Source organism: Mesorhizobium ciceri biovar biserrulae, assembly GCF_001618845.1.
In the GTDB taxonomy this organism is placed as follows: Bacteria; Pseudomonadota; Alphaproteobacteria; order Rhizobiales; family Rhizobiaceae; genus Mesorhizobium; species Mesorhizobium ciceri.
Map to the genome: position 1 here is coordinate 5,954,224 of NZ_CP015064.1, position 54,237 is coordinate 6,008,460.

Sequence of the window (54,237 nt, forward strand, 5' to 3'; positions counted from 1 at the left end):
CCGCCACGAGCACGACAACGCCGGCAGAGTTGGATTTTTGCCCTGCGCGAAATGAGTCGTGCTGCGCGCGCAGAGGGCTGTGAACCAAGGTTTTCAGATCGGACCGGCTGCCGTGGCGAACGGAATAGGCGCGCGTGAACTCGGCACCGAGGAGGAAAATCTCCGACGAGTAGTAAACCCAGAGCAATATCACGAGCAGTCCGCCGGCGGCGCCATACGACGACGCAATCGCGCTGGTGCCGATATACCAGCCGATAAGCGATTTTCCCAATGTGAACAGGGCCGCGGTCCCGACAGCGCCAATTGCCACATCGCGCCATTCCAGGGTTCGATCGGGCAAAACCTTGTAAATGGCGGCAAACATCACGGCGATAAGCGCAAACGAAACGACGCCGTTGATCCCGCTGAGTATGATCGTTCCGAACGGCAGATGGGCGTTGATGAAAGCGCCCAGTGCCGAAATCGCGGCGCTTGCGATGAGAGAGACCAGCAACAGGAACCCGAGTGCGGCCACCAACCCCAGACTGGCGGCCCGTGCCCTCACCAGACGCGACAGGGAATTGCCTTGCGGTTCGATCTTCCAGATTGTGTTCAACGACTGCTGCATTTCGCCGAAGACGCCAGACGCGGCCACCAGCAAGGTGACCAGCCCTATGATCGCGGCCCAGGTGCCGTACAGCCTGCCGGATGCACTTTCCAGCGCAGTCTTGAGGAGATCGGCGCTTTCCGGTCCCATCAGCCCTGATATCTGCGCGGACAAGGCCAATTGTGCGGCATCGTGGCCGAAGACGAGACCAGCAATCGCAACCACGATCAGCAAGATCGGCGCCAGCGAGGTGGCGGCATAAAAGGCCATCGCCGCACCATGGCTGAGCGCATTGTCGTCGATGAAACCGACGACGCTTTCGCGCACCAGGTGCCATGAATCTGCAAATGAGGGTCGCACTTCGGCACCGCAGGCGTTGAGTTGGCGTTCACTAGCAATGCACCGGACCTTCCGATGTTCCGGCTTGTGGCCGCCGCTGTTTCAGTGCTCCGCCAGCCAGGCATCGAGCCGGTCCTGTTCGCGGCGCAGTGCGTCGATGTTGATCAGGCCGCGCGCCATGGCGAGATAGATCGCCCGCGTCCGCGAGTTGAACACGGAAACATCGCCGGTGCCGTCCTCCGCCGGCACGATGCCGAGCTTGTCGTAGCAGTGCTTGATGCGGCTCTGCGCACCACGGATCGACAGGCCGCGACGTGCCGCGATCGCCCGGTCGGTCAGGCCGAGCGCGATGTCGATCAGGCTTTCATATTCGCCGTCGGTGATGCCCTCGAACTTGTCCTGAACGCGATGCTGGATGCCGCGGATCTCGCGGTCGATGATGCAGTGGCCTTCGCGGAAAACCCCGCGCAGGGCGGACCGCATGCCTTCCTCCGTTGCCGATTTCAGCACATAACCGTAGACAGAGCCGGGCGGGACGATGCGCGCCACGCCGCGCACATAGGCTTCGTCGGCGAAATTCGACCAGAACAGGATGTGCGTGCCGGCGCGGCGGTTCCAGATCGCCCTGGCAACTTCGATTCCCGTCGCCTTCGGCATCTGCAAATCGAGCACGACATGCAGTGGCTCGCGCTCAGTCGCCAGGTTGATGGCGTCCTCGCCGTCGCTCGCTTCGATCACCTCGACGTCACCGGGCCACAATTGCTCCACCGTCCGCCGCGCGAAGCTACGGTGCAGCCCGTCATTCTCGGCGATCATCACAAGCATCACATGGCCTCCGATACGGCGAGTTCGCCAGGCATTGTTGCAGCCGCCGCCAGTTCCCGTGATGGCTGGCGGTCGATCTCGACGACGACGCGGGTGCCGCCGTTCTTGCGGCCGGCCTGGCCGATGCGCAGCCGCGCCCCGATAAGGGCTGCCCGCGTGTGCATATGGCCGATGCCGCCATACGCGGCCGGGTCAACGGCGCCGCAGCCCTGGCCGTCATCCGTCACGATCACCCGCAGCACGCTCGCGGTCGACGCCAGCAGCACGTCGATGCGGTGCGGCGCGGCATGGCGAACGGCATTGTTGATCGCTTCCTGCACGATCCGGTAGAGCGCGGTCCGCACTGGCTCCGACAGGGTGTCGGCGCCGCCGTCGCTGGTGTCGGCGATGCGCACGGCGATCGGCGGCTTGGCCCTGGCGACGCTGCGGTTGAGATGCGCCTCGACCGCATCGCGCAGGCCGAACAGTTCAAGCACGCTCGGCCGCATGTCGTCGACGATGTGGCGCAGTTCCGTCAGGCAGCCGGCGACCTCCTTTTCGAGATCGGCAAGCTGTGCTGCCCGCGCCACGCCCTGGCCGCGAAGGGCCGAGAGCTGGCGCGCGATCCGGGCGAGATCGGCAAGCGTCTGGTCGTGCAGGTCCATGGCCATGCGCCGGCGTTCGCGCTCCATGCCTTCGGTCAATTGCGAGGCGCCGACGCGCAGCAGCTCGACGCGATTTCGCGCCTCGCTCTCGGCCAGCATGGCGCGGCGCGCCTCCTCGGTCTGGATCAGCGCGAAGATGTAGGGCGCGATCAGGTCGGCGCATTGTTGCGCGACCGCGACATCGGCAAGCGTGTAGCAGTCGACCTCGTGCCGGCTGATGTTGAGCGCGCCGATGATGCCGCCGCGCGCCCTGAGCGGCACGACGATGCGGCTGCGCAGCCTGGCGGCGAAGATCGGACCATCGATAGCGGTGGCGAAATGGAACCGCTCGTCGCTCAGCGCGTCGTCGGCGAGCAGATAGGGGACTTCGCCCCACAGCACCGAGCGGATCGGGCTGACTTCGGTCGGCAGCGGATGCTGGGCAAGCTCGCTCCAGCTGGTGTGGAAGCCGGCTTCGTAACAGGCGTGCCGGCGCCCATCATGCGACAGCACCGCCAGATCCATGTGGTCGTGCGGGATGAGCGAGCCGATCTCGATGGCTGTCGCGCGGAACGCCGTGCCGGGATCGATATGGCCGGCAAGCGCCCGCGATATCGCCAGCAACCGGTCGATCAGGACCAGGGACACTTCCGCCATTGCTTTCACGATCCTCCCGTGCCGGGAAATAGTGGACGCATGCCGCCGCCGCTGTCAACGACGGCGCCTTTGGTCATAGGAATTTTTTCTTGACTCGGTGAGCTCAGCTATGGTACATTTTCGTCCACGGTGCTGATTTGCGCCGGTGACCCGCCGCACTGGCGGGTTTTTCGTTTGCTGCTCCGTCAGCGCAGACGAAAGCTCCGAAGAAACCCGTTAGCCCTAGTTCGTTGCCCTGCCGTCGGCGCCGATCAACTTGCGGTGCAATGATTGTAAAGGGTTCGCGTCCTGGTCTAGGGAGGAGGCCAGGAGACCGAAACAGAATGCCAGTGACGCAAAACGTTGCTCCGGGCGCCCCGGGAATTCCGGCGCGCTGGACGTCAAGCGCCAAGAGCGGCGTCGGAACGTCGCTTTCGCCGGCCGGCCGGATCTGGTTCACGATCAGCCACGGCATCCTCAACGAAATCTACTATTCGCGCGTCGACAGTGCCTGCACCCGCGACCTCGGCCTGATCGTCACCGGCGCCGCCGGCTATTTCTCGGAAGAGAAGCGCGATGCCACGCACAGCATCGAACCGTTCGAGGACGGCGTACCCGCCTACCGGCTGGTCAACACGGCGAACGACGGCGCCTGGCGGATCGAAAAGCGCATCCTCGCCGATCCGGCGCGCCCGGCGCTGCTGCAGGAAATCACCTTCACGGCGCTGAGGGGCGCCGCTGACGATTATCGCGTCTACGCGCTTCTGGCGCCGCATCTGGTCAATGCCGGCATGGGCAACACCGCCTGGGTCGGCGAACACGAGGGAAAGCCCGTGCTGTTCGCCTCGGGGCGCGGCTCCTGCCTGGCGCTGGCCTCGTCGCTGCCCTGGCGGACCGGTTCGGCCGGCTATGTCGGTTTTTCCGACGGTTGGCAGCAACTGCACAACACAGGCGAGCTCGATGCTGCATACCAGCGGGCCGAGGACGGCAATGTCGCGCTGACCGGCGAGATCGGCTTTTCCGCGGCCAGGACCAAGGCTTTGCTGGCGCTGGGATTTGGCGCGACGCCCGAGGAGGCTGCGGAACATGCTTTCGCCAGCCTGAAGCAGGGTTTTGAACCCGCGGCGAAATCCTACCTCCAGAACTGGCGCAACTGGCAAAAGGGCCTGCTGCCGCTCGACCGGCACGCGGTGCCCGGGATCAACTTCTATCGCGTCTCGACGGCGGCACTGGCGACGCACCGGTCGATCGCCACACCGGGCGCCGCGGTCGCCAGCCTGTCGATCCCGTGGGGCTTCGACAAGGGCGACGACGACCTCGGCGGCTACCATCTGGTCTGGCCGCGCGATCTGGTCGAGACGGCCGGCGGCTTTCTTGCTGCCGGCGACGCCGCCTCGGCGTTGCAAATCCTCGACTATCTCGGCTCCATCCAGCAGCCGGACGGCCACTGGCCGCAGAACGCCTGGCTCGACGGATCGGCCTATTGGCCCGGCATCCAGATGGACGAATGCGCCTTTCCGCTGCTGCTGGCCGAAGCTTTGCACCGCGCCGGCCATTTGCCGCACGCCAGGCTCGCAGTCTTTCTGCCGATGATCGAGCGCGCCGCCGGGTTCGTCGTGCGCAACGGGCCGGTCACCGGCGAGGACCGCTGGGAAGAGGATGCCGGCTACAGCCCGTTCACGCTCGCCGTCGAAATCGCCGCACTGCTTGCCGCAGCCGACCTGCTCGACGCCTGTGGCAAGCCGGACGCGGCGACCTATCTGCGCGAGACATCAGACGTCTGGAACGACCAGGTCGAGCGCTGGACCTACGTCACCGGCACGGCGATCTGCGGTCAAGTCGGCGTCGACGGCTACTATGTCCGCATCGCGCCGCCCGACAGCGCCTCGGCCGGTTCGCCGAAGGACGGCTATGTCCCGATCAAGAACCGGCCGCCCGGCGACACCGACCGGCCGGCCGAGCAAATCGTCAGTCCGGATGCGCTTGCACTTGTCCGCTTCGGTCTGCGGGCGGCCGACGACCCGCGCATGACAGACACGGTCAAGGTCATCGACGCGCAATTGCGCTGCGATCTGCCGCAAGGGCCGCTCTGGTACCGCTACAACGGCGACGGCTATGGCGAGCATGAAGATGGCGCACCTTTCGACGGCACCGGCCAGGGTCGCCCCTGGCCGCTGCTGGCCGGCGAACGCGCCCACTATGAGCTGGCGGCCGGGCGTAGGGAAAAGGCAGCCAGCCTGCTGGCAGCGCTGGAAGGCTCGGCCGGACCGGGCGGCCTGTTGCCGGAGCAGGTCTGGGACGGCGCCGATATGCCGGAGCGCGAACTGCTGCACGGCCGCCCCTCGGGCAGCGCCATGCCGCTGGTCTGGGCGCATTCGGAGCATATCAAGCTGTTGCGCTCGCTGCGCGACGGCGCGGTCTTCGACATGCCGCCGCAAGGCGTCAAGCGCTATATCGAGGACAAGACCGTATCGCCGTTCAGAACATGGCGGTTCAACAACAAGATCCGCACGGTCCCGGCCGGCAAGACGTTGCGCGTCGAACTGTTGGCCCCGGCTACAGTCCATTGGAGCACCGACAACTGGGCGACCGCCCACGACAGCCAGACGGTGGAGAACGATTTCGGCATCCATCTTGCCGATCTGCCCGTCTCTGGCCTTCCCAAGGGAAGCACGCTGACCTTCACTTTTTTCTGGCCCGGGGCCGGCGATTGGGAGAATGTCGACTTCTCCGTCATCTCAGGCGACCAGGACAGCCAGCAGACCTTCCCTCGATAACCCCGCAAATCTCCTAGAAAACAGGGACGAAACCATGCAGATCGGAATGATGGGACTGGGCCGGATGGGCGCCAACATGGTCCGGCGCCTGATGCGCGACGGCCACGAATGCGTCGTCTACGACATCAACCCGGCCAGCGTCGCGGCCCTGGTGACCGACGGCGCGGCAGGGGCGGCCTCGATGGAAGAATTCATCGGCAAGCTGGCCAAGCCGCGCTGTGTGTGGCTGATGCTGCCGGCGGCGATCACCGGCAGGATCATCGACCAGGTGGCGGCCCTGATGGAGCCCGGCGACATCGTCATCGACGGCGGCAATTCCTATTATCACGACGCCGTCGACCAGGCCGCGAAACTGGCCGGCAAGGGCATCCATCTTGTCGATGTCGGCACCAGCGGCGGCGTCTGGGGCCTGGAGCGTGGCTACTGCCTGATGATCGGCGGTCCCGACGTGGCGGTGCAGCACCTCGATTCGATCTTCGCCACGCTGGCACCGGGCGCCGATGCCGGCTCCAATCCGTCCAGGGATGCCGGGACCGCGCCCTTCGGCTATCTGCATTGCGGACCGAGCGGCGCCGGCCACTTCGTCAAGATGGTGCACAACGGCATCGAGTATGGCGTCATGGCCGCCTATGCCGAAGGCATGAACATCCTGAAGTCGGCCAATGCCGGCAAGCGGCAACGGACGGCGGACGCCGAGACCAGCCCGCTGGAAAACCCGCAATACTACCAGTTCGACATCGACCTCCCCCAGGTGGCCGAGGTCTGGCGGCATGGCAGCGTTATCGGCTCCTGGCTGCTCGACCTGACGGCCGGCGCCTTGAAAAGCGATCCGGGCCTGGTGAATTTCGGCGGCCGCGTCTCGGATTCCGGCGAAGGCCGCTGGACGCTGAAGGCGGCGATCGACACCGGCGTACCGGCTCCGGTGCTGTCCTCGGCGCTGTTCGACCGCTTCTCCTCGCAGGGCGAATCCGAATTCGCCGACAAGCTGCTCTCCGCCATGCGCTATGCCTTTGGCGGCCATGTCGAGAAGCCGAAGGCCGGCAAGTGAGGACAGCGGGGGAGACACGCGCATGAGCCAGGAACGGTCCGACACGCTGGTGCTCTTCGGGGCCACCGGCGACCTCGCCCACAAGAAGATATTTCCAGCCCTTTACCAGATGGTCGCCAAGGGCACGCTTACCGAACCGGTGATCGGCGTCGCCTTCGATGCCTGGGACCTCAAGCAATTGCAGGCGCGCGCGCGTGACGGCATCGTCAATGCGCTCGGCAAGATCGACGAAAAAGCCTTCGCCAAATTTGCCTCGCTGCTGCGCTACGTCAGCGGCGACTACCGTGACGGAGCGACGTTCGAGAAACTGAAGAGCGCGCTCGGCACCGCACAGCGACCGCTGCATTACATGGCGGTGCCGCCGACCATGTTCGAGACCGTCGTCCAGGGGCTGGAGCAGTCGGGCACCGCGCATGGCGCGCGGCTGATGGTGGAAAAGCCCTTCGGTCACGATCTGCAATCGGCGCGCTGGCTGAACCGGGTCCTGCATCTGGTGTTCGACGAGCAGTCGATCTTCCGCATCGACCACTACCTGGGCAAGGAAGCGATCCAGAACCTGCTCTATTTCCGCTTCGCCAATTCCCTCCTCGAGCCGATCTGGAACCGCAATTACGTCGAGAGCGTGCAGATCACCATGGCCGAGGATTTCGGCGTCGAGGGACGTGGCCGCTTCTATGACGATGTCGGCTGCATCAGGGACGTCATCGAGAACCATCTGCTCAACATCCTGTTGCTGCTTGCCATGGAGCCGCCTGTCGGCCGCTCCGCCGACGATCTGATCGACGAGAAGGTGCAGGTGCTGCGCGCGATCAGGACGCTGACCAAAGACGATGTCGTGCGCGGCCAGTTCACCGGCTATCTCACTGAACCCGGCGTCGCGCCGAACTCGCCCGTCGAGACCTTCGCGGCGGTGCGTTTCTTCGTCGACACCTGGCGCTGGCAGGACGTGCCGTTTTTCATCCGCGCCGGCAAGAACATGCCGGTGCATGTCACCGAAGTGGTGGTGCGGCTGAAGCGGCCACCGCTCGATGTCTTCGATCCGATCAAGCCCGCCGACCAGAACTACGTCCGCTTCCGCATCGACCCACAGGTGGTGATCGCCATCGGAGCACAGCGCAAGGCGCCGGGCGACGACATGATCGGCGAGCAGGTCGAACTGACGGCGCTCGACGACTCGAAGGGCGACATGCCGCCCTATGAACGCTTAATAGGCGACGCCATGAACGGCAACGGCCAGCTGTTCACCCGCCAGGACGCCAGCGAACTGGCCTGGCGCATCGTCGGCCCGGTGCTTGGCGACACCACGCCGCCGCACCTCTACGAGCCGCTCACATGGGGACCGGCGGACGTCATGGCCGGGTTCGGGCCACCCAATGGCTGGATCGATCCGGTGAAGTGAGAGGAACCACGCGATGGCCAAGGCAGTGAAGCAACCAGCATCGGGCACCGAGACGCCAGATGCTGAAAAGATCGTGCTCACGATCGACATCGGCGGCTCGCACGTCAAGATCCTCACCAGCGCCGGCGGCGCGGAGCGCCGCGCCGATTCGGGGCCGGGGCTGACGCCGCAACAGATGATCGATACCGTGAAGAAGCTCGCCGAAGGCCTGTCCTACGACGTCGTCTCGATGGGCTATCCCGGTCCGGTCAACCACAACAGGCCGCTCGCCGACCCCGCCAATCTCGGCAAGGGCTGGGCTGGATTCGACTTTGCGGGCGCGTTCGGCAAACCGGTGAAAGTGGTCAATGACGCGCTGATGCAGGCCATCGGCAGCTACGAGGGCGGGCGCATGCTGTTCCTCGGGCTCGGCACCGGGCTCGGTGCGGCGATGATTGCCGACAACGTCGCCCAACCGATGGAACTCGCGCATCTGCCCTACAAGAAGGGCAAGAGCTTCGAGGATTATGTCGGCGAACGCGGCCTGGAAAAGCGCGGCAAGAAGAAATGGCGCAAATACGTCTTCGACGTCGTCGACCGGCTCCGTGCCGCCATGCAGCCTGACTATGTCGTCATTGGCGGCGGCAACGTCGACAAGCTCGATGAATTGCCCGCCGACTCCAGGCGCGGCGACAACACACGCGCCTTCGAAGGCGGGTTTCGTTTGTGGCGCGACAAAGCGCTGATAGTCTGATACTGTTATTGTTTAATATAGTTGTTCAAAATAACGTGTGACCTGCCATCAAGTCGTTGCAATACGCAGATTTGCCGACTAGGAATTCCGCGCTACAACAACGCCAATTCGTCCCGTGGACGCACGAAGGACGCCATAGCATTTTGATTTCGCGCATGATCCTTTCCGGAAGTCGAATCCGATTTTCAGGTCATTCGCTGTAGACGGAGAAATAGAGTGACCGACGATAGCAACAGTGCCCGTAAAGACATCGATCTGCTCGAGCTGACCGCCCACATCGTGTCCGCTTACGTCGAGAAGAACCGCTTGCCCGCCTCCGGCCTGGCCGACCTCATCGCCAGCGTCAGCGCCTCGATAAGCGGGCTCGGCAAGCCTGCGGTCCCGGTGGCTGCCCCACTGGTCCCGGCGGTCAATCCCAAGAAGTCGGTGACGCCCGATTTCATCATCTGCCTCGAAGACGGCAAGAAGTTCAAATCGCTGAAGCGTCACATCGGTGTGCATTTCGGCCTGACGCCGGACGCCTATCGCGCCAAATGGGGCTTGCCGTCGGACTATCCGATGGTCGCCCCCAACTACGCGGCCTCGCGTTCGCTGCTGGCGAAGTCGATCGGCCTCGGCCGCAAGGCCGCCCCCGTCAAGGCGCCCGCCAAGGGCAGGAAGGCCAAGGCCTCGGCCTGAACATTCAGTCCTGAGCCAACAGTTAGGACGACTGGAACAGAAGCCTGCCGGCGAATTCGCCTTGGCAGGCTTCCTATTTTTATGGCTTGGATAGGTGGACGGGTTCCTAGAGCAATTCCAGGAAAAGTGCGAAACGGTTTTCCGTCCGGAATTGCGTAAAATCTAGGAGTTAGAGCGGGTCGCCGTTTCCGTGAAACGGTGAACTGCTCTCGGGGAGCGAGCCATGAACTACACCAGGATGGTGATCGAGAAAGAGGCACCGGAAGAATACGGCTACGATCGTATCCGCTTCAATCTTTCGGAAAGCTCGATCGCCGACCAGAAGCTCTCCGACATCGGCCTGTCGCTGCCCGATCTCACGCTTTTCTATGGCGAGCATCGCGGCGACAAGCAGTTGCGTGCACTGATATCGGCGCAGGATGCCGGCATTTCGCCGGATGATGTCCTGGTCACCGCCGGTGCCGCCGGCGCGCTGTTCATCATCTCGACCTCGCTTTTGTCGGCCAACGACCATCTCGTCGTCATCCGGCCCAACTACGCCACCAACATCGAAACCCCAAGGGCGATCGGCTGCGCCATCAGCTTTGTCGACCTGGCCTTCGAGGAAGGCTTCGCCATCGACGTCGAACGCGTCAAGGCCGCGATTCGGCCGGACACGAAGCTGATCAGCGTCACCTGCCCGCACAACCCGACCGGCACGATGATGAGCCGAGCCGAGCTCGATGCGCTGGTGGCCCTTGCCGAAAGCAGCGACTGCCGTCTGCTGGTCGACGAGACCTATCGCGACCTCTCCTACGGCAGGCGGCTGCCGACGGCTGCCTCACTGAGCCCGAAGGCGATCAGCGTCTCGTCATTGTCCAAGGCCTTCGGCATTCCCGGCATCCGCATCGGCTGGCTGATCACCAGGGATGCGGTGCTTCAGGAAAAATTCCTCGCCGCAAAGGAGCAGATCGGCATCTGCGGCAGCGTCATCGACGAAGGCATTGCCCGCGGCATGCTCGAGCGCCGGGATGCCTTCCTGGCGACACTGCTGCCCGAAATGGCCAAGCGCCGCGACATCGTCCAGGCCTGGATCGACCGCGAACCGCTGGTCGACTGGATCAGGCCCGAAGGCGGTGTCGTCGGCTTCCCGCGCCTCGATATCGAACCCGGCTTCGACCTCGACCGGTTCTATGCGAACCTGCTGGAGAACCATGGAACCTATGTCGGACCCGGCCACTGGTTCGAGATGGAAAAACGCTTCTTCCGCGTCGGCTTCGGCTGGCCGACGGAAGCCGAATTGCGCGGCGGCCTCGACGCCATCTCCGTCGCGCTGCGGCAGTAACTTCCGCGTGCCGGCGATGGAGCAGGCTGAAAATTCCTTGATCCAGCACTGATTCTGACGCATATCCGCGGCGAACTGAGCTAAAAGTTCCGCCAGCCGGACCAGCGCCCATCGTGGAAGTGCCCCGCCAGCTGACGCCACTGCAATGGGGCCTCTTAAATCATGACCGCCGAACAGATATCACCGGACCAGCGCTATGCCGCGTTCCGCCACCGCTCCTTCCTGAGTTATTGGGCGGCGCGTTTCCTCACCACATTCGCCACCATGATCGTGTCCGTCGCGGTCGGCTGGCAGATGTATGATTTGACCCGCGACCCGCTCGATCTCGGCCTGGTCGGCATCGTCCAGTTCCTGCCGTCGCTGCTTCTGGTGCTGGTCACCGGTGTCGCCGCCGACCGCTTCGGCCGCCGCCTGATCATGGCGCTGGCGGTCGTGGTGGAGGCGATGTGCGCGCTGGCGCTGCTGTTCCTGGCGCTGCGCGGCATCAGCGGGCCGCTGCCGATCTTCTGCGTGCTTGCCATGTTCGGCGTCGCCCGCGCCTTCTTCGGTCCGGCCTCGGCCTCGCTGTTCGCCAATCTGGTGCCGCCTCAGGATTTCGCCAACGCCATCGCCTGGAATTCATCGGCCTGGCAGACGGCGACCATCGTCGGACCCGTCGCCGGCGGCCTGCTCTACGGCGTGTCGCCGGAAGCGGCCTACGGAACCGCCGCTGTCCTGATGCTTGTGTCCGGGCTGCTGATCTTCACCATCCCGAAGCCGTCGCAGCGCACCGAGTCGGACAAGCCGACGATGCAGCACCTGCTCGGCGGGTTCAGCTATATCTGGAGCGAGAAGATCGTGCTCGGCGCCATCTCGCTCGATCTGTTCGCCGTGCTCCTGTCCGGCGCCTCGGCGCTGCTGCCGGTCTATGCGCGCGACATCCTCCAGCTCGGCCCGTGGGGCCTCGGCCTGCTGCGCTCGGCGCCCAGCATCGGCGCCATTTGCGTCGCCATCTGGCTGGCCGGGCATCCACTTCGCAACCACGCGGGCATGATCATGCTGGCCGCTGCAGCCTCGTTCGGCGCCTTCACCGTGGTTTTCGGCCTGTCGACCATCACCTGGCTGTCGATCGTGGCATTGGTCTTCCTTGGCGCCACCGATATGTTCAGCGTCTACATCAGGGAGACGCTGATCCAGCTGTGGACGCCCGACGAGGTGCGCGGCCGCGTCAACGCCGTCAACCAGGTCTTTGTCGGCGCCTCCAACGAGGTCGGCGAATTCCGGGCCGGCACGATGGCCGCGCTGATCGGCACGGTGCCGGCCGTGGTGATCGGCGGCATCGGCGCCATCGCCGTCGCGGGCCTGTGGGTGGTGCTGTTCCCGCAACTGCGCAAGGTGCGCCACCTCAACGGGCGCAACTGATCTTCCCACGGTTGACAGCCGACATGCCTAGCCCATGCCACAGGAGCTCTCATGATCACTTGCTACCTGAAATACGTCATCGACCCCTACAAGCTTGCCGAGTTCGAAGATTATGGTCGTCGCTGGATAGCTCTGGTCAACCGCCTCGGCGGAAACCATCACGGCTATTTCCTTCCAAGCGAAGGGGCGAGCAACATCGCCTATGCCATGTTCAGCTTTCCGAGTCTTGCCGACTACGAGGACTATCGCAAACGGATGGCTGCCGACCCGGAATGCCAGGAAGTGTTCGAAATGGAAAAACGCAATCGCAGCATTCTCAGCTACGAGCGCAGCTTCCTGCGGCCGGTGCTCGAACCTTAATGCATGTCGCCCAAAAGTGGCCCCGGTTTTGGGAGAACGACATGCATGAAGACAAAGACCTAAAGCGGGTCGCCTGAAATCCGTTCAGACGACGGTTTAGCTATCTGCTCGGCTTGCCGAAGACCATCCGCAAAAACTCGTCCAGCCAGCGCTTGAGATGCATGTCCCAGATCAGCCGGCCGCCGAGATGATCGCGGCCGGGCTGGGCACCGGGCAATTCGAAGCGATGCGCGCCGCGCACCACCCAGCGCTGCATCATCACCCTGGTCAGTTCGCCATGGAACTGGATGCCCCAGGCATTGTTGCCGTAGCGGAAGGCCTGGTTGGGATAGGTTTCGGCCGTCGCCAGCAGCGTCGCGTCCCTGGGCAACGAAAAACCCTCGCGGTGGAACTGGTAGACCATCTCCGGCCAGTGCATCAGTTGCTTGCCGGCTTCGGTCGCCTTCAGGGGATACCAGCCAACCTCGACCAGCCCTTCACCATGACCCTCGACCTTGCCGCCGAGACAGTTGACCAGCATCTGCGCGCCGAGACAGATGCCGAGACATGGCCGGTTCTCCCTCAGCGGTATTTCCAGCCAGTTGGTCTCGCGGCGGACGAACTCGTCGTCGTCATTGGCGCTCATCGGGCCGCCGAACACCACCGTGCCGGCGTGGTCGTCCAGTGTTTCGGGCAAGGCGTCGCCAAGCGGCGGCCGGCGGATGTCGAGATCGAAACCTTCTTCCAGCAACATGTGGCCGACACGTCCCGGGCTCGAACTCTCCTGATGCAGCACGATCAGGATCTTTGGCTTCGAACTCGTCTGGCGTGGCATGGGAAGGCGAAGATCCTATTCGTCGCTCGATGTTCCGGTGGCGCCGGGCGCGTGCGCCGCCGCCTTGCGGCGCGCCTCGACGCGGTCGTGGCGTTCGACGCCGATCAGCTCGGCGACGCGCCAGACGGTGTTGTCCTCGAGCTCGTGCAACTCGCCGTCGGCATAGACGATTTCCCACATCAGGCCGATGAAAGCCTTGCGCGCATCGGCATCGAGATGGCGCTTCAAGACGCTGGTGAAGGCGTAGAGATCGATCGCCTCATTGTCGGCCCGCTCGCCGGCAGCGGCCAACGCTTCGAGTTCCGCGCCACTGATCGAATAGCTCTCGGCCAGCACCGCCTTGAACCGCTCCCACTCGACATCCTGGCGCACGCCATCGGCGTTCATCACATGGTAGAGCAGCGCCGAGGCGGCGACACGCGGATCGTCCGTGCTGGCATGCGTGCCGGCACCGGCCGGCAAATCCCTGAGAAACGACAGAACGCGTTCAAACATAGATCCATACCCCAACGGCCTGACGGCCTGCCCAACTCAAAACAACCGAAACCGGCGCGGCGATTTCTCCGCTTCCTCGTCCGGATCGACGCCGGGATCGTCCGGCAGCCGCGCAAGCTCCTCGGCCGGCTCGACGCCTTCGGCATCGCTCGGCACCGCGGCGAAGGCCGCTGCCGTGATTGGCCTGACATGATCTTCTTCGCGACTTTCAGCTTGCTTGCCCGCCGACGTCTCGCCACCGGCGTCGTCGATCACTTCGATCGGCCTTTTTTCGCTCGTCGGCTTTGCCAATGCTTCAATAACCGGTGCCGCACCCGCTGGCGCGTCATCATGGCTGTCGATCAACTGGCCAAGACGCTCCATCGGCGCGCGCCACTCGAAGGCGTCGAGCCGGCCGGTGATCGGCGATACCGGAGCCCAGCGTTCCGATACCACGCCGTCTGCGACCCAGGCCGGATCGCGCGGCGCCCGCAGCGCCCTGGACAGCAGCTGCCGAACTTTGCCCTGATCGCCGGTCTCGGCCTCCTCGATGTCGGCGAGCAGCAGATAGGCGCCCTCGCGACGGTCCATCCGGATCGCCGCCTCGGCCTCGCGGCGGGCGGTCGCGAAATCCTGCGCGTCGAGCGCGGCGCGCGCCACCGTCATCGACGATTCGGCGTGGTTCTTCTTCATCTCCTGCAGCTTCTTCGCCCGGTTGAGGCGGTCGAGCACCGCGTCGCCCGGCCTTGCATGGGTATAGAGCTCGGCGATCTCCGGATGCGGCTCGGCCTTCCAAGCCGCCTCGAGGATCTTCGAGCCCTTGCGCACATCGTTCTGCTTGAACAGCGCGGCCGCAGCGGCCACGGCGGCGGGCGCAAAGTCGGGCCTGAGCTTGTTGGCCTCGATCGCGGCCGTCCTGGCGGCGGCGGGATCGCTGTCGGCAAGCGCCTGCGCCTTGGCGGTCAGCAGCACGGCGCGGCGGCGGTTGGCGGCATCGCGTTCGATCTGCCGTGTCGCTTTCTGCGCGTCGACGAGTTTCAGGGCGCCGTCCCAGTCGCCGCGCGCGGTCAGCTCTTCCAGCGTCGATTCCGCCGCCCAGGCCAGTTGCGGCGCCACAGCGGCGGCGCGGCCGGCATAATGCCTGGCGGCGTTGCGGTCGCCGAGCCGTTCGGCTTCCAGATAGAGCCCGCGCAAACCCAGCAGCCGCATTTCGGGATCGTCGAGCATGCTCTCGAATTTCTGCCGCGCGCCTTCATGATCGCCTTCGAGCAGCGACGCCTGCGCTTCGAGCAGATGGATCAGCGGCTCCTGGTCGGAACGGATCAGCTTGGCGGCTTCCTTGGTCTTCTTGCGGGCCAGCGCGCCATCACCGGCGCCGGCGGCAATCATGCCGGTCGACAGCGCCTGATAGCCACGATCGCGGCGGCGGACACGGAAATAGCGCGAGATGGTGTAGGGGCTGTTCCACAGCGCCTTGAGCAGCCACCACAGGATCATCACCGCAGCGACCACGGCAACGACAGCCACCGCCGCCACCATCAGACTGACCTGGTATTGATAGCCGTTGAAAGTGACGACCATGTCGCCCGGCCGGTCGGCCAGCCAGGCAAAGCCCAGCCCGAGCGCGAAAACGACGATGAGGAAGGCGAGCAGGCGGATCATTGTGTTGCCCTCATGCCTTCATCGCGCCCGAGATCAGCGCATCGACCTGGGTTTCGACCTCGATGCGCGCCTTCAGCTTGCCGGCAAAGTCGGCGCCCGCGGCCTTGGCGGCCTCGGGCAGCGTTTCATACTCGCTGAGTGCCTTGGCGTAGTCGCCCTGGTTGACCGCCGCCTCCATGCGCGCGACGGTTTCCGGTGCGCCGGCGCCTTCGACGGCGCCGATCGGCCTGACCTTGACCAGCGATTGCGCGCTCGACAGAAGGCTCTGAACGAAGCCGGCATTCTCATCGACAGGCGTCGCGGCCGTGACCATGGCATTGGCGGCGGCATCAGCCTGCGATGCGATCTCGGCGCGGGTTGGAACGCCCTTTTCGGCATAGGGGCGCAGTGCCGCAAGCTGCGGCGCATCAGGCGAAATCGCGGCGAGGGTTTCGAGTTCGGCCGAAAACGGCCCGCCACGCTCAAGCGCCGCCTTCAAGGCCGACGCCGCGATGGCAAGCGCGATCTTCGGCTGTCCCGCCGCCGCCTCGACCTTGCCGGACAGCTGCGACACAGACTGCTCCAGCGCTTTCAGCCGGCCATCCTGCGCGGTCGCCGCCTCGCCGGCCGACTTCACCTGCGCGTCGAGGCCTGCCAGTTTTTCGGTGAGCGGACCAAGATCGACCGGCGCCGAGCTGCCCGCCTTGCCGAGGGCGGCGACCGCCGTCTCGATCTGCGCGACCTTGTCGCCCAGTGCGGTGACGCCGGCCGCGTCGCCTGCTCCACCTTTCTCGACAGCCGATTTCAGCGCCGCGACATCAGCCTTGACCTGCTCCAGGCCCGAGGACAGCCCGACCATCTTCGCCGCTGCATCGCCATTGCCGCCGGCGTCCTTCAAGCCGGCGATTTCGGTCTTCAGCGAGGCGATGTCGCCATTGACGCCATCGAGCGGGACGCCGGCACCGGAACCCGGCGCGCCGAGCAGGCCGGCAAATTGCAGCCCGCCGGCGCCGACCAGCGCGATGACGCCGCCGATGATGCCGGCGGCGATGCCGTTGAGGCCGCCACGCTTTTCAGGGGCTGGCGCCATTTTCTCGTCCTGTGTCTCGGCTTTTGCCTTGTTGCCGTCGGTCTGCGCTGCCGACGCGTCGTCGAAACTGTAGTCGAAGGTTTTGGCGCGGTTGGGCGGCGCATCCGAACCGGGATAAGGCAGCTCTGGCTCGGCGGCTTTGGCTCCGCCATCCGCCGGCGCTTGCCCTTCCGCACCTGCGGCGCCATCGGCATGCTCCCAGGGCTCGAGATCGGTCTGGTCGGCATGAACCGGCTCTTCGGGAACCTCGGGCTGCGAAGCGTTCGCTGCTTCCTCGGCCTTCGCCTCGTCTGTCTGCGCCTCCTGCGTGGCGGCGTCCTCGTCGGCGATGCGTGAGACGGCGCCCGGCTCGAGATCGATGGTCACCGGCTCGCGGCGGCTTTTCGAGTGTCGCATCTTCGGCGTCTTGACCATGCCTGGGCTCCGCACATTCGCTTCGTCTCAACGCCTGGCGGCGCATGATGGTTCAGAAAGGGTCTAGCACATCACCAAGCGGTGAAAAGGGGCGGTGTGATGACGCGGCTCAGCGCGGCGCCTGCAAAAGTGCCAGCAATGCCTCCTCGTCAGGTTGCGCGGCAATGCGGATCCTTTCGCTGGCGGCATCGTCGAAGGCTGCGGCGATCCGCGTGGAAAGCGCAAAAACCCATGTTTTTTCGAAGAGACCGCGCAGAGCGGGCCGTCTTGCCAAGGTCTGCATCGCCGCCGCCGCCTTGGCTGAATAGAGCAATACCGCGTCGGCAGGTTGCCCCGACAGGCGTTCGAGGATGACTTCGTCCGGATAACCCACTGTCAGCGTGTCATAGGTCTCGACGGCGTGGACCCGAACGCCCGCCGTCCCGAGCCTCTGTTCGAACGCCGGAAACCGCACGCGCCCACACAGGTAGACAATCGTCTTTCCAGAAAAATCGGCGGCGAGAACGTCGGCCAGCGCCTCGGCATCGCCCGGGCCTTCACTGACCGACAAAAACCCCGCTTTGCGGGCAGCTTCCGCAGTCCGCCTACCGACGGCATGACAAGGCAAGGCGGCGAGCGTCGCGATGATTTCTTCCGGCGCATGGCGCATGGCATTGGCGCTTGTGACGGCCACCGCGACGGCATCGTCCGGGATCAGTCCGGCAGCGGCGGGCAACGCCTTTGTTTCGGTCAGGGGCAAAAGAACCGGCTGGAAACCTGCCTCCTCCAGCCGATGCGCTGTGCGCGAAGCACCCGGTTCCGGCCTGGTCACCAGGACGCGAAGCATTTCAGAGCCAGCCGTCGAAGAACTTTTCGCCGGCCCTGGCGCGCACGCTCCGGGCCGCTTCGCCGCCGATGCGGGCGGCGTCTTGCGCCGATCCCTGCAGCTCGACCGTGTGCGACTGCGTGCCGTCGGGCGAGATGATCAGCCCGGCAAAAGACAGCTTTCCGGCCTCGATCGCCGCATAGCCGGCGATCGGCGTGCGGCAGGAGCCATCGAGCGCCGCTAGGAAGGCACGCTCGCAGGCCAACGCCTGGCCGGTCGGCACATCATGAACGGCCGCCAGCATCTTTTCGACATCGCGGTCGCCGATACGAGTTTCGATGCCGATCGCGCCTTGCCCCGGCGCCGGCGGGAAGACATCGAGCGGTATCAGGTCGGTGACGACATGCTCGAGCCCAAGCCGCTTCAGCCCGGCATAGGCCAGGATCGTGCCGGCGGCGACGCCTTCGTCGAGCTTGCGCAGCCGCGTCTGCACATTGCCGCGGAACATCACCACGTCGAGATCCGGCCGCATCCGGCGGATCAGCGCTTGCCGCCGCAGCGACGACGAGCCGACTTTCGCCCCGCGCGGCAGTTCGGCGATCGTCTTCGCCGCTTTGCCGACAAAGGCGTCGCGTGCGTCCTCGCGCGGCAGGAAGGCCGACAGTTCGAGGCCGTCGGGCAGTTGCGTCGGCATGTCTTTCGACGAATGCACGGCGATGTCGATCCGGCCGGCCAGCAGCGCCTCCTCGATCTCCTTGGTGAACAGGCCCTTGCCGCCGGCTTCCGACAGCGGCCGGTCCTGGATGCGGTCGCCGCTGGTCGAGATGACGACCACCTCGAACGCCTCCGCCGGCATGCCATGCGCGGCCATCAGCCGCGCCTGCGTTTCATGCGCCTGCGCCAGCGCCAGCGGGCTGCCGCGTGTTCCGATTCTCAAGATTGTTTGCATGGCGCGCAGTCCGTGATAACCCCCCGGCAAGCGAGGCTTTTCCGGGGTTCTCCTAACGGGGAAAGCCCCATGATACAATCTTTAGGGACAGCGACGAATTGATCCGCGTGCTGGGCATAGAGACGAGTTGTGACGAGACCGCCGCCAGCGTGGTGGCCATCGACGGCGACGCCGCGCCAAAAATCCTGTCCAACATCGTGCTCAGCCAGATCGAGGAACATGCCGCTTTCGGCGGTGTCGTGCCGGAAATCGCCGCGCGCGCCCATGTTGAGGCGCTGGACGGCATCATCGAGGCGGCGCTTGCCGATTCGGGCACGGCACTAGCCGATATCGACGCGATTGCCGCCACCGCCGGCCCCGGCCTGGTCGGCGGGCTGATCGTCGGGCTGATGACCGCCAAGGCAATCGCCGCGGCGGCGAACAAGCCGCTGATCGCCATCAATCACCTCGAAGGCCATGCGCTGACCGCAAGGCTGACCGACGGGCTCGACTTTCCCTATCTCTTGCTGCTGGTCTCCGGCGGCCATACGCAAATCGTCGCCGTGCGGGGTGTCGGCGACTACCAGCGCTGGGCAACGACCATCGACGACGCGCTCGGCGAAGCCTTCGACAAGACGGCCAAGATGCTTGGCCTGCCCTATCCCGGCGGACCGAATGTCGAAAAGGCGGCACAGGCCGGCAACGCCTCGCGCTTTGCCTTTCCGCGTCCGATGAAGGGCTCGGCCCAGCCCGACTTCTCCTTCTCCGGCCTCAAGACCGCCGTGCGCCAGGCGGCGAGCGCCATTGCGCCGCTGAGCGACCAGGACGTCGCCGACATCTGCGCCTCGTTCCAGGCAGCCGTAGCCGATGCTCTGGCCGACCGCGTTTCTCGCGCGCTGACGCGCTTTCGCGAGACATTTCCCGGCACTAGGAACCCAGCCCTCGTCGTTGCCGGCGGTGTCGCCGCCAACCGCACGATCAAGGCCATGCTGGAGCGGCTCTGCGCCGAGACCGGCTTCACCTTCATTGCGCCGCCACTGAAACTTTGCACCGACAATGCGGCGATGATCGCCTGGGCCGGCATCGAGCGGCTGCGCGAGGGCATGGCGCAGGAGAACGGCTTCGATTTCGTGCCGCGCTCGCGCTGGCCGCTGGACAGCATCTCGGCGCCGATGGTCGGCTCCGGCCGGCGCGGAGCCAAGGCATGAACGAGGTGGCAATGAGCGGCAACGACACCGCGCCAAGCGGCTGGCGCGTTGCCGTGCTCGGCGGCGGTGCCTGGGGCACTGCCTTGGCCTTGGCCATGCTGCGCGCCGGCCATTTCGTCCGCCTTTACGCGCGCGATCCGGAGACCGTCGCCGCGATCGACCGCGGCGAAAATCCACGCTACCTGCCGGGCATTACGCTCCAGCCCGGCATCGTGGCGACGAGCAACATCCAGGCCACGCTCGACGGTGCCGATTGCGTGCTGGCGGTGACGCCGGCGCAGTCGCTGCGGGCGACGCTGGCGGCCGCGAAGGACCATATGCCGGCCGGTATCCCGCTGGTTCTGTGTGCCAAGGGCATCGAAAGCGAGACTGGCGCGTTGCTATCGGCGATTGTCGAAGAAATCCTGCCGCTCAATCCGGTTGCTGTTTTGTCGGGCCCGAGCTTCGCCACCGACGTCGCCCGCGGCCTGCCGACGGCCGTTGTGGTCGCCGCCCGCGACGAGGCATTGGCCGCCGATCTCGCCGCCCGCTTTTCCGCCGAAAATCTGCGCTGCTATTCGAACGACGACCTGATCGGCGTCGAGATCGGCGGCGCCTTGAAGAACGTCTTTGCCATTGCCGCAGGTGCCGTCACTGGGGCGGGTCTCGGCGCCAGCGCCCAGGCCGCCATGGTGACGCGCGGCTTTGTCGAATTGCGCCGCATCGGCGCTGCCTTCGGCGCCAGGCCCGAAACGCTGATGGGGCTTTCCGGCCTTGGCGACCTGCTGCTGACCTGCTCGTCCACCCAGTCGCGCAATTTCGCCTATGGGTTGGCGCTCGGGCAAGGCAAGCCACTTGCCGGATTGCCGCTGGCAGAAGGCGTGCCGACGGCGGCGATCGCAGCCCGCATTGCCACCGAGCGCAACATCGACGCGCCGATCATTGCCGCCGTCGCCGCCATACTGGATGGCACCATCACCGTCCGGCAGGCCGTGACGGCGTTGATGACCCGGCCGCTGAAGACCGAAACCAACGATTGATCCCCACGACTTTGAACGATCAGGAGAAAAAATGCTGTTTGCTGTGATTTGCAAGGATAAGCCCGGAAGCCTGCAGGTGCGCCTCGACACGCGGCCCGAGCATGTTGCCTTTCTCGAGGGGTTGAACGGCGACAAGAAGCTGGCATTCGCCGGTCCGTTCCTTGACACTGAAGGCAAGTCCAATGGCAGCCTCGTGGTCGTCGAAGCGCCCGACCTGGCTGGCGCCCAGGCTCTGTCGGCCGCCGACCCCTACGCCAAGGCCGGGCTGTTCGAAAGCGTCGAAATCCGCCCGTGGAACTGGACGTTCAACAAGCCGGCGGCTAGTTAAATCCCGGTCGCCAGCGCGACTCCAAGGAGGAGAAAGACATGAACTACTGGCTGTTCAAATCCGAGCCATTCAAGTTCTCCTTCGAGATGCTGAAGGCCAAGGGCAAGGCCGGCACGCAATGGGACGGCGTGCGCAACTACGCGGCGCGCAACAACATGAAGGCGATGCAGATCGGCGATCTCGGCTTCTTCTACCACTCCAACGAGGGGCTGAACATCGTCGGCATCGCTGAAGTCTGCGCGCTTGCCCATCCCGACACCACGTCGGACGATCCGCGCTGGGAATGCGTCGACATCCGCGCCGTAAGGGATGTACCGAACCCGCCGACGCTGGAACAGGTGAAGGCCAATCCCAGGCTTGCCGACATGGCGCTGGTGCGGCTCGGACGGCTTTCCGTGCAGCCGGTGACGCCGGCCGAATGGAAGGAAGTCTGCCGCATGGGCGGCTTGACGCCGGCTCCGTGACGGCGCTCACGCCCAACAGTGCCAAACAGTTCATTCTCGACAACACGGCGCTGATGGCGCCGCCGCACGTGCCGGAGATCCTGCTTCATCTTGCCGACGAAGCGCATGACCTGTGGCAGCGGACCGAGGAAGAGCTGGTCGAAATCGGCCTGCCGCCGCCCTTCTGGGCTTTCGCCTGGGCCGGCGGCCAGGGCCTTGCCCGCTATGTCCTGGACAATTCCGGCACGGTGCGTGGCAAGCACGTGCTCGACTTCGCTTCCGGCTCCGGCCTTGTCGCCATCGCCGCTGCCAAGGCCGGTGCCGCCAAGGTGATCGCCTCCGACATCGACCCGTTCTGCGCCACCGCGATCCGGCTCAACAGCGAGATCAACGGTATCGGGACCGAATTCCTCGGCACGGATTGCATCGGCACCGATGCAGGTTGGGACGTGGTCCTGGCCGGTGATGTTTTCTATGACAAATCTTTCGCTGACCGGCTGGTGCCATGGTTCGCAACGCTGAAGGCGCGCGGCGCCGAAATCCTTGTCGGCGATCCCGGCCGGTCGTATCTGCCGAAGACAAGGCTGGAGCCGCTTGCGGTCTATGAAGTGGCCGTCACGCGGGCGCTGGAGGATGCGCTGGTCAAGCGCACGACCGTCTGGCGGTTCGCTTGACGCGATCGCCGAACAGGCGTTCCATAACATCCAGATCAGAGGGGCGAGCTCATGGATTTTTCAGCAGTGAACTGGCTGGCGGTGGTCGCTGCCGCAATCGTGGCGTGGCTGTTCGGCGCCGCCTGGTACATGAGCCTGAGCAAGCCGTGGCTGAAGGCCGCCAAGCTCGATCCGGCCACGATGAAGAAGTCGCCGCTGCCCTTCGTCGTCAGCTTCATCGCCGAACTGGTCATGGCCACCATAATGGCCCTGGTCGTCGGCGCGATGACCGGCGGCGAGCCGACATGGCTCGCCGGACTTGTCTTCGGCTTCGTGCTCTGGCTGGGTTTCGTCGCCACGACGCTCTCGGTCAACCATCGCTACGAGAATTTCGGCTGGGACCTGACCCTCATCGACGGCGGCCACTGGCTCGGCGTGCTGCTGATCATCGGCGCCGTCATCGGCTGGTTCGGCGCGGTGGCAAGCTGAGTCAAGAAGGGAGTAGGGCAGTAAGGCAGTAGGGGAATAGGGGGCAGACGGCACCGACGCCTATCCCTACTGCCCTACTGCCCTACTGCCCTACTGCCCTACTGCCCTACTGCCCTACTGCCCTACTGCCCTACTGCCCTACTGCCCTACTGCCCTTTATCCGTGGTCCGCGTCTTGGCGACTTCCTCTAGCATCCATTCGCGAAAGGCGACGATGCGTGGATCGTCGGCGGTATTTTCGGGATAGACCAGGAAATAGGCGAACTCGGGCGCCACCCGCAGGCCGAGTTCGAAAGGCTGCACCAGCCTGCCCTGGGAAAGGTCGTTCGCCACCATGGCGAAATCGGCGAGCGCGACGGCATTGCCGTCGAGCGCTGCCTGGACGGCATCCGTGGAATTTCCGAACACGACTGTCCGGCTGTCGTCGAAATCATTGATGCCGGCCGCCGCCATCCACATCCGCCAGTTCGGCCACGTCACGCCTTGCCGCGACCATTCGATATGCGCAAGCGTATGGTTGAAAAGATCGCGCGGCTCGCGCAGCGGCGGACCGGACGTCAAAAGGCTCGGGCTGCACACCGGAATGAGGATGTTGTCGAACAGCCGGTGGGTGCGAAGGCCCGGATATTTGCCGGCGCCAAAACGGATGCCGACATCGATGTCGTCAAGTTCGAAATCCCGCACTTCATAGGCAATGTCGAATCGCAACTCGATATCGGGGTGACGCTTGCGAAAATCGTCGACGCGTCGCATCAGCCATTTTGACGCGAACTGCGCGTCGAGCGTTACCTTCAAAAGAGCGGTGCCGCGCGTCAGCTTTTGCGCCCGCGAAACAGCCCGGCCAAGCAGGTCGAGCGCGTCCGCCGAGGCGTCGAACAGCACCGTTCCCGCCTCGGTGAGCCGGATGGTGCGGCTGGTGCGCGTGAACAGCACCAGCCCGAGCTGATCCTCGATTTCCTTGATCTGATGGCTGACGGCGGCCGGTGTCAGCCCAAGCTCGTCGGCGGCACGGGTGAAATTGAGGTGCCGGGCCGCCGCCTCCAGCGTCCTCAAGGCACGAGTCCCAGGCAGAAGACGAGCCATCCTATCCTCAAAGAAAACTTGATGATCGAGAGAAAACTACTCGTTTCCTACAGAGATTTCAATCTGGCATGATCTGTCCATCGAAACATCATCAAGCCGGATTTGATATTCGGGGAGAACGGAGCACACCATGTCCATCATCGTTTTGAATTCGTCCGCACATCGTCCGAACTGGCTGGCCGAAACCCTCGACTGGTTGCGTCACGCCCGGGTCGCGATACGCCTCCCCCGCCGCGATACTGCCTACCAGAACATCGAGGATCTCTCCGACCGCCAACTGCGCGATATCGGCGGCGCGCGCCGTGATGTCGCTCGCGCAATGGACAAGGAGCTTGGCCGGCTGGGCCTGCTCGACATCGGCTGGCAGAGACCTGGCCGTAGGGGAATAGGGGAATAGGGGAATAGGGGAATAGGGGAATAGGGGAATAGGGGAATAGGGGAATAGGGGAATAGGGGAATAGGAAAAACTACGGCCGCGCCGAGCTTGTCCCTACTCCCCTACTCCCCTACTCCCCTACTCCCCTACTATCTTACCACCCTCACCACCGTCCGGTCCGACAGCAGCGGCAGCAGCCGCGCCATGGTTTGCGCCGTGACAGCCACACAGCCTTGCGTCGGCGTGAAGCCGGGGCGCGCCAGATGGAAGAAGATGGCGCTGCCGCGTCCGCGCCGGCGCGGCGACAGGTTCCAGTCGAGCACCAGGCAGGCGTCGTAGAGCCTGTCGTCGCGCCGCATGCGTTCGTGGCTGGCGCCATAGGGAATCCTGACCGGCCTGTTGTAGTTGCGGTCGTCAGGCACTTCGCACCAGCCCAGATCGGGCCCGATCGGCGTCATCGCCAGCCGGGTCCTGCGGCCGCTGGAGAACTGATCCCCCCGGAAATACCCCGACAGGATCCGCATCGCGGCCAGCGGCGTGGCGCCATCGCCTTCGCGCTTGTGGGCCGAGATGCCACCGCGCCCCAGCGCACAGGCAAACACCGTTTTCCCGGCCTGCAGCAGGCCCTGGCTTGGATGCCCAGGCCTCGCCCGCACGGTCAGCACACGCAGCCCTTTTCGCAAAATTGCGCCGGCTGCATTGCGATCGTGTTTTTTCTTGTATGATCGTGCCACGGAACAAATCACTGTGAACGGCTGTTACGCCGGTCAGCTTCCGCATAAACAGGCAGCGGTCAACTGAATTTTCTTTTCAAAACAACGGATTGATCCATGACTTCACGCACCATACTGATCGTCGACGACGATGACGACCTGCGCGGCACGCTGGTCGAGCAATTATCCCTTTACGAGGAATTCGACGTGCTGCAGGAATCGACTGCGGCAAAAGGTGTCGCCGCAGCGCGCGGCGGCCTCATCGATCTGCTCATCATGGATGTCGGGCTGCCCGACATGGATGGCCGCGAAGCGGTGAAGATCCTGCGCAAGGGCGGCTACAAGGCACCCATCATCATGCTGACCGGTCACGACACCGATTCGGATACGATTCTTGGTCTCGAGGCCGGCGCCAACGACTATGTGACGAAGCCGTTCCGCTTCGCCGTGCTGCTGGCGCGCATTCGGGCGCAGTTGCGCCAGCATGAGCAGAGCGAGGATGCCACCTTCTCGGTCGGGCCCTATACTTTCAAGCCCAGCCAGAAACTGCTGCTCGACCCGCGCGGCGGCAAGGTGCGGCTGACGGAGAAGGAGGCCTCGATCATCAAATATCTGTATCGCGCCGACCAGAAGGTGGTGACGCGCGACGTGCTGCTCGAGGAGGTGTGGGGCTACAATTCCGGCGTCACCACGCACACGCTGGAAACCCATGTCTACCGGCTGCGCCAGAAGATCGAGCGCGATCCTTCCAATGCGGAAATTCTTGTGACAGAAAGCGGCGGCTACAAGCTGGTTCCTTAAACATTTTCATTATCCAATGAGCGGCCGGGCGGGGCCGCTTTCGGGTACGATCCAGTTGGAGGGTGGTTTGGATCGAACTCGCAGAGGAGGAGTCGGACTGTCGGTTCGGGGACATAGCTAGATGGCGCTGGATGACGACATCCGCGTTCTGTCCGCCGTGAGGCTCTTCGAGGGCTTCACGCAGGAACAACTGCGCCTGCTCGCCTTTGGCGCCGAGAACACCAGGCTGATTGCCAACCACAAGCTTTATCGCGAGGACGACGAGGCCGATTCCGCCTATATCGTTGTCAGCGGGCGCATCGTGCTCTACCGGGAGCAGAATGGTGAACGCATCCCGATTGGCACGGCAGGCCCCGGCACGATCCTGAGCGAACTGGCATTGATCGCCGACACCAACCGGTTGACCAGCGCCTCGGCCGAGATCGATTCGGAAGTGATGCGGCTCAGCCGCAAGATGTTCCACCGCATCCTGGAGGAATACCCCGAGGTCGCGGTCAAGCTGCACCAGCGCATCTCCGAGGAATTTCAGGCGATGATCCGCCGCATCGAGGAACTGGCGCCACGCTTTTCCGGCTGAGGCGCGAATGAACTTTGAGCTCGTACGCGCTGGCGAAAATGACTTGCCCTTCATCATGGCGACCGAACGCCGCGAGGGTTATGACGCCTTGGTCGGGCGCTGGGACGAGGCGCGTCATCGCCAAGCCCTTCTCGATGATGCTCATGCCTATTTTGTCGGCGTCGACGGTTCAGAGAGCCGATCGGCTTCGTGATCCTTCGCCAATGGGCCTCGGTCGAGCGCGTGACACTGGTCAAGCGCATCGCCGTCACCGCACCAGGACAGGGCCACGGCAGGATGCTGCTGGCGGCCGCGGTTGATCGGGTTTTCCTCGAGACCGACGCCTATCGGCTCTGCATCGGCCTTTTCCCGGACAATCATCGCGCCCGCCGCGCCTACGAAGCTGTCGGTTTCACCGCCGAAGGTATCGCGCGCGGCAGCGCGTTCTTCAAAGGTGTGCATCGCGACGAGCTGGTCATGGCGCAGCTGCGGCCGGAGTGGGAAAAACGCCGACGGCTTGGCCATTCCGCGGCGCGAACTTGAGCGGCGAGCTTCGTTGACAGGCTAGAGGTGAAATCCTACAGAGCCTCGAAGGCGGCCGGCGCAGCAGGCGCCATCACCACCAGGCTCCTTGGGGGGAGCGAGGCATGCTGCCAGTTCGGTACGAGACGATCATCTTGTATTCGCGGAATGACGCGTTCGGCGACGGGTTGATCCGGATTCCGGCTTTGCGCGCCGCCAGAACGGCATTCCCCGACAGTTTCATCGTCTACGGAACCACCCGGTCGTCGTCCCTTGAACATAGCCTCAATCGCCATGCCCGCCATTTGGTCGATGCGATCAATGTGCGGACGCCCCTGGCGCGCCTGATCGCCGGTCACAGCAAGGGCAAGGGGCAATTGGCCGTCGTCGATTTCCGCATCTCGGCGCGTTGGCTGCTTCAAGCCTCGGCATCACTGCTCGGCCGCGGCATCGCCTATGAGGCAAACTTTCCGGCTTTCGCCCTTTCCTGGCGCCTGGGTCACAGGCCTGAAGCACGACCCGGGCACAATGCCTGGCGCTACCATCGCCTCATCGAACGCCTTGCCGGCAAGCGGCTGCCTTTCGATCATCGGCTGGAGCCTAGCCCGGCCGCACGAGCGGCGGCCAGGAGCCTTGCGGACGACAAGCATGCTCCCTTGATCATTATCGCGGCGCATGGCAGCGCCAGCAAGCGCATGTCGGCGGATCAGGTTGCCGCAATCGCCGACAGCCTGATCGCCGACGGGGCGAACCTTCTCTATGTGAAAACCCCCGGCGATGGTCCCGATATGGCTGAGCTGGCTCAGCGCGTGCCGAAGCTGCGGCTTATCGATTCCGCCGCGATCGGAGGTGTCGATATCGGTGACATCTTGCTGGCGCTCGGCGAGTTTGCCGATCTTTACATCGGCGCCGAAGGCGGTACCGCACATCTCATGGCAACGGTGATGACGCCGATGGTTATCCTCAATGGCGGCGCCAACATGGCCCGTTGGAGGCCGCTTTCGAACTGCGTGGACGTGATCGCGACCCGCCATGCCAGCCCGACCGGCCTGGTCGCCGATGTCCCGGCGCCGGCAATCATCGAAGCGGCGCAACGGATGCTGGCGACACGCCGCCGCGACCATCCCCATCTGCCGGATCTCGCAGGCCTGTCAGCGCAGCAGCCCTGGGGCAACGACATGCGTGAAGACGTGAAGCGCGCCGTTTGAGTTCGAATTTATTTGGACGCGCTTCGAAGCGTGCTGGGATTCAGGTCGGGCATTTGCAGGCCGGCCTCCCCTGAACATCGGCGCCATGGTACAATGGGTTCGGTGGAGCGAAGCGCTGCAACCGTTCGATGCTGACCACCGGCACAATGCAGGCGGAGTTCTCGGCGCGGCAGAACTGGCAGCCATCGTACTGGATTAGGCATAGGTCAGCACTTCTTGATCTTTGATTCCAATGGAGTTCCTCTCAGTCCTCAATGAGAATAGCTAATGCCAGAGAACAGCGCGCCGAACACAAAGCATGGCGGCGAATGGACAATAGCCTGGCGCTTGGTCGTGGTGGCGGCGGCGGCGATCAACGTTGCGATGCTCTTGGCCGCGCTGTTCGTCGCGCAAATTCGTGGTCTGGACGCGTGGATCTTTTATCGAGATCCATCCGCAGCCGCCGGAGTCGGTTTCTATACGGGGTGGATTTCGTCCCTGGGTGCTTCGCTATGGATCGGCTCCGGCGCCGCAACCCTGTTTGCTGGCCTGCTCACGCGCCGATGGGATTGCACGTTTCTCGGCGGCCTTACCCTCCTCTTGGGCCTCGATGACCTGTTGTTGATCCATGAGGACGTGCTGCCCATTGTTGGGATACCAGAGATCGTTCCGATGATTGCCTACGCCGCCGCCGGGTTGTTCTGGTTCTTCCGGCTGCGACGAAAAACATTCGACGGCACGATCATCTTTGTGGCCGCAGGCTTCCTGCTGGCGATGTCAGCATCGATCGACCAGCTCGGAGAGCTGTTTCCTACCCCCGGTTCTGCGGCCGCCATCGCCGAGGACGTCGTCAAAGAGCTTGGCATCTTCCTTTGGGCGGCAGGTGCCGTTGGGTACGCGGCGATGGTGACACGATTGGGCCGCCCGTGGGTGGATCCAGCCGGTCCCAACTCTACAGACTGACTGCCGCACGCGGGCATTTTCGACCAGACTAGTCCAGATCGAACCGCGCGATGACAGGCACATGGTCCGACGGGCGCTCCCAGCCGCGCGCCAGACGCAGGATCTCGTAGCCGGAAAAGCTGGGCACAAGGTTCGGCGACGACCAGACGTGGTCGAGGCGGCGGCCGCGATTGGACAGCTCCCAATCCTGCGCGCGATAGCTCCACCAGGTGTAGAGCTTCTGCTCATCCGGCACGTTGAGTCGCATCAGGTCGACCCAGTTGCCGGCGCGACGCATCGCCTCGAAATTTTCCGTCTCGACCGGCGTGTGGCTGACCACGTTGAGCAATTGCTTGTGCGACCAGACGTCATGTTCGAGCGGGGCGATGTTGAGGTCGCCGACCAGCACCGAGCCGGACACCTCGTCATGTTCTGCCCGGATGGCATTCATCTCGGCAACGAAATCGAGCTTGTGCTTGAACTTCCTGTTGATGACGGGATCCGGTTCGTCGCCGCCCGCCGGGACGTAGAAATTATGCAGCAGGATCGCCTTGCCGCCGGCCCGCACCGTCACCGAGAGGTGCCGGCTGTCCTCGATTTCGCAAAAGCGTCGCTTTTCGACCAATTCGATCGGCCGCCGCGCCACGGTTGCTACGCCGTGGTAGCCCTTCTGGCCATGGAAGGCGATGTGCTCGTAGCCGAGCTTGCGGAAAGCCTTCTCGGGGAACAGTTCGTCGGGAACCTTGGTTTCCTGCAGGCACAGCACGTCGGGCGCATGCTCGACGAGCAGGCGCTCGACGATCGGCATGCGAAGGCGAACGGAGTTGATGTTCCAGGTGGCGATGGAGAAGGGCATTTGGCAATCCAGGACAGCGTGCAACCGGCCAGAACCGATGGGTCCCGGCGGGGAAGACGCCTTTTGACGGAGTCGGTCCGGGAAATTGCCAGCCGCAGGCCGCAAAGACAAGCCGGGCAACGCCCGACGAGGCGCGGCCCTGTGCTTTCCACAGCTATTGGAGCGTTTGAAGCTAGCGCGCCTTGTTGGTGTTGAGCTCGCGGTTCGCCGTGTAGTCGATGGCGAAAGTATCCGGCGCGAAGCTGACGCCTTCCTTGGTGTTGAAGATCATCACCGTCGTATCCTTGCCCTGCGCGTCGGTGATCGTCCACTGCCGCAAGTCGAAGGTTTTCGGATCGAACATCATGGTGATCTTCGAATTGCCGAACACCGATTTGTCGGCGAGCTGGATGGTTGTGAGGTCGTCCTCCTGCTTGACGCTTTTGACGCGGTCGCCGGAGAGGTCGATCCTGTTGTCGAGCAGCAGCTTCAAGGGTGTCTTCGACAGCGGATAGAGATCGGACGTGTTGAGCCTCTTGTTCAGGATGACCACCGACTGGCCGTCTGAAATCACCCGGAAGTTCGAAGAGCCGTCGTAGTTGAAGCGGATCTTGCCTGGCCGTTCGAGGAAGAACTTGCCGCCGGTCTGCTCGCCCTTGGGGCCGAACTGCACGAATTCGCCGCTCATCGATTTGACCGACGAAAAATGATCGGCGATCTTCTGCGCAGCGGCCGGCACAGCCGCCTGCGCCGAAGCCAGCACCTGGAAGCCGGGCACCGCGTTGAAGGCTGCCGCCCCCGCAAACGCCAGGCCGAGGCCCAGCAACTGACGCCGGGATGGAGCAAATGTGCTGAGCGCTGAAAGATCGTTTTTCATGTCGGTCACTCTCGTCTGATTCCTGAGTTGTTCTGTGCTTGGACCCCCAGTTGGGCTGAAATTTGGCGGGTCGGGCGTCCCTCCGTCGCTTCAACGCCTTGAAAGGTTCAAGGTTGCCGGACCGGGATGTCGCAAGGGTCAGGCTTTCTGGTCAGAACTTGTCCTCTTCGGTCGGCACCAGGATCTCGCGCTTGCCGGCATGGTTGGCCGGGCCGACGATACCTTCCTTCTCCATCTTCTCGATGATCGAGGCAGCGCGGTTATAGCCGATGCCCAGCCGGCGCTGGATATAGCTGGTCGAGGCCTTGCCATCGCGCAGCACCACGGAGACCGCCTGATCGTAAGGATCGTCGGAATCGTCGAAATTGCTGTTGCCGCCACCGCCGCTCGCTCCACCCTTGCCTGACGGCTCGTCGTCATCCTCGCCATCATCCTCGGTGATGGCGTCGAGATACTCCGGCACGCCCTGCAGCTTCAGATGCGCGACGATCTTCTCGACCTCTTCATCGGCGACGAACGGGCCGTGCACGCGCTGGATACGGCCGCCGCCGGCCATGTAGAGCATGTCGCCCATGCCGAGCAGCTGCTCGGCGCCCTGCTCGCCCAGAATGGTGCGGCTGTCGATCTTCGACGTCACCTGGAAGGAGATGCGGGTCGGGAAATTGGCCTTGATGGTGCCGGTGATGACGTCGACCGACGGCCGCTGCGTTGCCATGATGACATGGATGCCGGCGGCGCGCGCCATCTGCGCCAGGCGCTGCACGGCACCTTCGATGTCCTTGCCGGCGACCATCATCAGGTCGGCCATCTCGTCGATGATGACGACGATATAAGGCATCGGCTCGAGATCGAGGTTCTCGGTCTCGTAGATCGCCTCGCCGGTCTGGCGGTCGAAGCCGGTCTGAACGGTGCGCGAGATCTTCTCACCCTTTTTGTCCGCCTGGCTGACGCGGGCGTTGAAGCCGTCGATGTTGCGCACGCCGACTTTGGACATCTTGCGGTAGCGGTCCTCCATCTCGCGCACGGTCCATTTCAGCGCCACCACCGCCTTCTTCGGATCGGTGACGACGGGCGTCAGCAGATGCGGGATGCCGTCATAGACCGAGAGTTCCAGCATCTTCGGATCGATCATGATCAGCCGGCAGTCCTGCGGCGTCAGCCGGTAGAGCAGCGACAGGATCATGGTGTTGATGGCGACCGACTTGCCCGAGCCGGTGGTGCCGGCGACCAGCACGTGCGGCATCTTGGCGATGTCGACGATGACCGCCTCGCCATTGATGGTCTTGCCCAGCGCCAGTGCCAGCTTGGCCTTCGTCGTCTCGAAGTCGCGGCTGGCCAGGATCTCCCTGAGATAGACGGTTTCGCGCTTGGCGTTCGGCAGTTCGATGCCGATGGCGTTGCGGCCGGGCACCACCGCGACGCGGCAGGCGATGGCGCTCATCGAGCGGGCGATGTCGTCGGACAGGCCGATGACGCGCGACGATTTGATGCCGGGCGCCGGTTCGAGCTCATAGAGCGTGACGACCGGACCCGGACGGACGGCGATGATCTCGCCCTTGACGCCGAAATCCTCCAGCACGCCTTCGAGCAGGCGCGCATTCTGTTCCAGCGCGTCCTTGGACAGGCTGGCGTCGCGCACCACGTTCTTCGGCTCGGAGAGGAAGTGCAGCGACGGCATTTCGAATTTTTCAGAGCCGATCAGCGATGTCTGCGCCTCGCGCTGCACACGGGCGCCGGGCACGGGGCGCGCCGCCGGTGCCTCGACGCGCGTGGCGGCATCGGAACGGAACGGCTGTACCTTGGCGGTCGGCGCGCCTCGGCGTTGCACGACAGGCTCATCGTCGAAATCGGCATCCTCGCCCGCATTGTCGAAGCGGTCGTCGAAGATATCGGCATCGTCGGGGTCGAGCGAGGCGCTGCGGTCATTGACCATGGCGGCGAAGAATTCCGGCTCGACGCGGGCGCGGCCATCCTGGCTCATCCGCTGCTCGGCGAACTCGGCCGATTCGACCCGTTCGGCCGCGCGGCGCCAGGCGGTGGAGCGCTGCTCCATCTCCGGCTCGTACTCGTCCCGCTCCTGCCTGCGGCGCACGGCGCGGCGGTGCATCCACGCGCGCAGCGACAGCCACCAATGGGTGATGGCGCCGAGCGCCAGGATGCCCTCGTCGCCTTCGTCCTCGTCATTGTCGAACAAAAGGTCGTCCTCGCGCGGATCGACGGCGGGCTCGTCCTCCATCACGGCAAAGCCGTTCTTGCGTCCGATCAGCGCCGAGCCATGGGCGAAGAGCCACAGTGCGGGCGCCGAAAGCAGGATGGCGATGATGCTGGCGATCAGCCCGGTCGGATAGCCGCCGATGACGACACCGGGGATCTTCAGCACCATGTCGCCGAACACGCCGCCGAGGCCGGTGGGCAGCGGCCAGGTCTTGGGCGGCACCACGCAGCCGACCATCGCAGCGGCCAGCAGCGCGAAGCCGAACCAGGACAACCCGCGCTTGGGCAGCCTGTCGACGCCGCGCGCGGAAAACAGCAGGAAGCCCCAGATGACCGTCGGAACCAGGGCGGCGACGGCGGCGAGGCCGAAGAACTGCATGGCGAGGTCGGAGAACACGGCACCCGCATAGCCCATGGCGTTGGTGACGGTGTTGTTCGTCGCGTGGGAAAAACTCGGATCGGCGACATTCCAGGTGGCAAGGCTGGCAACGCCAAAGGCGGCCAGCGCGAACAGGCCGACGCCAACCAGCCGCCCGACCTGACGCCGCGCGAACGCCTGGATGCCGTGCCCCGTATCGGCCAGCGCGAGCGGTGCTGAAGCCCCTGAACGCATGCTCTTCCCCGTCTGTCGTGGACTCGCCGGGTGCGTGGCGCACTCCGGCAGATTCGGGTCTCAGACTATCGGTGGGAAGGTTAAGGGCGCATTAACTATAAGAGGTTGAGACGCTCAAACCTCATTACCGCCGGTTGAGCCGTATGAGGCAATGATTGACGACGGACCGATGGAGCTCCATCGAACGAAACAATGGCGGGCTGCCGGCCCGCCATTGGTCGTCTGAACAGAGATCGGGCCTCGGCCCGATCGCGGCAAATCAGTTGGCGCCGCCGAGCGCCTGCACATTGGCGCAGAATTCCGCATGCGGCTTGCTCATCGCCGCATCCTGGCATTCCTTCTTCATCGCTTCCTGCTTTTCCATCGGCATGGCCATGAAAGCTGTCTTGAAGTCCGCCATCGGCTTCATGGTTTTCATGCCGGAATCCGTGAAGAACGGCGCCATGTTGTCGGGCTCGTCCAGAGCACCGGCAAACGCCACGCCGCCGATCATGGAAAGAGCAAGCGCTCCGAGACAGATGTTCTTGAGGTTCATGAGATGGTTTCCTTCCCTGTTGTTTGGCACGAGCGTCAGAACGACGATCGTCCCCACGGTTCGGAACCAGAGCGGTCGTTGTTTCCTCAAAAAACATGATCACGCGAACGTGATTGCGTGAAGCCGGGCATTGCCGGAATGGCTTGCCAAAAAAAGAGGCCCGGATGCGATCCGGGCCTCAATGCGTGAACTCCTTTCGGGAGCGTCACGACGGGATCTTTCAAAGCAATTCCAGGAGAACTGTGCAGCGCTTTCCATTCGGAATTGCGTGGAGATATGGGGCCGGCGGGAGGAGGGTTCCGCCGGCCCCTTGGCTAAGCTGGCCTTACGGCACCACTTCGCCATGCTGGGAGATGTCGAGGCCTTCGACCTCTTCCTGGGTCGTCGGGCGCAGGCCGACAAGCGCCTTGACGATGTAGAGGAGCACGAAGGTGGCAATGCCGGTCCACACGATGGTGACGGCAACGCCGTAGATCTGCTTGCCGAGCGAAGCACCTGCGCCGAGGCTGTTGATCGCCGGGTCGGCGAGCACGCCGGTGAGCAGAGCGCCGACCACACCGCCGACGCCATGCACGCCGAAGGCGTCGAGCGAGTCGTCATAGCCGAACATGTGCTTGACCTTGACCGCCGAGAGGTAGCAGACGACGCCTGCGACGATGCCGACGATGAAGGCACCGGTCGGGTTGACGAAGCCGGAAGCCGGCGTCACCGCGACGAGGCCGGCAACCGCACCCGAGATGATGCCGAGCACGGAAGGCTTCTTGGCGACGATCCATTCGGCGAACATCCAGGCCAGTGCCGCCGCCGCGGTGGCAACCTGGGTGTTGAGCATGGCAGCGCCGGCAAGACCGTCGGCTGCCAGTTCCGAACCGGCGTTGAAGCCGAACCAGCCAACCCACAGCAGCGAAGCGCCGATCACCGAATAGACCAGGTTATGCGGCGCCATGTTGGTGGTGCCATAGCCTTCGCGCTTGCCGAGAACCAGCGCACAGACCAGACCGGCGACACCGGCATTGATGTGAACGACCGTACCGCCGGCAAAGTCGAGCACGCCCGCCGATCCGAGGAAGCCGCCACCCCAGACCCAATGCGCGATCGGCACGTAGACGACCAGCAGCCACAACGCCATGAAGATCAGCAGCGCCGAGAACTTCATGCGTTCGGCGAAGGCGCCGGCAATGAGCGCCGGCGTGATGATGGCGAATGTCATCTGGAACATCGAGAACACGAATTCAGGAATGTTGGCGACGCCCGGCAGCCACAGCGAGGCCGTGGTGATGCCGTGATGGAAGAACTTCGAGGTGCCGCCGATATAGCTGTTCACGCCGCCGCCGTCCGAGAAGGCCAGCGAATAGCCGAACATGAACCACAGCACCGTCACCAGGCAGGTGATGGCGAAGCTCTGCATGACGGTGGCGAGCACGTTCTTCTTGCGCACCATGCCGCCGTAGAACAGCGCCAGGCCCGGAATGGTCATCATCAGCACCAGCGCCGTCGAGGTCAGCATCCAGGCGGTGTTGCCGGTGTCGAGCACCGGGGTCGGGGCAGCAGCCGGCGCGGCCGCGGCTGCGGCCGGTGCCGCTTCCTGTGCGAAGGCGGCAACCGTGCCCAATGCTGCGAGAGTAAGCGAACCCAAAAGGGCAGCTCGTCCCGTCGTCTTCAAGGTGGAAGGAATATTCATTGAACTCTCCATTGGAATACGTGATCGCCGCTCAGAGCGCGTCGGTGTCTGTTTCGCCGGTGCGGATGCGCACCGCCTGATCGATGCCGAAAACGAAGATCTTGCCGTCGCCGATCTGGCCGGTCTTGGCGGCTGCGGTGATGGCTTCGACGGCCTTGTCGACCATGTCGGCACTGACCGCGACTTCGATCTTGATCTTCGGCAGGAAGCTGACCGCGTATTCCGCCCCGCGATAGATCTCCGTATGCCCTTTCTGACGCCCGTAGCCTTTGACTTCGGTGACGGTCAGGCCCTGGATGCCGACGGCGGTGAGCGCTTCGCGTACCTCGTCGAGCTTGAACGGCTTGATGATTGCCATCACGATTTTCATAAGGTTTCACCCTTTGCTGTTGCGGTCCCCCGCGTTTGTACACCTTCACCGATCCCAAAGAGCCGGAGAGTGCCCACAAGGATTCAAGCTCCGTGCCAAGTGCGGAAGCAGGGTGTTAACCCACTGTAAACAAAGAGATTAGGGAGTGCGCCGACGCAACCTGCCCACAGCTGCGGCGATACGCCTGCTTAAAAATTGGGCAAATTTCGAAAAATGCCTACTCTGCAGGCGATCGCTTGAGCCGGATCAGCCCTTCCTGCGCAACCGAGGCAATCAGCGTACCGTCGCGGGCAAACAGCGAGCCGCGTGTAAAGCCGCGCGAGCCCTGCGTCGACGGGCTGTCCTGCGTGTAGAGCATCCAGTCGTCGAGCGCATGGCTGCGGTGGAACCACATGGCGTGGTCGAGGCTCGCCGCCTGGATATCGCGATCGAAAATGGCGCGGCCATGCGCGAAGGTCGATGTGTCGAGCAGCGTCATGTCGGAGAGATAGGCGAGCACCGCTGCCTGGATGGCGCGGTCCGCCGGCACCGGACCGGTGGTGCGGATCCAGATGTTCTGCTTTGGCTCCAGCTTTTCGCGGCTGGTGTAATGCTTCAGCATCACCGGCTTCATCTCGATCGGCCGGTCGCGCTCCCAGTAGCGTTTGATCCCATCGGGCACCGCCTCGCCGAATTTGCCCAGCAATTCGCGTTGCGACAGCAATGTGTCCGGCCCCGGAACGTCCTGCGGCATCGGCACCTGGTGCTCCAGGCCGACCTCATCCTGCTGGAACGAGGCTTCGAGCGAAAAGATCGCCTGGCCGTGCTGGACCGCCACCACGCGCCGCGTGGTGAAGGAGCCGCCGTCGCGAATGCGGTCGACCTCGTAGACGATCGGCACCTTGGTGTCGCCGGGCCGCATGAAATAGCCGTGCAGCGAATGCACGTACCGATCGGGATCCACTGTCCGCTGCGCCGCCACCAGCGCCTGGGCGATGGTCTGGCCGCCGAACACGCGCTGCCAGTCGAGCAGCGGGCTGCGACCACGATACAGATTGTGTTCCAGCTTCTCGAGGTCGAGAATGCCGAGAAGCTCGTCCATGGCTGCCGTCATATTTCGCGCCCTCGCCGCAGAAGTGTTATGGCGGTTTCCGACAGGACGGACAGGCAGTCAAGGGCGCAAGACCCGGCCGGCGCAGGAGCGAAGATGATGGAACGCAAGGCGGACACGAAAAACAGATCCGGGCTCGATGTCCTGGTCGCCGGCGCCGGCTATGTCGGCCTGGCCGCCGCCGTATCGCTGAAACAGGCGCGACCGGGCCTCGCCATCGCTCTCGTCGATGCGGCACCTGCTGGCGCCTGGCAAAGGGATGGCCGCGCCTCGGCCATTGCCGCTGCCGCCTGCCGCATGCTCGACCAGCTCGGCGTGTGGGCCGAGATCGCACCCCAGGCGCAGGCGATCACTGAGATGATCATCACCGATTCGCGCACCGCCGATCCGGTGCGTCCGGTCTTCCTGACCTTCGGCGGCGAAGTGGCGCCGGGCGAGCCCTTTGCGCATATGGTCGCCAACAAGGTGCTGAACGGCGCCTTGCGGGCCAGCGCCGAAAGGCTCGGCATCGATATCATCGAAGGCGTCGCGGTGCAGGGCTTCGAGACCAACGGCAGTGGCATCACCGTGCATCTCGCCGACGGCGCAGCGCTGAAGGCGCGGCTGCTGGTCGCCGCCGACGGCGTCAACTCGAAGCTGCGCGACATGGCCGGCATCAAGACGGTGAAGTGGGAATATGGCCAGTCCGGCATCGTCTGCACGGTAGCGCATGAACGCCCGCACAATGGTCGCGCCGAAGAGCATTTCCTGCCGGCCGGGCCTTTCGCCACATTGCCGCTCAAACCCGGTGAGGACGGCACCAACCGCTCGTCGATCGTCTGGGTCGAGCGTACGCCCGATGCCGAGAAGCTGGTGGCCGGTGACGATCTCCTGTTCGAACACGAACTCGAGCAGCGTTTTGGCCTGAAGCTTGGCGAGATCCGCGTTACTGATGCGCCGCGCGCCTGGCCGCTCGGCTTGACCATTGCGCGTGCCTTCGTCGCGCCCCGCATCGCACTCGCCGGCGATGCCGCCCACGGCATCCACCCGATCGCCGGCCAGGGCCTCAATCTCGGCTTCAAGGATGTCGCGGCCCTTGCCGAGGTGATCGTCGAGGCCGACCGGCTCGGCCAGGACATCGGCGCGCTCGACGTCCTCGAACGCTACCAGCAGTGGCGCCGCTTCGACACGGTGCAGATGGGCATCACCACGGACGCGCTGAATCGGCTGTTTTCCAACGATATCGGCCCGCTGCGAACCGTCCGCGACATCGGCCTCGGCCTTGTCGAACGCATGCCGCGCCTGAAGGATTTTTTTATCCGGCAGGCGTCGGGGTTGTCCGCCAGCACGCCGCGATTGTTGAAGGGCGAGGCGATCTGAGCGCTATCGCTCAGTTGACCTCGAAACCCAGCTTCTGCCGCAGCCGCAATATCCTCTGGTCGGATATTTCGAGGCGTTTCTCGCCGCCCTGGGCGGCGCGGTTGACCATCTGCAGCAGATCGTTCCGCTCGGCGACATCGAGGCGTTCGCGCAGGAACGGCGCCAGCTTGTCGATGACGACGGTGGTGTCGTCGACCTGCGCCGCCGCCCATTTGGCGTAGATCACCGCCTCGTCGGTCTTCTTCTTGTCGGCGATCTCGGAAATCACCGCGCGGATGACAGCCTCGCGCTGCGGCAGGATGGGCCCATCCTCGGAAACGATTGATGTGATCAGCGTAGCCGCCGCTACGACCGGATCATCGATCGCCGTCAGAGGCGACAGAGCCGCCTGCTTGCGCAGCTTCTTGCGACGGATGTTGCCCTGCACGCGCCCGACAACGTCCGCAACCTCGCGAGCCGCGTCGTTCATCGCCTTCATCCGGTACCACCAGAACGCCGCCGCGCCCATCACGCCAAGGATAGCAATCAGGAAAGGCATGTCGAAATCCCCAAGAACCCCGGCGACGATAGGAGAACTCTCGCCTTGCTTCAACACGCAAAAGTTGCGCACCAAATGAACCGGGACGATCGTTCAATCGAACGCCTTGGTTTCCGCGTGGCTGTAGCACATGGCGGGGCTATGACCCCGGCACATTGTAGATCGCCCGCACCTCGATGGTGCCGATTTCGGCCAGCGGGATCTCGCCGGCGATCTCCAGCGCCTGGTCGAGATTGTCGGCCTCGATCATGACGAAGCCAAGCAACTGCTCCTTGGTTTCGGCGAACGGGCCGTCGGTGATCAGCCGCTTGCCCTGGCGTCGCCGCACCGTCTTCGACGTCTTCACCGATTGCAGCGCCTGCGCGACGATCAGCACCCCACGATGATCCAATGACCGGTCATGAGCCATCGAATCGGCATCGAGCTTGGCCAGACGCTCCGGCGTCATGGCATGGAGGTCGTTTTCCTCGCCATAGACCAGACAGACATATTTCATTTCCAGCTCCCTTGCTGTGACGAACCATAGGCGATCACGGTATCGGTTGAGTTCTTGCCGGCAGCGACATGGTCGAGAAGGCTGACCGCAATGCCGATGATTGCAACTGCCGCAAGCAGCCGGCCGAAGCCGGAGGGCGGCACATGCAGCGGGTCGCTTTTCCCTGGATCGGCCGTTCGGCAGGTGCTTGTCCAATGGGCAGAAAACAGATTGTTCATGCGAACCTCCATCCGCCACGAGAATCTGTGGCCGCCCGCAGGACGCTCGGGGCCGATGCAAGTCGACATTTTGCACGCACATTTTTTTCAAAAAAGATTCGGTGGGGCTCGCCGGTGCTGCATGCGCGCGCAAACAGCGCGGTGGCCTTCCCTCGCGCCCGCGCTATAGTTGGGAGGAACGCCGCCTGGCCGGCGCCACCGCTGTAATAAGGAGGAATTCATGGACCGCACCGCAAACGCCGTCTGGAAAGGCAATCTGAAAGAGGGCACGGGCACGCTCGACACCCAGAGCGGAACCCTGAAGGGCACGCCCTATTCGTTCAAAGCGCGCTTCGAGGACGAGAGCGGCAAATCCGGCACCAACCCTGAAGAGCTGATCGCGGCGGCGCACGCCGGCTGCTTTGCCATGCAGTTTTCGCATTTCCTGGCCGAGAACGGCACCCCCGCCACCGAACTCGACGCCAAGGCCGTGGTGACGCTGGTTCCCGGCACCGGGATCACCGGCAGCGCCCTCACAGTGGTCGGCAAGGTCCCGGGCATCGACGCGGCGAAGTTCAAGGAATTGGCCGAAAAGGCCAAGGCCGGCTGTCCGGTCTCGAAGGCGCTCGGCGCCATAAACGTATCGCTCGACGCCAAGCTCGGCTGAAGGCCCGAACGGCAAATTCATCCAGAAACCGCTGGCCCTTGGGCCGGCGTTTTCGTTTGCGGTCAGCCCTTCAACGCGGCCGCCCGCACATCCGATGGCGTCGCGCCGTAGCGCCGCCGGAACGCCCGGTTGAAATAGGAGAGGTCGTTGAAGCCTGCCTCGAAGGCGATCGCCGTGATGCTGCGTCCGGCATGACGAGGATTGCTGAGCATCCGATGCGCGCGCAACAGGCGCTGGCACAGCATGAAATCCGACAGCGACGTGCCTTCGCTCTCGAACAGTTTTCTGATGTAGCGGGCCGAAAGGCGGTGACGGCGGGCGATGTCTTCGGCCGACAGGTCGCCGCCATGGGCTGTTATTTCGGCCTTGATGGCACGCAGCCGCGCCACGCGCACGCCTCGGCCCCGGGCGATTTCTGCCGCGTCTCGGGTGGCACCCATGGCCAGAGCGACGAGATCGAAAATATGCGTCGTCGCCAGATGCCAGGCCTCCGGGGTCAGCACGTCGCCGGCATCCTGGATCGACCTGACATAGTCGAGCAGCAGCCGCATCGCCCCGCCGGAGGTTGGCAGCGGCTGCATCAGCGCCGGCGCCGGGTCGCCGATCAGCGGTGACAGTGCCTTGAGCGAGAAGCTCATATTGACGAAGCGAAGACCGCCTGGCTGGATGACATTGAGGCCGACCTCCTCGCCGCTCATCATCAGCGCCTGGCCGTTGCCGACCGGCTCCTCGCGGCCGCGATGCTTCATCACGCTTGCGCCATCGAGGGCGACCAGGAGGACGAGATCGTCGCTGTCGATCAGCGACGTCGAATGATGGACGCGGAATTCCGAACACGTGCCCGTGGCGATGCCGAGGCCAGGCAACGCGCGCACCTGCATATCGACATGCGTCGGGCCGAGTGGATCGAGATCGACCTTGAGCACCGTGCGGCCATAGACCTCGCGCATGACCTCGACGCGATCCCGCTCCGGAAGCGCGTCCGTCATCAGTCGGAACGAGGCGGTTGGCCCCATCGTCGCCGTCACCGGCATCCCCCATGCCTCAGGTCAATCAGAAGCGGCGTGATATGCGCCGCGCCTCCGAAAACGTCAATACAGGGCCGTTTGGGCCGTTTTTAGGGCCGCTGCGTCCAAGCTGCCCGCTTTTGCCGGACCTAGTTTGCAGCGCGTTTCCGATCAGGAAGCGCATCGCAAACAGCCACAAGGGGGTTCGATGTATCATTTGCAATTGTTCAGGACACTGTCGGGGCTCGCCTCGGCAGGCTTCAATCCACGCGTCTATCTGTTGTCCATCGCTCTCGGCGGAACCGTCGCCGACCATCGCGATCCGAAGCGGCCGTGTGGGGAGCGTCGGCCATGAGCGTCCGGCATACAGTCCTGGCGGCACCGGTCCTGTGCCTCGGCCTATCGGGCTGCGTCGGCATCAACCCGGTTTCTGCGGTCGTCGGCATGGCCGGCATGGCGGCGGCCAACTCCGCCGGCATGGCGCAATCGAGCGTCATCAGCCCGCAGGAGCAGGCGAAGTACGCCTCGATGTCCTGTGCGGATCTGCGGCAATTGATGGCAGGTTACGAAGAGGCGAAGAATCATGGGCCGTCGGTCAAGAAATACGGCGGCATGGCGCCGGCCGGCAAGACGGCGATCGTCAACAATGTCATCGGCACGCGGCTTGTCTATCTCCGGCAGCTTGTTGCGAGCAAAGGATGTTGAGGGCCTCGTCACACCACGCCTGCCGGGCGGCACTTGTCGGGCTTGCCGGCTGGCTGGCCTTCAGCGCCGGCGGCGCTTACGGCCAGGGCAAGGGACCGACGACACGCTCGCGCCTCGGTGCGATGCCGGGAGCGCTCGTCGGCAAGTGGGGTTTTGCAGTTGCCAGCGGCAATTATTGCGACACATTCAGCAACTGCGATCCAGGCAGCGGCGGCAGCGTCACCTTTACCTTCGGGGCTGACGGGCGCACCTATTACGCGCTGTTCCAATCGTCTCTGGTCGACGGCTGCGGTCAGGTCCGGTCGCTGACCCTGAAAACCGGCAAGGCCTCCGTGCGCGGTTCGACCCTGGTTTTCACGCCGACGGCAGGAACCTACAAATCCGTCAATGGTTGCCGGCCCGACCTTACGGGCCTCTGGAAATTCAAGCCCGGTGACCTGAAGCCGGTCTCCTTGCGTTGGCAACTGGACGGCAACCAGTTGCGGCTGATCGACCCCGACGGCGAAGCGAGCGGCGTTTACTCGAGGAGGTGAACCTAGCGCTCGCCGGTCAGCGCGTCGATGCGGGCGCGTAACATTGCAATCTCCTCCTCGAGGGCGCTGACGCGCTCCTCGAGGCCGGAGGCAGATGAAGCAGCCGACGCAGCCTGCATGGCGATGGGGGCGATCTGCGGAATCCCGCTCAGCAGATGGACGTAACGCTCCTCGCGCTGGCCCGGTCCGCGTGGGATTTCCTGGATGAGTGGCGGTCGGCGGCCGATCAGCATGTCGAGCTCGGCGCGCAAATCTTCGATCGACGAAAACCGTGCCATGCGCTCGGTGCGCGCCGACAATTCATGGGCCGTCTGCGGCCCGCGCAGCAACAGCAAGCCGATCAAGGCGGTCTGCGGTGTGGTCAGCGAGAAGCGCTGCGCCATCTGGTGCTCGTAGCGCTCGACACGCGAACCGAACATCTGCCGCACCAGCCCCTTTTGTTCGAGCAGCTTCAGCCCCCGGTGCACCTCGCTCTGCTCCAGCGCCATCACCGGCTCGCGCGCCGTCTTCTGGTTGGCGGCGGCCAGTGCCGCGTTGAGCGTCAGCGGATAGACATCCGGCGTCAGCTCCTTCTTCTCGATCAGGCAGCCGAGAATGCGAGCTTCCACAGGGGAAAGGATGGGAAGGTCATCGCTCATTGGATTACTCTCGCCGGCAACCAACCAACCGCCTAAACCCTTCTCTCCACCATCATCTTCTTGATCTCCGCGATCGCCTTGGCCGGGTTGAGGCCTTTGGGGCAGGTCTGCGCGCAGTTCATGATGGTGTGGCAGCGATAGAGCCGGAACGGGTCTTCGAGATTGTCGAGCCGCTCGCCGGTGGCCTCGTCGCGGCTATCGATCAGCCAGCGATAGGCCTGCAGAAGCGTTGCCGGGCCGAGATAGCGGTCGCCGTTCCACCAATAGCTCGGGCACGAGGTCGAGCAGCAGGCGCACAATATGCATTCATAGAGCCCGTCGAGCTTCTCGCGGTCCTCATGGCTCTGCAGCCACTCCTTGGCCGGCTCCGGCGACACCGTCTTCAGCCAAGGCTGGATCGACGCGTGCTGGGCGTAGAAATTGGTGAGGTCGGGCACCAGATCCTTGACCACCTGCATATGCGGCAGCGGGTAGACTTTTACCGCGCCCGAAATGTCGTCGCAGCCCTTGGTGCAGGCGAGCGTGTTGGAACCGTCGATGTTCATGGCGCAGGAGCCGCAAATGCCTTCGCGGCAGGAACGCCGCAAGGTCAGCGTCGGGTCGATCTTGTTCTTGATCCACAGCAGCGCGTCGAGCACCATCGGCCCGCAGTCGTCCATGTCGACGAAATAGGTATCGATGCGCGGGTTCTCGTCGTCGTCCGGCGACCAGCGATAGATGCGGTATTCCCGCAGATTGGTGGCGCCCTCCGGCTTCGGCCAGGTCTTGCCCGGCTTGATCTGCGAATTCTTGGGGAGCGTGAGTTCAACCATGTTCGATCCTCAATACACTCTGGCCTTGGGCGCGATCTTGGCGAGGCTGATGCCGCCGTCCTTTTCAGCCAGCTGCGGCTCGGTGTGCACCGGCCGGTAGGAGAGTGCCACCTCGCCGTCTTCGCTCAGCCTGGCCAGCGTATGCTTGCGCCAGACCGCGTCGTCGCGCGCCGAAAAGTCCTCGCGTGCGTGCGCGCCACGGCTCTCCTTGCGCGCCTCGGCGCTGTAGACCGTGGTGATGGCATTGGCCATCAGGTTTTCCAGCTCCAGCGTTTCGACCAGATCGGAGTTCCAGATCATCGAGCGGTCGGACACTTTGATGTCCTTCAACTCGCCCCAGATCTGCGAAATGCGCTTACAGCCATTTTCGAGCGACTCCTGCGTGCGGAATACGGCCGCGTCTTCCTGCATCGCCTTCTGCATCTTTTCACGCAGCACCGCCGTCGGTGTCGAGCCGTTGGCGTAACGCAGCCGGTCGAAGCGGTCCATGATCTTTTCGACCGAGGCTTCGTTGGGCGAAGGGATCGCCGACTTGCGGTCGATGACCTGGCCGGCGCGGATCGCCGCCGCGCGGCCGAACACCACAAGATCGATCAACGAATTCGAACCGAGCCTGTTGGCGCCGTGCACGGAGGCGCAGCCGGCTTCGCCGACAGCCATCAATCCGGGCGACACCTGGTCTGGATTGAGCGCCGTCGGATTGAGCACCTCGCCCCAGTAATTGGTCGGCACGCCGCCCATATTGTAGTGGACCGTGGGCAGCACCGGGATCGGCTCCTTGGTCAGGTCGACACCGGCAAAGATCTTGGCCGATTCCGAAATGCCCGGCAGCCGCTCATGCAGGACGGCGGGATCGAGATGGTCGAGATGCAGGAAGATGTGGTCCTTGTTCTTGCCGACGCCGCGGCCTTCGCGGATCTCCAGCGTCATGCAGCGCGAGACGACGTCGCGCGAGGCAAGGTCCTTGGCTGACGGCGCGTAGCGCTCCATGAAGCGCTCGCCCTCGGAATTGACGAGATAGCCGCCCTCGCCGCGCGCACCCTCGGTGATCAGGCAGCCGGCGCCATAGATGCCGGTCGGGTGGAATTGCACGAACTCCATGTCCTGCAGCGGAAAGCCGGCACGCGCGGCCATGCCGCCGCCGTCGCCGGTGCAGGTGTGCGCCGAGGTGGCCGAGAAATAGGCGCGGCCATAGCCGCCGGTCGCCAGCACCACCATCTTGGCCGAGAAGCGGTGGATGGTGCCGTCATCCAGGTTCCAGGCGACGACACCGGTGCAGGTGCCGTCCGGCTCCATGATCAGGTCGAGCGCGAAATACTCGATGAAGAACTGCGCATTGTTCTTCAGCGACTGGCCGTAAAGCGTATGCAGGATGGCATGCCCGGTGCGGTCGGCGGCGGCACAGGTGCGCTGCACGGGGGGACCTTCGCCATAGTTCATCATGTGGCCGCCGAACGGCCGCTGGTAGATCTTGCCCTCTTCGGTGCGCGAAAACGGCACGCCGTAATGTTCGAGCTCGTAGACCGCGGCCGGCGCCTCGCGCACCAGATATTCCATGGCGTCGACATCGCCCAGCCAGTCCGAGCCCTTGACGGTGTCGTACATGTGCCATTGCCAGGAATCGGGACCCATGTTGGACAGCGAGGCGGCAATGCCGCCTTGCGCCGCCACCGTGTGCGAGCGGGTCGGGAACACCTTGCTGATGCAGGCGGTGCGCAGCCCCTGTTCGGCCATGCCGAGCGTGGCGCGCAGGCCGGCGCCGCCGGCGCCAACGACCACCACGTCGAACTTGTGGTCGACAAGGGTATAGCCTGCCGTGTTGGCTTGTTTCGCGTCCTTGGCCAACTCAGCCTCCGAATGCCAGCTTGAGCAGGGCGAAGATCGAGGCGACGCCGACCGCTATGGTGAAAAATGTATTGAGCGCGATCAGCGCCAGCTTCATGCCTTCGCCATGCACGTAATCCTCAATGATCACCTGCATGCCGATCCGCATATGGGTGAGACCGGAGATGAGCACCAGGGCCATCACCAGCGCCACGAACGGGTTGGCAAGGGCTGCCCGCACATGCTCGTGGTCGGCGCCGTTGAGCGCGATCAGGAAACCGACGAAGAACAGGATCAGCGGGATGTTGGCGATCGCGGTCAGGCGCTGGCGCCAGAAATGCCCGGTGCCCTCGCGGGCGGAGCCGAGGCCGCGGACCCTCGCCAGCGGCGTGCGCATGTCGGTGTTTTTGCCGCTCATGATCAAGCTCCCCGTGCCATGGTGCCGGCGATCCAGATCAGCAGCGTGAGCAGGATCGAGCCGGCCAGCGTCACCCAGGCGATCTTCGAGGCGGTATGCTTTTCCAGGCCCGCGCCCGTGTCCCAGATGAGGTGCCGTACGCCGCCCAGCATATGATGCATCAGCGCCCAGGTGTAGCCGAACAGGATGATCCGGCCGAGCCAGGTGCCGAAGGCCCAATTGGCCCAATCGAAGGTCGCCTGCGAGCTTGCCGCCGCCATCAGCCACAGGGCGACCAGCAGCGTGCCGAAATACAGCGCGCCGCCGGTGATGCGGTGAATGATCGACATCGTCATGGTGATCGGCGGCCGGTACACGGTGAGGTGCGGCGAAATCGGCCGTTCACGTCTGGCAAATTCGCGGGTGGCTGGTGATTTGCTCATGGCTCCCCCAGTTCGGCGTCTCTCTGGAGCCTCAGGTGGAAATGCGGCATTGCCGCTTCCGGTTGCGACTTCGGACAGCCGGTTTCTAATGCTCTTTTTGCACCGCGTCAAAGCCAGAAAACCGTTTCGAAAACGTAATTTAGTCTGACTAAAAGGCGGGCTTTGGCTTCAATCGATTAGGCCGGGAAGGCCTGAAGCCGGCTCGATATCGCTGCAGTGCAACATATCTGGCCCCAGGGCCCAGCGGTGGTGAGACTGGCGTCAGCGTTTGCAGGTCTGCGGCGTCGATCCCTTCTTCATCACCAGCGCCTCGCGCCCGTCGATCACGATTGCGTCATGGGTAGCCGCCTGGTAGCGGCTGCTCTGGTTGGCAGGCGACGCCGCAAACTCCTCGGTCGCGCCGTCGGACCCGACCACACGCAACGACGTGCCTAGATTTTGGATGGAAATCATACCGTTGTTGCCGCATCTATAGGTGGCCGTGCCTATGCCTGGTCGCGGCGCGGTGAGGTCGGTGATGATCTTGGTTGCAGCTGCCGGAGGCACCGCGGCTGCGACGGACTGCTGGGCCGGCGCAGGTGAGACGACGACGGTATTGGCTGCCTTCGGCGCGCTGTCTTGCGGCACACAGGCAGCGACGACACCGAGCAACGGGAAAACGGACACCCAAATCGGCCGGCGTAGCGCCATATGCTGTCCTCCCGCGCGGCAAGCGGCCACGATGCTTTGTCCAGATCACGATCGTCCCGACGCCAAGGCGGACGCCGCTGCGATGGTGCGGCCAAGCATGGCCGAATGATGGCCACCGGGTTTTCCATCCAGTCGGATATTAACGGATATTAACCATGTTTACCGAGACATCGCCGCCAAACGCGCCGGCCTCTTAACAAAGGTTAAGAAACCGTTAATTTCTGATTCGAGGAGGCTTTCCCTCAAGACACGGAGGACGCCATGCGTTCGAATTCGGGCAAATCGCGCCTTGCGGCGCTCATCGTGGCAGCCTCGGTCGTCGGCCTTGCAGCGCCAGCGCTTGCCGGCGCACGGCATCAGGATCGCGTCTACGCCGATTCCTTCGGCAACCTCGTCGTCGACAGCGCCGCCGGCTACAAGCGCATCATCGTCGGCCAAGGCAGGCTGGCCAAGCAGCTCTCCGACTACACCAGCGCCGGCCAGCCCAAGGTGATCTACGAGAACGAAGCCGACGAAATCGGCGGTTATAGCGATTGCTACCGGCCGCCGGTTCTGGTGAAGGGCCGCTCCTATATGTACGGCCTCTCCGACGGCGAGATGCCCGAACTCAGCCCCTGCCGCTAGCTTCCGTTCCGGCTGACGACCAGTTGCCGGCAGGCCCGACGGAGACGCGCACGCAATCGCGCCCGGCATTCTTCGCCTGATAGAGCGCCTGGTCGGCCCGCCGCATCAGATCGGCAAAGTCTTCGCTCGCATGGAGTTCGGCGACGCCGAAGCTCGCGGTGCAGCGGTTGTCAGCCGGCAGTCCGCCTATGGGCAGCGCGCCGAAGGCGCTGCGCGTCCCCTCGGCGAACAGCCGCGCCGCGGCAAGGTTGGTTCCCGGCAGGATGATGGCGAACTCCTCGCCGCCAATGCGGCCGGCAACGTGATGCGCGGCGGCGGCTTCACGCAGGAAGCCTGCAAAAGTCTCGATCACCCGGTCGCCGGACGCATGGCCGAAGCTGTCGTTGACGCTCTTGAAATGATCGAGATCGGCTATGACCAGCGCGACCGGCACGCCTTGCCGCAGGGCGCCAAGCACCGCCAGTTCGGCATGGCGGGTGAAGCCGCCGCGATTGAGCAGGCGCGAAAGCGTGTCCGTCTCCGACTTCGACGTCACTTCGGCAAGCACGTCGCGAACCAGGATGGCCAGCATCAGCAGCGCCAGCGCCAGCGCAAAGACAGTGCCGAGCGATTGCGACACCAGCGCGTAGTTGCTTTGCAGATAGGCTTGCGGATTGGCGCCCCAGCCGCCGAGCGCATGGGCGATGAATGGCTTGGAGGCAAACTGCAGGCCGCTCGCCGCCAGCACGGCCATCAATATGCGATCGAGACGGTCAAGCTTTTGCCTCGATGACCAGACGATGGCCAGCCCGATGAACTGCATGACCGCATAGGGAAGCTGGTAGGCCATGATGCGGATCAGCGACTGGCGGGGCAGGTCCTGTACGAAATACACAGCTATGGTGGTGGCCAACAGGAAAAACAGCATCGCCTTCCAGGGCGGCGCCACGCCGTATTTGCGGGCAAGCCCGCCATTGAACGCAATGGTGGCGGCAAGGAAGACCGCGAAGGCGGCAACGACCGGGAGCCGCGCGTCGGCAAAAGCGGGAATGGAGAATTCGATGGCCGAATAGGCCATGCCCAGCAGATAGCCAAATGCCAGCCAGCGCGCCGGCGCCCGGCCGACATCGTGGAAGGCGACCGCCATGAAGCAGGCCGCCAGCAGGCCGGCAACCGACAGATTGATCAACAGGATGAAGTTGGCGCCGCTCATGTTCTCCCGCACCCGCGCCGACAGCTAATCATCGACGGGCGAAGAAGACGTTAACGTCCTGGCCGGGCAGGATTCAGCCGGTCTTGAGCGGCTCCGGCAGGAACGCCGTTTCCGGTCGCTCATAGGACAGGCGTACACTGTCGCGGCCGTTCTTCTTGGCCTTGTAGAGCGCATCGTCGGCACGGCGCATCAGCGGCTCCAGCGCCTCGTCACCGCTGCGGGCCGCCACGCCGAAGCTTGCCGTCACCTTCGTTCCCTGGGGAAGCCCGTCGACATGGCCGGCCGAATAGACCGTGCGCACCGCTTCGGCGAACAGCCGTGCCGCGGCAAGATCGCTGAGTGGCAGCAGCACCGCGAATTCCTCGCCGCCGATACGCCCGGCAACACCGCGCGCGCCGGCCGCCGACCGAAGCTTGGCGGCGAAATCGGCAATCACGCGATCGCCCGCCCCATGCCCATGCACATCGTTGAGCGCCTTGAAATGATCGAGGTCGGCCAGCACCAGCGCGACCGGGAACCGCGCCGAGGCGCAGTGCCGCAAGAGCAGCATGCCGCGCTCCTCGAAGCCACGCCGGTTGAGCAGGCCCGACAGGGGGTCGGTAAAGGTCTCGGTCTTCAACGCCTTCAACACGTCGAGTGCCGCGGCGGAAAACAGGCACAGCGCGATAAGCAGCGACAGCAGCGCGTGCGACAGCAGCGCCGTCGTCCAGTAGGACGAGCCATAGAACCCGTCATAGCTCGTAAAGGGCCCGTGCGCGATGACGACGACAAGGGTGCGCACGAAGAAGTTGACGCCCGACAGCAGCGACAGCACGAACAGGATTTTCTCGGTCGGGCCGCTGTTGCGCACCGGGCGCAGTTCGGCGGCAACCAGAAGGCTGATACCGCCGAAAGCGAAATTCATCGCCAGGATGCGCCAGGTGAGATCCGGCGCGACGAACAGGAACCAGCAGAACGACGCCAGTCCCCCACAGGCCAGCGCGCCGATCCCCACATAGGGCACCTTGCGGCCATGGCGGTGGACGATGGCGCCGGCCAGGCAGCAGCCGGCGATGCTGAAGCAGATGTTCGACACCAGCTTGGTCAGCGGCATGCCGATCGGCAAGGTGAAATACTGAAGCAGGAAGCCCACCGCCGAGAGACTGTAGCTGAGCGCCAGCACGGCCAGATAGGGGCGGTGGCGCTGATAGGACCATAGCACGAGGAACGCCGCGCCGAGCGCCAGCGCGATCGTCGGGTTGAGCAGCGCTATGAGCAGACCCGTGTCCAAACGACTATGACTTCCCCTCGCTTACGTCGGGGAAGAGCTTAGAGGGCAAGCCCAAACAAGCGGTTAAGCCTCGCCGCAAGCAGGACCGCCATCTCAAAATAATGTCAGGGAACCGCCGTCTCCGGTCAGCGTTCCTTCGTTCACAATCTGGAGCGACCCATGGCCGACACAATCACACTGACCGACCACGATGCGATCCGCTCGTGGGCTGCCGGGCGCGCCGGCTTTCCCGCAATCGTCGACATCTCGCCCGAAGCGGGGACGCAGCCCATGTTGAGGCTGGTCTTCGGCCAGCACGCCTATCAGGATCAGGACCAGCCTGAACGGCCGCTCAATGCGGGAGGATATGAACTCGTCGAATGGGACGAATGGTTCAAGCTCTTCGAGGAACAACAGCTTGCGCTTGTGGTCGCGGCCGAACAGCCCGGACGCCGCGAGGAGTTCCACGAACTCGTCCGCCGTGACGGGAAGCGTTGACCCGAGCCGGGTGCGGCTCGGGTCCGTTCAAGTCTGGACTACTTCCACTCGCGAATGTCGACGAAGTGGCCGGCGATCGCCGCCGCGGCCGCCATCGCCGGCGACACCAGATGGGTGCGGCCCTTGAAGCCTTGCCGGCCCTCGAAATTGCGGTTCGAAGTCGAGGCGCAGCGTTCATGCGGCTTCAGCCGGTCGTCGTTCATGGCCAGGCACATCGAGCAGCCCGGCTCGCGCCAATCGAAACCGGCGGCGACAAAGATCTTGTCGAGGCCTTCGGCTTCCGCCTGTTCCTTGACCAGGCCGGAGCCCGGCACGATCATCGCATCGACATGCGGGCTGACCGTCTTGCCTTCGACCACCTTGGCGACGGCGCGCAGATCCTCGATGCGGCCATTGGTGCAGGAACCGATGAAGACGCGGTCGAGCGTGATGTCGGTGATCCTGGTGCCCGGCGTCAGACCCATATAGTCGAGCGCGCGCTGCTTGGAGGTGCGCTTGTTCTCATCGGTGATGTCGTCCGGGTTCGGCACGATGCCTTGCACCGACACGACGTCCTCGGGCGAGGAGCCCCAGGAGACGATCGGCGGCAGCTTGGCCGCGTCGAGCACGATCACCTTGTCGAAATGCGCGCCCTCGTCGGACTGTAGCGTCTTCCAGTATTCGAGTGCCGCATCCCAGGCCGCGCCCTTCGGCGCGCGCGGCTTGTCCTTCACATAGGCGAAGGTCGTCTCGTCCGCGGCGATCAGGCCGGCGCGCGCGCCGCCTTCGATCGACATGTTGCAGATCGTCATGCGGCCCTCCATCGACAGCGCACGGATCGCCTCGCCGGCATATTCGATGACATAGCCGGTGCCACCGGCAGTGCCGATCTCGCCGATGATGGCCAGGATGATGTCCTTGGCGGTGACACCTTCCGGCAATTGGCCGTCGACACGCACCAGCATGTTCTTGGCCTTGCGCTGGATCAGCGTCTGCGTCGCCAGAACATGCTCGACCTCGGATGTGCCGATGCCATGCGCCAGCGCGCCGAAAGCGCCGTGCGTCGAGGTGTGGCTGTCGCCGCAGACGATGGTCATGCCGGGCAGTGTAAAGCCCTGCTCCGGACCGATGATGTGGACGATGCCCTGGCGGATATCGTTCTCGGAATAATATTCGACGCCGAAATCCCTGGCGTTCTTGGCCAGCGCCTCGACCTGGATGCGGCTTTCCTCGTTCTTGATGCCGAACTTGCGCTCGGGCGAAGTCGAGACATTGTGATCGACCACGGCCAGCGTCTTTTCCGGATGCCGGACTTTACGGCCGGTCATGCGCAGGCCTTCGAAGGCCTGCGGGCTGGTCACTTCATGGACCAGGTGGCGGTCGATGTAGAGCAGGCAGGTGCCGTCGTCCTGGCGATCGACGACATGGTCGTCGAAAATCTTGTCGTAGAGGGTGCGCGGTGCGCTCATGTGCGTAAATCCGTCGATATGAGAATGGGAAAGAGCAGGTGCCGGACCTCCGGCCCGGCGAAACGACCCCGATGGGTCGGCCTAGGGTAGTCGGCTGGTCAGCGCCCCGGACACGCGCGCGGAGAAGCGCGACGGCAGGCGTTTTCTGTCCTGCAGCACGAACCCCTTGTAGGCCGGATCGCCAAAAAGCTCTTCCATGGCGTGGCTCATATCAATGTTTTGGGTTTTCGGCAATTGGAAGCTGCCTTCGCAGAACTCGGGTTCCTCGTCCTCACTTCCAGAGGAAGGGAGCCAAGATCGGAGAACGCGCCGCTCAGATCACTTCAAACACAAAAGTCTTCACCAGCGCATCCGGCTCGGCGATCGCATAGCAGCGGAACCACGGGCTTTCCTCGACCGGCCGCCATTTCCCAGTCTGCTCCAGCTCATCGAACACCGCCTGGAAGCCGCCGCTCTCGAACACCCGGTCGCGCACGGTGAAGATCGCATGGCCGCCCTTGCGGGTGATGCGCACCAGTTCGTGCAGGCCTGTTGCCGGCGCATGGCTGATGGTGAACACGCCTGTCGAGAAGAAGGCGCGGAAATACCCGTCCGGCCACGGCAGCGGACCGCCCAGCATTGCCTGCTTCAGTTCGCTGTAGGCATTGCGGCTGCCGGCGATCTTCAGCATATCGTCCGAGAGGTCGAGCCCCGCAATGTCGCGGTAGCCGAGCGCATTCAGCGACGGTCCCGACAGGCCGGTGCCGCAGCCGGCATCGAGCAAGGGGCCATCGCCCGCCGGCACATGGCGCGCCACCCAGGCGGTGATCAGGAAAGGCAGGAGGTAGCCGAGCGAGGCGGTCTCGCTGTCATAGGTCGCGGCCCATGCGGCATAGGCCTCTTCAAGCGCTTCCGGCGTGTCGGCCGTATAGACGGAATCCAGCGCCGCATTGGCTTTGTCGACGATCATGGGACCTCCTCAACGGGAATGCTCGGGGATCGTAGCGCTGCCTTGGCCGAAAAACTATTCCTCGTGCTGGCGGCGCAGCCGCCGTTCCAGCGCCCTGAGCGCCAGCGACAGGCCGACGGTCAGGATGAGGTAGATGTAGGCTGTTATCGAATAGGTCTCGAAGAAGCGAAAGGAGCCGGCGGCGTAGACCTTGCCCATCTGCGTGATGTCGGCAACGCCGAGCACCGAGACCAGCGAGGAATCCTTGACCAGGGCGACGAAATCATTGCCGAGGGGCGGCAGGATGGTGCGGATCGCCTGTGGAAACACGATGAGCCGGAAACGCTGCGCGCGGGTCAGCCCGAGCGCCTTCGCCGCTTCGATCTGGCCCTTCTCCACCGCCTGGATGCCGGCCCGGAAAACCTCCGAGATGAAAGCCGAATAGCCGATGGTCAGCGCCATGATGGCGCGCCACAACAGCGACACGTCGCGCACCAAAAGCTCGCCGAACAGGCCGGCGCTTTGCAGCGGCGCGGTCAGCGCGTTCCAGGCCGCGACGAAGG

General features: G+C 64.1%; 60 protein-coding genes (2 of these 60 cut by a window edge). 27 read left to right on the top strand and 33 right to left on the bottom strand.

Features of this window, described 5'->3' with window-relative positions:
• The 3 genes from A4R29_RS28110 to A4R29_RS28120 all read right to left on the bottom strand — a co-directional run.
• Positions 1-913, bottom strand: the 5' portion of a protein-coding gene (locus tag A4R29_RS28110; RefSeq protein ID WP_244506875.1) for a YihY/virulence factor BrkB family protein. 56 nt of this gene lie to the left of the window's left edge; the window shows 913 of its 969 coding nt (coding positions 1-913); the start codon lies at positions 911-913; the stop codon falls past the left edge of the window.
• Between the two features lie 114 nt (positions 914-1,027).
• Entirely contained in the window at positions 1,028-1,750 is a 723-nt protein-coding gene (locus A4R29_RS28115; RefSeq protein ID WP_063173332.1) for a response regulator transcription factor, read from the bottom strand.
• Positions 1,750-3,030, bottom strand: coding sequence for a sensor histidine kinase (locus tag A4R29_RS28120; protein WP_063173333.1), 1,281 nt, complete (start codon positions 3,028-3,030; stop codon positions 1,750-1,752). Before A4R29_RS28120 ends, A4R29_RS28115 begins: the two co-directional genes overlap by 1 nt.
• 323 nt (positions 3,031-3,353) lie before the next feature.
• Here A4R29_RS28120 and A4R29_RS28125 point away from each other — a divergent pair, with 323 nt between their 5' ends.
• The 8 genes from A4R29_RS28125 (at position 3,354) to A4R29_RS28160 (ending at position 12,729) form a co-directional block, all read left to right on the top strand.
• Positions 3,354-5,786 carry a glucan 1,4-alpha-glucosidase gene (locus A4R29_RS28125; protein WP_063173334.1) on the top strand — a complete coding sequence of 811 codons (2,433 nt, stop codon included), beginning with the start codon at positions 3,354-3,356 and terminating at the stop codon, positions 5,784-5,786.
• A 34-nt stretch (positions 5,787-5,820) separates the two neighbouring features.
• Positions 5,821-6,834, top strand: a complete 1,014-nt coding sequence (gene gnd, locus A4R29_RS28130; RefSeq protein ID WP_013528920.1) for a phosphogluconate dehydrogenase (NAD(+)-dependent, decarboxylating) — start codon at positions 5,821-5,823, stop codon at positions 6,832-6,834.
• A gap of 22 nt (positions 6,835-6,856) precedes the next feature.
• Positions 6,857-8,233, top strand: coding sequence for a glucose-6-phosphate dehydrogenase (gene zwf, locus A4R29_RS28135; protein WP_063169510.1), 1,377 nt, complete (start codon positions 6,857-6,859; stop codon positions 8,231-8,233).
• Between the two features lie 13 nt (positions 8,234-8,246).
• Positions 8,247-8,966 carry an ROK family protein gene (locus A4R29_RS28140; protein ID WP_013528918.1) on the top strand — a complete coding sequence of 240 codons (720 nt, stop codon included), beginning with the start codon at positions 8,247-8,249 and terminating at the stop codon, positions 8,964-8,966.
• A gap of 216 nt (positions 8,967-9,182) precedes the next feature.
• Positions 9,183-9,644: a Ros/MucR family transcriptional regulator gene (locus tag A4R29_RS28145; protein WP_013528917.1), complete on the top strand. Its 462-nt coding sequence runs from the start codon at positions 9,183-9,185 to the stop codon at positions 9,642-9,644.
• A gap of 223 nt (positions 9,645-9,867) precedes the next feature.
• A complete protein-coding gene (locus A4R29_RS28150; protein ID WP_063173335.1) occupies positions 9,868-10,968 on the top strand; it encodes a pyridoxal phosphate-dependent aminotransferase in 1,101 nt (366 codons plus the stop codon).
• Positions 10,969-11,130: 162 nt separating this feature from the next.
• On the top strand, positions 11,131-12,369 hold the full coding sequence (locus A4R29_RS28155) for an MFS transporter (RefSeq protein ID WP_063169513.1): 1,239 nt from the start codon (positions 11,131-11,133) through the stop codon (positions 12,367-12,369).
• 51 nt (positions 12,370-12,420) lie between these two features.
• Positions 12,421-12,729, top strand: coding sequence for an NIPSNAP family protein (locus A4R29_RS28160; protein WP_024503037.1), 309 nt, complete (start codon positions 12,421-12,423; stop codon positions 12,727-12,729).
• Between the two features lie 100 nt (positions 12,730-12,829).
• Here A4R29_RS28160 and A4R29_RS28165 read toward each other — a convergent pair whose 3' ends face one another.
• The 6 genes from A4R29_RS28165 to hemC all read right to left on the bottom strand — a co-directional run bounded on the left by A4R29_RS28165 (position 12,830) and on the right by hemC (position 18,916).
• Positions 12,830-13,543, bottom strand: a complete 714-nt coding sequence (locus A4R29_RS28165; protein WP_063173336.1) for a glutamine amidotransferase — start codon at positions 13,541-13,543, stop codon at positions 12,830-12,832.
• A 15-nt stretch (positions 13,544-13,558) separates the two neighbouring features.
• The gene (locus A4R29_RS28170) at positions 13,559-14,038 is read right to left on the bottom strand and encodes a tellurite resistance TerB family protein (RefSeq protein ID WP_013528912.1); all 480 of its coding nucleotides are present in this window, start codon (positions 14,036-14,038) and stop codon (positions 13,559-13,561) included.
• A 36-nt stretch (positions 14,039-14,074) separates the two neighbouring features.
• Positions 14,075-15,679, bottom strand: coding sequence for a heme biosynthesis protein HemY (locus tag A4R29_RS28175; protein WP_063173337.1), 1,605 nt, complete (start codon positions 15,677-15,679; stop codon positions 14,075-14,077).
• Between the two features lie 10 nt (positions 15,680-15,689).
• Positions 15,690-17,162 (bottom strand): COG4223 family protein, encoded by a 1,473-nt coding sequence (locus tag A4R29_RS28180; protein WP_063173338.1) that lies wholly within the window; start codon positions 17,160-17,162, stop codon positions 15,690-15,692.
• Between the two features lie 109 nt (positions 17,163-17,271).
• Positions 17,272-17,988 (bottom strand): uroporphyrinogen-III synthase, encoded by a 717-nt coding sequence (locus tag A4R29_RS28185; RefSeq protein ID WP_063173339.1) that lies wholly within the window; start codon positions 17,986-17,988, stop codon positions 17,272-17,274.
• A gap of 1 nt (position 17,989) precedes the next feature.
• Entirely contained in the window at positions 17,990-18,916 is a 927-nt protein-coding gene (gene hemC, locus A4R29_RS28190; protein ID WP_024503042.1) for a hydroxymethylbilane synthase, read from the bottom strand.
• A 101-nt stretch (positions 18,917-19,017) separates the two neighbouring features.
• Between hemC and tsaD the strand changes: the two genes are divergently transcribed.
• The 6 genes from tsaD to A4R29_RS28220 are packed head-to-tail and all read left to right on the top strand — an operon-like array spanning position 19,018 to position 23,035.
• Positions 19,018-20,103, top strand: coding sequence for a tRNA (adenosine(37)-N6)-threonylcarbamoyltransferase complex transferase subunit TsaD (gene tsaD, locus A4R29_RS28195; protein WP_174299077.1), 1,086 nt, complete (start codon positions 19,018-19,020; stop codon positions 20,101-20,103).
• Positions 20,100-21,122, top strand: coding sequence for an NAD(P)H-dependent glycerol-3-phosphate dehydrogenase (locus A4R29_RS28200; protein WP_063173340.1), 1,023 nt, complete (start codon positions 20,100-20,102; stop codon positions 21,120-21,122). The genes tsaD and A4R29_RS28200 overlap by 4 nt, the downstream gene beginning before the upstream one ends.
• 31 nt (positions 21,123-21,153) lie before the next feature.
• Positions 21,154-21,450 carry a YciI-like protein gene (locus A4R29_RS28205; protein ID WP_013528905.1) on the top strand — a complete coding sequence of 99 codons (297 nt, stop codon included), beginning with the start codon at positions 21,154-21,156 and terminating at the stop codon, positions 21,448-21,450.
• A 38-nt stretch (positions 21,451-21,488) separates the two neighbouring features.
• Entirely contained in the window at positions 21,489-21,914 is a 426-nt protein-coding gene (locus A4R29_RS28210; protein ID WP_063173341.1) for an EVE domain-containing protein, read from the top strand.
• On the top strand, positions 21,869-22,567 hold the full coding sequence (locus A4R29_RS28215) for a class I SAM-dependent methyltransferase (protein WP_174564970.1): 699 nt from the start codon (positions 21,869-21,871) through the stop codon (positions 22,565-22,567). Before A4R29_RS28210 ends, A4R29_RS28215 begins: the two co-directional genes overlap by 46 nt.
• A 51-nt stretch (positions 22,568-22,618) precedes the next feature.
• Positions 22,619-23,035: a DUF1761 domain-containing protein gene (locus tag A4R29_RS28220; RefSeq protein ID WP_063173342.1), complete on the top strand. Its 417-nt coding sequence runs from the start codon at positions 22,619-22,621 to the stop codon at positions 23,033-23,035.
• Positions 23,036-23,181: 146 nt separating this feature from the next.
• On the opposite strand, the gene gcvA is transcribed toward A4R29_RS28220, so the two are convergent.
• A complete protein-coding gene (gene gcvA / locus A4R29_RS28225; RefSeq protein WP_013528901.1) occupies positions 23,182-24,117 on the bottom strand; it encodes a transcriptional regulator GcvA in 936 nt (311 codons plus the stop codon).
• A gap of 130 nt (positions 24,118-24,247) precedes the next feature.
• Here gcvA and A4R29_RS28230 point away from each other — a divergent pair, with 130 nt between their 5' ends.
• Entirely contained in the window at positions 24,248-24,514 is a 267-nt protein-coding gene (locus tag A4R29_RS28230) for a hypothetical protein (protein ID WP_063173343.1), read from the top strand.
• 128 nt (positions 24,515-24,642) lie between these two features.
• Here A4R29_RS28230 and A4R29_RS28235 read toward each other — a convergent pair whose 3' ends face one another.
• Complete coding sequence (locus tag A4R29_RS28235) at positions 24,643-25,179, bottom strand: L,D-transpeptidase family protein (protein WP_174299076.1); 537 nt, start codon at positions 25,177-25,179, stop codon at positions 24,643-24,645.
• 144 nt (positions 25,180-25,323) lie between these two features.
• On the opposite strand from A4R29_RS28235, the gene A4R29_RS28240 reads away from it, so the two are divergent.
• The 6 genes from A4R29_RS28240 to A4R29_RS28265 all read left to right on the top strand — a co-directional run bounded on the left by A4R29_RS28240 (position 25,324) and on the right by A4R29_RS28265 (position 29,235).
• A complete protein-coding gene (locus tag A4R29_RS28240; RefSeq protein ID WP_013528898.1) occupies positions 25,324-26,007 on the top strand; it encodes a response regulator transcription factor in 684 nt (227 codons plus the stop codon).
• A 121-nt stretch (positions 26,008-26,128) separates the two neighbouring features.
• Entirely contained in the window at positions 26,129-26,584 is a 456-nt protein-coding gene (locus tag A4R29_RS28245) for a Crp/Fnr family transcriptional regulator (protein WP_063173345.1), read from the top strand.
• 7 nt (positions 26,585-26,591) lie between these two features.
• Complete coding sequence (locus A4R29_RS35155) at positions 26,592-26,777, top strand: hypothetical protein (protein WP_063173346.1); 186 nt, start codon at positions 26,592-26,594, stop codon at positions 26,775-26,777.
• The gene (locus tag A4R29_RS35160; protein WP_063173347.1) at positions 26,774-27,106 is read left to right on the top strand and encodes a GNAT family N-acetyltransferase; all 333 of its coding nucleotides are present in this window, start codon (positions 26,774-26,776) and stop codon (positions 27,104-27,106) included. Before A4R29_RS35155 ends, A4R29_RS35160 begins: the two co-directional genes overlap by 4 nt.
• A gap of 104 nt (positions 27,107-27,210) precedes the next feature.
• The gene (locus A4R29_RS28260; protein ID WP_063173348.1) at positions 27,211-28,293 is read left to right on the top strand and encodes a glycosyltransferase family 9 protein; all 1,083 of its coding nucleotides are present in this window, start codon (positions 27,211-27,213) and stop codon (positions 28,291-28,293) included.
• 267 nt (positions 28,294-28,560) lie between these two features.
• Positions 28,561-29,235 (top strand): hypothetical protein, encoded by a 675-nt coding sequence (locus A4R29_RS28265; protein WP_050596349.1) that lies wholly within the window; start codon positions 28,561-28,563, stop codon positions 29,233-29,235.
• A 28-nt stretch (positions 29,236-29,263) separates the two neighbouring features.
• Here the strand turns inward: A4R29_RS28265 and A4R29_RS28270 are convergent, their stop codons facing one another.
• The 7 genes from A4R29_RS28270 to tesB all read right to left on the bottom strand — a co-directional run bounded on the left by A4R29_RS28270 (position 29,264) and on the right by tesB (position 37,432).
• Positions 29,264-30,070 carry an exodeoxyribonuclease III gene (locus A4R29_RS28270; protein ID WP_013528894.1) on the bottom strand — a complete coding sequence of 269 codons (807 nt, stop codon included), beginning with the start codon at positions 30,068-30,070 and terminating at the stop codon, positions 29,264-29,266.
• Between the two features lie 172 nt (positions 30,071-30,242).
• Positions 30,243-30,926, bottom strand: a complete 684-nt coding sequence (locus A4R29_RS28275; protein ID WP_024505000.1) for an outer-membrane lipoprotein carrier protein LolA — start codon at positions 30,924-30,926, stop codon at positions 30,243-30,245.
• Positions 30,927-31,077: 151 nt separating this feature from the next.
• Positions 31,078-33,753, bottom strand: coding sequence for a DNA translocase FtsK (locus A4R29_RS28280; protein ID WP_063173349.1), 2,676 nt, complete (start codon positions 33,751-33,753; stop codon positions 31,078-31,080).
• A gap of 259 nt (positions 33,754-34,012) precedes the next feature.
• A complete protein-coding gene (locus tag A4R29_RS28285; protein ID WP_013528891.1) occupies positions 34,013-34,288 on the bottom strand; it encodes a hypothetical protein in 276 nt (91 codons plus the stop codon).
• A 325-nt stretch (positions 34,289-34,613) separates the two neighbouring features.
• Positions 34,614-35,969, bottom strand: a complete 1,356-nt coding sequence (locus tag A4R29_RS28290) for an ammonium transporter (protein ID WP_027163308.1) — start codon at positions 35,967-35,969, stop codon at positions 34,614-34,616.
• Between the two features lie 31 nt (positions 35,970-36,000).
• Positions 36,001-36,339, bottom strand: a complete 339-nt coding sequence (locus tag A4R29_RS28295) for a P-II family nitrogen regulator (RefSeq protein ID WP_013528889.1) — start codon at positions 36,337-36,339, stop codon at positions 36,001-36,003.
• A 217-nt stretch (positions 36,340-36,556) separates the two neighbouring features.
• A complete protein-coding gene (gene tesB, locus A4R29_RS28300) occupies positions 36,557-37,432 on the bottom strand; it encodes an acyl-CoA thioesterase II (protein WP_013528888.1) in 876 nt (291 codons plus the stop codon).
• Between the two features lie 96 nt (positions 37,433-37,528).
• Here tesB and A4R29_RS28305 point away from each other — a divergent pair, with 96 nt between their 5' ends.
• Positions 37,529-38,788 (top strand): ubiquinone biosynthesis hydroxylase, encoded by a 1,260-nt coding sequence (locus tag A4R29_RS28305; RefSeq protein ID WP_027163307.1) that lies wholly within the window; start codon positions 37,529-37,531, stop codon positions 38,786-38,788.
• Between the two features lie 10 nt (positions 38,789-38,798).
• Here A4R29_RS28305 and A4R29_RS28310 read toward each other — a convergent pair whose 3' ends face one another.
• From A4R29_RS28310 to A4R29_RS28320, 3 genes are all read right to left on the bottom strand, one after another.
• Complete coding sequence (locus A4R29_RS28310) at positions 38,799-39,326, bottom strand: hypothetical protein (RefSeq protein WP_024504998.1); 528 nt, start codon at positions 39,324-39,326, stop codon at positions 38,799-38,801.
• Positions 39,327-39,465: 139 nt separating this feature from the next.
• Positions 39,466-39,822 (bottom strand): YciI family protein, encoded by a 357-nt coding sequence (locus A4R29_RS28315; protein WP_063173350.1) that lies wholly within the window; start codon positions 39,820-39,822, stop codon positions 39,466-39,468.
• The gene (locus A4R29_RS28320) at positions 39,819-40,040 is read right to left on the bottom strand and encodes a hypothetical protein (protein ID WP_024504996.1); all 222 of its coding nucleotides are present in this window, start codon (positions 40,038-40,040) and stop codon (positions 39,819-39,821) included. Before A4R29_RS28320 ends, A4R29_RS28315 begins: the two co-directional genes overlap by 4 nt.
• A gap of 220 nt (positions 40,041-40,260) precedes the next feature.
• Between A4R29_RS28320 and A4R29_RS28325 the strand changes: the two genes are divergently transcribed.
• The gene (locus A4R29_RS28325; RefSeq protein ID WP_013528883.1) at positions 40,261-40,686 is read left to right on the top strand and encodes an OsmC family protein; all 426 of its coding nucleotides are present in this window, start codon (positions 40,261-40,263) and stop codon (positions 40,684-40,686) included.
• A gap of 62 nt (positions 40,687-40,748) precedes the next feature.
• Here A4R29_RS28325 and A4R29_RS28330 read toward each other — a convergent pair whose 3' ends face one another.
• The gene (locus tag A4R29_RS28330; RefSeq protein ID WP_013528882.1) at positions 40,749-41,720 is read right to left on the bottom strand and encodes a helix-turn-helix transcriptional regulator; all 972 of its coding nucleotides are present in this window, start codon (positions 41,718-41,720) and stop codon (positions 40,749-40,751) included.
• A gap of 324 nt (positions 41,721-42,044) precedes the next feature.
• Here A4R29_RS28330 and A4R29_RS28335 point away from each other — a divergent pair, with 324 nt between their 5' ends.
• Complete coding sequence (locus A4R29_RS28335) at positions 42,045-42,398, top strand: hypothetical protein (RefSeq protein ID WP_013528880.1); 354 nt, start codon at positions 42,045-42,047, stop codon at positions 42,396-42,398.
• Positions 42,392-42,931, top strand: coding sequence for an META domain-containing protein (locus tag A4R29_RS28340; RefSeq protein ID WP_027163304.1), 540 nt, complete (start codon positions 42,392-42,394; stop codon positions 42,929-42,931). The genes A4R29_RS28335 and A4R29_RS28340 overlap by 7 nt, the downstream gene beginning before the upstream one ends.
• Before the next feature lie 2 nt (positions 42,932-42,933).
• Here A4R29_RS28340 and A4R29_RS28345 read toward each other — a convergent pair whose 3' ends face one another.
• The 6 genes from A4R29_RS28345 to A4R29_RS28370 form a co-directional block, all read right to left on the bottom strand.
• Complete coding sequence (locus A4R29_RS28345) at positions 42,934-43,569, bottom strand: YceH family protein (protein WP_027163303.1); 636 nt, start codon at positions 43,567-43,569, stop codon at positions 42,934-42,936.
• Positions 43,570-43,601: 32 nt separating this feature from the next.
• Positions 43,602-44,381: a succinate dehydrogenase iron-sulfur subunit gene (locus A4R29_RS28350; protein ID WP_013528877.1), complete on the bottom strand. Its 780-nt coding sequence runs from the start codon at positions 44,379-44,381 to the stop codon at positions 43,602-43,604.
• Between the two features lie 9 nt (positions 44,382-44,390).
• On the bottom strand, positions 44,391-46,226 hold the full coding sequence (gene sdhA / locus A4R29_RS28355; RefSeq protein WP_063169528.1) for a succinate dehydrogenase flavoprotein subunit: 1,836 nt from the start codon (positions 46,224-46,226) through the stop codon (positions 44,391-44,393).
• Position 46,227: 1 nt separating this feature from the next.
• Positions 46,228-46,623 (bottom strand): succinate dehydrogenase, hydrophobic membrane anchor protein, encoded by a 396-nt coding sequence (gene sdhD / locus A4R29_RS28360; RefSeq protein WP_013528875.1) that lies wholly within the window; start codon positions 46,621-46,623, stop codon positions 46,228-46,230.
• A gap of 2 nt (positions 46,624-46,625) precedes the next feature.
• Positions 46,626-47,045, bottom strand: a complete 420-nt coding sequence (gene sdhC / locus A4R29_RS28365) for a succinate dehydrogenase, cytochrome b556 subunit (protein ID WP_063173351.1) — start codon at positions 47,043-47,045, stop codon at positions 46,626-46,628.
• A 261-nt stretch (positions 47,046-47,306) separates the two neighbouring features.
• Positions 47,307-47,735 (bottom strand): hypothetical protein, encoded by a 429-nt coding sequence (locus tag A4R29_RS28370; protein WP_063173352.1) that lies wholly within the window; start codon positions 47,733-47,735, stop codon positions 47,307-47,309.
• 261 nt (positions 47,736-47,996) lie between these two features.
• Between A4R29_RS28370 and A4R29_RS28375 the strand changes: the two genes are divergently transcribed.
• Positions 47,997-48,359, top strand: a complete 363-nt coding sequence (locus A4R29_RS28375) for a hypothetical protein (protein ID WP_063173353.1) — start codon at positions 47,997-47,999, stop codon at positions 48,357-48,359.
• On the opposite strand, the gene A4R29_RS28380 is transcribed toward A4R29_RS28375, so the two are convergent.
• Both A4R29_RS28380 and A4R29_RS28385 read right to left on the bottom strand, forming a co-directional pair.
• Complete coding sequence (locus A4R29_RS28380; RefSeq protein WP_063173354.1) at positions 48,343-49,551, bottom strand: GGDEF domain-containing protein; 1,209 nt, start codon at positions 49,549-49,551, stop codon at positions 48,343-48,345. The two genes, A4R29_RS28375 and A4R29_RS28380, sit on opposite strands and share 17 nt — an antisense overlap.
• A gap of 73 nt (positions 49,552-49,624) precedes the next feature.
• The gene (locus A4R29_RS28385; RefSeq protein ID WP_063173355.1) at positions 49,625-50,821 is read right to left on the bottom strand and encodes a GGDEF domain-containing protein; all 1,197 of its coding nucleotides are present in this window, start codon (positions 50,819-50,821) and stop codon (positions 49,625-49,627) included.
• 159 nt (positions 50,822-50,980) lie between these two features.
• Here A4R29_RS28385 and A4R29_RS28390 point away from each other — a divergent pair, with 159 nt between their 5' ends.
• Positions 50,981-51,298, top strand: coding sequence for a hypothetical protein (locus A4R29_RS28390; protein ID WP_013528869.1), 318 nt, complete (start codon positions 50,981-50,983; stop codon positions 51,296-51,298).
• Between the two features lie 38 nt (positions 51,299-51,336).
• Here the strand turns inward: A4R29_RS28390 and leuC are convergent, their stop codons facing one another.
• From leuC to A4R29_RS28405, 3 genes are all read right to left on the bottom strand, one after another.
• Positions 51,337-52,746 carry a 3-isopropylmalate dehydratase large subunit gene (leuC, locus tag A4R29_RS28395; RefSeq protein WP_027163297.1) on the bottom strand — a complete coding sequence of 470 codons (1,410 nt, stop codon included), beginning with the start codon at positions 52,744-52,746 and terminating at the stop codon, positions 51,337-51,339.
• Positions 52,747-53,059: 313 nt separating this feature from the next.
• Positions 53,060-53,695 (bottom strand): class I SAM-dependent DNA methyltransferase, encoded by a 636-nt coding sequence (locus A4R29_RS28400; RefSeq protein ID WP_063173356.1) that lies wholly within the window; start codon positions 53,693-53,695, stop codon positions 53,060-53,062.
• A gap of 54 nt (positions 53,696-53,749) precedes the next feature.
• Positions 53,750-54,237 carry the 3' portion of an amino acid ABC transporter permease gene (locus A4R29_RS28405; protein ID WP_063173357.1) on the bottom strand. The gene runs 322 nt beyond the window's last position, so only the last 488 of its 810 coding nucleotides appear in the window; its start codon lies off the right edge, out of view — the gene reads right to left on this strand; the stop codon is at positions 53,750-53,752.

Excerpts from the sequence above, each read along its gene's own strand:
- A4R29_RS28115 (WP_063173332.1), bottom strand. The coding sequence starts at position 1,750 with ATGCTTGTGATGATCGCCGAGAATGACGGGCTGCACCGTAGCTTCGCG.
- A4R29_RS28120 (WP_063173333.1), bottom strand. The coding sequence starts at position 3,030 with ATGGCGGAAGTGTCCCTGGTCCTGATCGACCGGTTGCTGGCGATATCG.
- A4R29_RS28125 (WP_063173334.1), top strand. The coding sequence starts at position 3,354 with ATGCCAGTGACGCAAAACGTTGCTCCGGGCGCCCCGGGAATTCCGGCG.
- gnd (WP_013528920.1), top strand. The coding sequence starts at position 5,821 with ATGCAGATCGGAATGATGGGACTGGGCCGGATGGGCGCCAACATGGTC.
- zwf (WP_063169510.1), top strand. The coding sequence starts at position 6,857 with ATGAGCCAGGAACGGTCCGACACGCTGGTGCTCTTCGGGGCCACCGGC.
- A4R29_RS28140 (WP_013528918.1), top strand. The coding sequence starts at position 8,247 with ATGGCCAAGGCAGTGAAGCAACCAGCATCGGGCACCGAGACGCCAGAT.
- A4R29_RS28150 (WP_063173335.1), top strand. The coding sequence starts at position 9,868 with ATGAACTACACCAGGATGGTGATCGAGAAAGAGGCACCGGAAGAATAC.
- A4R29_RS28155 (WP_063169513.1), top strand. The coding sequence starts at position 11,131 with ATGACCGCCGAACAGATATCACCGGACCAGCGCTATGCCGCGTTCCGC.
- A4R29_RS28160 (WP_024503037.1), top strand. The coding sequence starts at position 12,421 with ATGATCACTTGCTACCTGAAATACGTCATCGACCCCTACAAGCTTGCC.
- A4R29_RS28165 (WP_063173336.1), bottom strand. The coding sequence starts at position 13,543 with ATGCCACGCCAGACGAGTTCGAAGCCAAAGATCCTGATCGTGCTGCAT.
- A4R29_RS28170 (WP_013528912.1), bottom strand. The coding sequence starts at position 14,038 with ATGTTTGAACGCGTTCTGTCGTTTCTCAGGGATTTGCCGGCCGGTGCC.
- A4R29_RS28175 (WP_063173337.1), bottom strand. The coding sequence starts at position 15,679 with ATGATCCGCCTGCTCGCCTTCCTCATCGTCGTTTTCGCGCTCGGGCTG.
- A4R29_RS28180 (WP_063173338.1), bottom strand. The coding sequence starts at position 17,162 with ATGGTCAAGACGCCGAAGATGCGACACTCGAAAAGCCGCCGCGAGCCG.
- A4R29_RS28185 (WP_063173339.1), bottom strand. The coding sequence starts at position 17,988 with ATGCTTCGCGTCCTGGTGACCAGGCCGGAACCGGGTGCTTCGCGCACA.
- hemC (WP_024503042.1), bottom strand. The coding sequence starts at position 18,916 with ATGCAAACAATCTTGAGAATCGGAACACGCGGCAGCCCGCTGGCGCTG.
- A4R29_RS28200 (WP_063173340.1), top strand. The coding sequence starts at position 20,100 with ATGAACGAGGTGGCAATGAGCGGCAACGACACCGCGCCAAGCGGCTGG.
- A4R29_RS28205 (WP_013528905.1), top strand. The coding sequence starts at position 21,154 with ATGCTGTTTGCTGTGATTTGCAAGGATAAGCCCGGAAGCCTGCAGGTG.
- A4R29_RS28210 (WP_063173341.1), top strand. The coding sequence starts at position 21,489 with ATGAACTACTGGCTGTTCAAATCCGAGCCATTCAAGTTCTCCTTCGAG.
- A4R29_RS28215 (WP_174564970.1), top strand. The coding sequence starts at position 21,869 with ATGGAAGGAAGTCTGCCGCATGGGCGGCTTGACGCCGGCTCCGTGACG.
- A4R29_RS28220 (WP_063173342.1), top strand. The coding sequence starts at position 22,619 with ATGGATTTTTCAGCAGTGAACTGGCTGGCGGTGGTCGCTGCCGCAATC.
- gcvA (WP_013528901.1), bottom strand. The coding sequence starts at position 24,117 with ATGGCTCGTCTTCTGCCTGGGACTCGTGCCTTGAGGACGCTGGAGGCG.
- A4R29_RS28230 (WP_063173343.1), top strand. The coding sequence starts at position 24,248 with ATGTCCATCATCGTTTTGAATTCGTCCGCACATCGTCCGAACTGGCTG.
- A4R29_RS28240 (WP_013528898.1), top strand. The coding sequence starts at position 25,324 with ATGACTTCACGCACCATACTGATCGTCGACGACGATGACGACCTGCGC.
- A4R29_RS28245 (WP_063173345.1), top strand. The coding sequence starts at position 26,129 with ATGGCGCTGGATGACGACATCCGCGTTCTGTCCGCCGTGAGGCTCTTC.
- A4R29_RS35155 (WP_063173346.1), top strand. The coding sequence starts at position 26,592 with ATGAACTTTGAGCTCGTACGCGCTGGCGAAAATGACTTGCCCTTCATC.
- A4R29_RS28260 (WP_063173348.1), top strand. The coding sequence starts at position 27,211 with ATGCTGCCAGTTCGGTACGAGACGATCATCTTGTATTCGCGGAATGAC.
- A4R29_RS28265 (WP_050596349.1), top strand. The coding sequence starts at position 28,561 with ATGCCAGAGAACAGCGCGCCGAACACAAAGCATGGCGGCGAATGGACA.
- A4R29_RS28270 (WP_013528894.1), bottom strand. The coding sequence starts at position 30,070 with ATGCCCTTCTCCATCGCCACCTGGAACATCAACTCCGTTCGCCTTCGC.
- A4R29_RS28275 (WP_024505000.1), bottom strand. The coding sequence starts at position 30,926 with ATGAAAAACGATCTTTCAGCGCTCAGCACATTTGCTCCATCCCGGCGT.
- A4R29_RS28280 (WP_063173349.1), bottom strand. The coding sequence starts at position 33,753 with ATGCGTTCAGGGGCTTCAGCACCGCTCGCGCTGGCCGATACGGGGCAC.
- A4R29_RS28285 (WP_013528891.1), bottom strand. The coding sequence starts at position 34,288 with ATGAACCTCAAGAACATCTGTCTCGGAGCGCTTGCTCTTTCCATGATC.
- A4R29_RS28290 (WP_027163308.1), bottom strand. The coding sequence starts at position 35,969 with ATGAATATTCCTTCCACCTTGAAGACGACGGGACGAGCTGCCCTTTTG.
- A4R29_RS28295 (WP_013528889.1), bottom strand. The coding sequence starts at position 36,339 with ATGAAAATCGTGATGGCAATCATCAAGCCGTTCAAGCTCGACGAGGTA.
- tesB (WP_013528888.1), bottom strand. The coding sequence starts at position 37,432 with ATGACGGCAGCCATGGACGAGCTTCTCGGCATTCTCGACCTCGAGAAG.
- A4R29_RS28305 (WP_027163307.1), top strand. The coding sequence starts at position 37,529 with ATGGAACGCAAGGCGGACACGAAAAACAGATCCGGGCTCGATGTCCTG.
- A4R29_RS28310 (WP_024504998.1), bottom strand. The coding sequence starts at position 39,326 with ATGCCTTTCCTGATTGCTATCCTTGGCGTGATGGGCGCGGCGGCGTTC.
- A4R29_RS28315 (WP_063173350.1), bottom strand. The coding sequence starts at position 39,822 with ATGAAATATGTCTGTCTGGTCTATGGCGAGGAAAACGACCTCCATGCC.
- A4R29_RS28320 (WP_024504996.1), bottom strand. The coding sequence starts at position 40,040 with ATGAACAATCTGTTTTCTGCCCATTGGACAAGCACCTGCCGAACGGCC.
- A4R29_RS28325 (WP_013528883.1), top strand. The coding sequence starts at position 40,261 with ATGGACCGCACCGCAAACGCCGTCTGGAAAGGCAATCTGAAAGAGGGC.
- A4R29_RS28330 (WP_013528882.1), bottom strand. The coding sequence starts at position 41,720 with ATGCCGGTGACGGCGACGATGGGGCCAACCGCCTCGTTCCGACTGATG.
- A4R29_RS28335 (WP_013528880.1), top strand. The coding sequence starts at position 42,045 with ATGAGCGTCCGGCATACAGTCCTGGCGGCACCGGTCCTGTGCCTCGGC.
- A4R29_RS28340 (WP_027163304.1), top strand. The coding sequence starts at position 42,392 with ATGTTGAGGGCCTCGTCACACCACGCCTGCCGGGCGGCACTTGTCGGG.
- A4R29_RS28345 (WP_027163303.1), bottom strand. The coding sequence starts at position 43,569 with ATGAGCGATGACCTTCCCATCCTTTCCCCTGTGGAAGCTCGCATTCTC.
- A4R29_RS28350 (WP_013528877.1), bottom strand. The coding sequence starts at position 44,381 with ATGGTTGAACTCACGCTCCCCAAGAATTCGCAGATCAAGCCGGGCAAG.
- sdhD (WP_013528875.1), bottom strand. The coding sequence starts at position 46,623 with ATGAGCGGCAAAAACACCGACATGCGCACGCCGCTGGCGAGGGTCCGC.
- sdhC (WP_063173351.1), bottom strand. The coding sequence starts at position 47,045 with ATGAGCAAATCACCAGCCACCCGCGAATTTGCCAGACGTGAACGGCCG.
- A4R29_RS28370 (WP_063173352.1), bottom strand. The coding sequence starts at position 47,735 with ATGGCGCTACGCCGGCCGATTTGGGTGTCCGTTTTCCCGTTGCTCGGT.
- A4R29_RS28375 (WP_063173353.1), top strand. The coding sequence starts at position 47,997 with ATGCGTTCGAATTCGGGCAAATCGCGCCTTGCGGCGCTCATCGTGGCA.
- A4R29_RS28380 (WP_063173354.1), bottom strand. The coding sequence starts at position 49,551 with ATGAGCGGCGCCAACTTCATCCTGTTGATCAATCTGTCGGTTGCCGGC.
- A4R29_RS28390 (WP_013528869.1), top strand. The coding sequence starts at position 50,981 with ATGGCCGACACAATCACACTGACCGACCACGATGCGATCCGCTCGTGG.
- leuC (WP_027163297.1), bottom strand. The coding sequence starts at position 52,746 with ATGAGCGCACCGCGCACCCTCTACGACAAGATTTTCGACGACCATGTC.
- A4R29_RS28400 (WP_063173356.1), bottom strand. The coding sequence starts at position 53,695 with ATGATCGTCGACAAAGCCAATGCGGCGCTGGATTCCGTCTATACGGCC.